63 protein-coding genes (1 of these 63 running past the window's edge) are annotated in these 57,671 nt (G+C 35.9%); 45 read left to right on the plus strand and 18 right to left on the minus strand.

Going from position 1 to position 57,671, the window contains the following annotated elements:
- From CVS84_RS04165 to CVS84_RS04180, 4 genes are all read right to left on the minus strand, one after another.
- The coding region (locus CVS84_RS04165) for a class I SAM-dependent DNA methyltransferase (protein ID WP_107691297.1) at positions 1–1,348 on the minus strand (1,348 nt) is incomplete at its 3' end.
- Positions 1,349–1,361: 13 nt separating this feature from the next.
- Positions 1,362–2,054 (minus strand): hypothetical protein, encoded by a 693-nt coding sequence (locus tag CVS84_RS04170; RefSeq protein WP_107691298.1) that lies wholly within the window; start codon positions 2,052–2,054, stop codon positions 1,362–1,364.
- Complete coding sequence (locus CVS84_RS04175) at positions 2,054–3,145, minus strand: hypothetical protein (protein ID WP_107691299.1); 1,092 nt, start codon at positions 3,143–3,145, stop codon at positions 2,054–2,056. Before CVS84_RS04175 ends, CVS84_RS04170 begins: the two co-directional genes overlap by 1 nt.
- Complete coding sequence (locus tag CVS84_RS04180) at positions 3,135–5,417, minus strand: sensor histidine kinase (protein ID WP_159070065.1); 2,283 nt, start codon at positions 5,415–5,417, stop codon at positions 3,135–3,137. Before CVS84_RS04180 ends, CVS84_RS04175 begins: the two co-directional genes overlap by 11 nt.
- A gap of 318 nt (positions 5,418–5,735) precedes the next feature.
- On the opposite strand from CVS84_RS04180, the gene petA reads away from it, so the two are divergent.
- The 3 genes from petA to CVS84_RS04195 are packed head-to-tail and all read left to right on the plus strand — an operon-like array spanning position 5,736 to position 8,540.
- Positions 5,736–6,239, plus strand: a complete 504-nt coding sequence (petA, locus tag CVS84_RS04185) for a ubiquinol-cytochrome c reductase iron-sulfur subunit (protein ID WP_021091707.1) — start codon at positions 5,736–5,738, stop codon at positions 6,237–6,239.
- A gap of 10 nt (positions 6,240–6,249) precedes the next feature.
- Positions 6,250–7,494: a cytochrome b gene (locus CVS84_RS04190; protein ID WP_084041924.1), complete on the plus strand. Its 1,245-nt coding sequence runs from the start codon at positions 6,250–6,252 to the stop codon at positions 7,492–7,494.
- A gap of 2 nt (positions 7,495–7,496) precedes the next feature.
- Complete coding sequence (locus tag CVS84_RS04195; RefSeq protein ID WP_107691301.1) at positions 7,497–8,540, plus strand: c-type cytochrome; 1,044 nt, start codon at positions 7,497–7,499, stop codon at positions 8,538–8,540.
- A 678-nt stretch (positions 8,541–9,218) separates the two neighbouring features.
- Here CVS84_RS04195 and CVS84_RS04200 read toward each other — a convergent pair.
- Positions 9,219–9,506, minus strand: a complete 288-nt coding sequence (locus CVS84_RS04200; protein ID WP_021091759.1) for a hypothetical protein — start codon at positions 9,504–9,506, stop codon at positions 9,219–9,221.
- A 44-nt stretch (positions 9,507–9,550) separates the two neighbouring features.
- A complete protein-coding gene (locus CVS84_RS04205) occupies positions 9,551–10,636 on the minus strand; it encodes an MBL fold metallo-hydrolase (RefSeq protein WP_107691302.1) in 1,086 nt (361 codons plus the stop codon).
- Between the two features lie 414 nt (positions 10,637–11,050).
- Here CVS84_RS04205 and CVS84_RS04210 point away from each other — a divergent pair, with 414 nt between their 5' ends.
- The 11 genes from CVS84_RS04210 (at position 11,051) to CVS84_RS04260 (ending at position 21,603) form a co-directional block, all read left to right on the plus strand.
- The gene (locus CVS84_RS04210) at positions 11,051–11,620 is read left to right on the plus strand and encodes a 4Fe-4S dicluster domain-containing protein (protein ID WP_103577080.1); all 570 of its coding nucleotides are present in this window, start codon (positions 11,051–11,053) and stop codon (positions 11,618–11,620) included.
- Position 11,621: 1 nt separating this feature from the next.
- Positions 11,622–13,589, plus strand: coding sequence for a proton-conducting transporter membrane subunit (locus CVS84_RS04215; RefSeq protein ID WP_107691303.1), 1,968 nt, complete (start codon positions 11,622–11,624; stop codon positions 13,587–13,589).
- A gap of 9 nt (positions 13,590–13,598) precedes the next feature.
- The gene (locus CVS84_RS04220; protein WP_084041928.1) at positions 13,599–14,519 is read left to right on the plus strand and encodes a respiratory chain complex I subunit 1 family protein; all 921 of its coding nucleotides are present in this window, start codon (positions 13,599–13,601) and stop codon (positions 14,517–14,519) included.
- A gap of 1 nt (position 14,520) precedes the next feature.
- Positions 14,521–15,165, plus strand: a complete 645-nt coding sequence (gene hyfE, locus CVS84_RS04225) for a hydrogenase 4 membrane subunit (RefSeq protein WP_021091711.1) — start codon at positions 14,521–14,523, stop codon at positions 15,163–15,165.
- Positions 15,166–15,167: 2 nt separating this feature from the next.
- On the plus strand, positions 15,168–16,649 hold the full coding sequence (locus CVS84_RS04230; protein WP_021091695.1) for a hydrogenase 4 subunit F: 1,482 nt from the start codon (positions 15,168–15,170) through the stop codon (positions 16,647–16,649).
- Complete coding sequence (locus CVS84_RS04235; protein ID WP_107691304.1) at positions 16,646–18,382, plus strand: NADH-quinone oxidoreductase subunit C; 1,737 nt, start codon at positions 16,646–16,648, stop codon at positions 18,380–18,382. The genes CVS84_RS04230 and CVS84_RS04235 overlap by 4 nt, the downstream gene beginning before the upstream one ends.
- Complete coding sequence (locus tag CVS84_RS04240) at positions 18,379–18,918, plus strand: formate hydrogenlyase complex iron-sulfur subunit (protein WP_107691305.1); 540 nt, start codon at positions 18,379–18,381, stop codon at positions 18,916–18,918. The genes CVS84_RS04235 and CVS84_RS04240 overlap by 4 nt, the downstream gene beginning before the upstream one ends.
- Entirely contained in the window at positions 18,915–19,739 is an 825-nt protein-coding gene (locus tag CVS84_RS04245) for an NADH-quinone oxidoreductase subunit B family protein (RefSeq protein ID WP_087580373.1), read from the plus strand. The genes CVS84_RS04240 and CVS84_RS04245 overlap by 4 nt, the downstream gene beginning before the upstream one ends.
- Positions 19,736–20,080, plus strand: a complete 345-nt coding sequence (locus CVS84_RS04250; protein WP_107691306.1) for a formate hydrogenlyase maturation HycH family protein — start codon at positions 19,736–19,738, stop codon at positions 20,078–20,080. The genes CVS84_RS04245 and CVS84_RS04250 overlap by 4 nt, the downstream gene beginning before the upstream one ends.
- Positions 20,080–20,526, plus strand: coding sequence for a hydrogenase 3 maturation endopeptidase HyCI (locus CVS84_RS04255; protein WP_107691307.1), 447 nt, complete (start codon positions 20,080–20,082; stop codon positions 20,524–20,526). Before CVS84_RS04250 ends, CVS84_RS04255 begins: the two co-directional genes overlap by 1 nt.
- Positions 20,527–20,742: 216 nt before the next feature.
- Positions 20,743–21,603 (plus strand): formate/nitrite transporter family protein, encoded by an 861-nt coding sequence (locus tag CVS84_RS04260; protein WP_107691308.1) that lies wholly within the window; start codon positions 20,743–20,745, stop codon positions 21,601–21,603.
- A gap of 93 nt (positions 21,604–21,696) precedes the next feature.
- Here CVS84_RS04260 and CVS84_RS04265 read toward each other — a convergent pair whose 3' ends face one another.
- Together CVS84_RS04265 and CVS84_RS04270 are read right to left on the minus strand one after the other, a co-directional pair.
- The gene (locus CVS84_RS04265) at positions 21,697–22,335 is read right to left on the minus strand and encodes a Crp/Fnr family transcriptional regulator (protein ID WP_107691309.1); all 639 of its coding nucleotides are present in this window, start codon (positions 22,333–22,335) and stop codon (positions 21,697–21,699) included.
- A 143-nt stretch (positions 22,336–22,478) separates the two neighbouring features.
- Positions 22,479–22,892: an acyl-CoA thioesterase gene (locus CVS84_RS04270; protein WP_107691310.1), complete on the minus strand. Its 414-nt coding sequence runs from the start codon at positions 22,890–22,892 to the stop codon at positions 22,479–22,481.
- Between the two features lie 90 nt (positions 22,893–22,982).
- On the opposite strand from CVS84_RS04270, the gene ciaB reads away from it, so the two are divergent.
- On the plus strand, positions 22,983–24,824 hold the full coding sequence (ciaB, locus tag CVS84_RS04275; RefSeq protein ID WP_107691311.1) for an invasion protein CiaB: 1,842 nt from the start codon (positions 22,983–22,985) through the stop codon (positions 24,822–24,824).
- A 534-nt stretch (positions 24,825–25,358) separates the two neighbouring features.
- A complete protein-coding gene (locus tag CVS84_RS04280; RefSeq protein ID WP_234411897.1) occupies positions 25,359–27,161 on the plus strand; it encodes a putative bifunctional diguanylate cyclase/phosphodiesterase in 1,803 nt (600 codons plus the stop codon).
- Here the strand turns inward: CVS84_RS04280 and CVS84_RS04285 are convergent.
- Complete coding sequence (locus CVS84_RS04285; protein WP_107691313.1) at positions 27,154–27,693, minus strand: hypothetical protein; 540 nt, start codon at positions 27,691–27,693, stop codon at positions 27,154–27,156. The two genes, CVS84_RS04280 and CVS84_RS04285, sit on opposite strands and share 8 nt — an antisense overlap.
- A 374-nt stretch (positions 27,694–28,067) precedes the next feature.
- Between CVS84_RS04285 and CVS84_RS04290 the strand changes: the two genes are divergently transcribed.
- Positions 28,068–30,140, plus strand: coding sequence for an EAL domain-containing protein (locus tag CVS84_RS04290; protein WP_234411898.1), 2,073 nt, complete (start codon positions 28,068–28,070; stop codon positions 30,138–30,140).
- Here CVS84_RS04290 and CVS84_RS04295 read toward each other — a convergent pair.
- Positions 30,137–30,325 carry a hypothetical protein gene (locus CVS84_RS04295; protein ID WP_021091806.1) on the minus strand — a complete coding sequence of 63 codons (189 nt, stop codon included), beginning with the start codon at positions 30,323–30,325 and terminating at the stop codon, positions 30,137–30,139. The two genes, CVS84_RS04290 and CVS84_RS04295, sit on opposite strands and share 4 nt — an antisense overlap.
- 129 nt (positions 30,326–30,454) lie before the next feature.
- Here CVS84_RS04295 and CVS84_RS04300 point away from each other — a divergent pair, with 129 nt between their 5' ends.
- Positions 30,455–31,150, plus strand: a complete 696-nt coding sequence (locus CVS84_RS04300) for a dUTP diphosphatase (RefSeq protein WP_103588262.1) — start codon at positions 30,455–30,457, stop codon at positions 31,148–31,150.
- Positions 31,147–31,887 carry an EI24 domain-containing protein gene (locus tag CVS84_RS04305; RefSeq protein ID WP_107691315.1) on the plus strand — a complete coding sequence of 247 codons (741 nt, stop codon included), beginning with the start codon at positions 31,147–31,149 and terminating at the stop codon, positions 31,885–31,887. The genes CVS84_RS04300 and CVS84_RS04305 overlap by 4 nt, the downstream gene beginning before the upstream one ends.
- 18 nt (positions 31,888–31,905) lie before the next feature.
- Here the strand turns inward: CVS84_RS04305 and CVS84_RS04310 are convergent, their stop codons facing one another.
- Positions 31,906–32,427, minus strand: coding sequence for an ATP/GTP-binding protein (locus tag CVS84_RS04310; protein ID WP_107691316.1), 522 nt, complete (start codon positions 32,425–32,427; stop codon positions 31,906–31,908).
- A gap of 85 nt (positions 32,428–32,512) precedes the next feature.
- On the opposite strand from CVS84_RS04310, the gene CVS84_RS04315 reads away from it, so the two are divergent.
- The 16 genes from CVS84_RS04315 to CVS84_RS04385 all read left to right on the plus strand — a co-directional run bounded on the left by CVS84_RS04315 (position 32,513) and on the right by CVS84_RS04385 (position 44,005).
- On the plus strand, positions 32,513–32,881 hold the full coding sequence (locus CVS84_RS04315; protein WP_199906109.1) for an L-arabinose ABC transporter: 369 nt from the start codon (positions 32,513–32,515) through the stop codon (positions 32,879–32,881).
- A complete protein-coding gene (locus CVS84_RS04320; RefSeq protein WP_107691317.1) occupies positions 32,882–33,301 on the plus strand; it encodes a pyridoxamine 5'-phosphate oxidase family protein in 420 nt (139 codons plus the stop codon).
- Positions 33,302–33,358: 57 nt separating this feature from the next.
- A complete protein-coding gene (gene fabG, locus CVS84_RS04325) occupies positions 33,359–34,102 on the plus strand; it encodes a 3-oxoacyl-ACP reductase FabG (protein WP_107691318.1) in 744 nt (247 codons plus the stop codon).
- 87 nt (positions 34,103–34,189) lie between these two features.
- Positions 34,190–34,423, plus strand: a complete 234-nt coding sequence (acpP, locus tag CVS84_RS04330; protein ID WP_054197141.1) for an acyl carrier protein — start codon at positions 34,190–34,192, stop codon at positions 34,421–34,423.
- A 34-nt stretch (positions 34,424–34,457) separates the two neighbouring features.
- Positions 34,458–35,669, plus strand: coding sequence for a beta-ketoacyl-ACP synthase II (locus CVS84_RS04335; protein WP_107691319.1), 1,212 nt, complete (start codon positions 34,458–34,460; stop codon positions 35,667–35,669).
- A gap of 1 nt (position 35,670) precedes the next feature.
- Positions 35,671–36,606, plus strand: coding sequence for an acetyl-CoA carboxylase carboxyl transferase subunit alpha (accA, locus tag CVS84_RS04340; protein ID WP_107691320.1), 936 nt, complete (start codon positions 35,671–35,673; stop codon positions 36,604–36,606).
- Between the two features lie 192 nt (positions 36,607–36,798).
- Positions 36,799–37,653, plus strand: coding sequence for a CbrC family protein (locus CVS84_RS04345; RefSeq protein WP_107691321.1), 855 nt, complete (start codon positions 36,799–36,801; stop codon positions 37,651–37,653).
- Between the two features lie 11 nt (positions 37,654–37,664).
- Positions 37,665–38,516, plus strand: a complete 852-nt coding sequence (locus tag CVS84_RS04350; protein ID WP_107691322.1) for a YwqG family protein — start codon at positions 37,665–37,667, stop codon at positions 38,514–38,516.
- 262 nt (positions 38,517–38,778) lie between these two features.
- Positions 38,779–39,393, plus strand: coding sequence for a riboflavin synthase (locus CVS84_RS04355; protein WP_107691323.1), 615 nt, complete (start codon positions 38,779–38,781; stop codon positions 39,391–39,393).
- A 9-nt stretch (positions 39,394–39,402) separates the two neighbouring features.
- Positions 39,403–40,134: a polyphenol oxidase family protein gene (locus CVS84_RS04360; protein ID WP_107691324.1), complete on the plus strand. Its 732-nt coding sequence runs from the start codon at positions 39,403–39,405 to the stop codon at positions 40,132–40,134.
- Between the two features lie 267 nt (positions 40,135–40,401).
- Positions 40,402–40,833 (plus strand): DUF4198 domain-containing protein, encoded by a 432-nt coding sequence (locus CVS84_RS04365; protein ID WP_265094312.1) that lies wholly within the window; start codon positions 40,402–40,404, stop codon positions 40,831–40,833.
- Between the two features lie 86 nt (positions 40,834–40,919).
- Complete coding sequence (locus CVS84_RS09715) at positions 40,920–41,051, plus strand: hypothetical protein (protein WP_265094311.1); 132 nt, start codon at positions 40,920–40,922, stop codon at positions 41,049–41,051.
- 96 nt (positions 41,052–41,147) lie between these two features.
- Positions 41,148–41,363, plus strand: a complete 216-nt coding sequence (locus CVS84_RS04370; protein ID WP_107691326.1) for an acetyltransferase — start codon at positions 41,148–41,150, stop codon at positions 41,361–41,363.
- Between the two features lie 145 nt (positions 41,364–41,508).
- Positions 41,509–42,297 carry a 30S ribosomal protein S2 gene (rpsB, locus tag CVS84_RS04375; protein WP_002941277.1) on the plus strand — a complete coding sequence of 263 codons (789 nt, stop codon included), beginning with the start codon at positions 41,509–41,511 and terminating at the stop codon, positions 42,295–42,297.
- The gene (gene tsf, locus CVS84_RS04380; protein ID WP_107691327.1) at positions 42,297–43,361 is read left to right on the plus strand and encodes a translation elongation factor Ts; all 1,065 of its coding nucleotides are present in this window, start codon (positions 42,297–42,299) and stop codon (positions 43,359–43,361) included. The genes rpsB and tsf overlap by 1 nt, the downstream gene beginning before the upstream one ends.
- Positions 43,361–44,005, plus strand: coding sequence for an ABC transporter ATP-binding protein (locus CVS84_RS04385; RefSeq protein ID WP_107691328.1), 645 nt, complete (start codon positions 43,361–43,363; stop codon positions 44,003–44,005). Before tsf ends, CVS84_RS04385 begins: the two co-directional genes overlap by 1 nt.
- A 309-nt stretch (positions 44,006–44,314) precedes the next feature.
- On the opposite strand, the gene CVS84_RS09615 is transcribed toward CVS84_RS04385, so the two are convergent.
- From CVS84_RS09615 to CVS84_RS04415, 6 genes are all read right to left on the minus strand, one after another.
- Positions 44,315–44,488 (minus strand): hypothetical protein, encoded by a 174-nt coding sequence (locus CVS84_RS09615; protein WP_167496287.1) that lies wholly within the window; start codon positions 44,486–44,488, stop codon positions 44,315–44,317.
- A 327-nt stretch (positions 44,489–44,815) separates the two neighbouring features.
- Complete coding sequence (hisG, locus tag CVS84_RS04395) at positions 44,816–45,424, minus strand: ATP phosphoribosyltransferase (protein ID WP_084109560.1); 609 nt, start codon at positions 45,422–45,424, stop codon at positions 44,816–44,818.
- Positions 45,421–46,050: a type III pantothenate kinase gene (locus CVS84_RS04400; protein ID WP_107691329.1), complete on the minus strand. Its 630-nt coding sequence runs from the start codon at positions 46,048–46,050 to the stop codon at positions 45,421–45,423. The genes hisG and CVS84_RS04400 overlap by 4 nt, the downstream gene beginning before the upstream one ends.
- Complete coding sequence (locus CVS84_RS04405) at positions 46,037–46,369, minus strand: hypothetical protein (protein WP_107691330.1); 333 nt, start codon at positions 46,367–46,369, stop codon at positions 46,037–46,039. Before CVS84_RS04405 ends, CVS84_RS04400 begins: the two co-directional genes overlap by 14 nt.
- The gene (locus tag CVS84_RS04410; RefSeq protein ID WP_107691331.1) at positions 46,366–47,373 is read right to left on the minus strand and encodes an L-seryl-tRNA selenium transferase; all 1,008 of its coding nucleotides are present in this window, start codon (positions 47,371–47,373) and stop codon (positions 46,366–46,368) included. The genes CVS84_RS04405 and CVS84_RS04410 overlap by 4 nt, the downstream gene beginning before the upstream one ends.
- Positions 47,373–47,936, minus strand: coding sequence for a hypothetical protein (locus CVS84_RS04415; protein ID WP_107691332.1), 564 nt, complete (start codon positions 47,934–47,936; stop codon positions 47,373–47,375). Before CVS84_RS04415 ends, CVS84_RS04410 begins: the two co-directional genes overlap by 1 nt.
- Positions 47,937–48,063: 127 nt before the next feature.
- Between CVS84_RS04415 and gatC the strand changes: the two genes are divergently transcribed.
- The 9 genes from gatC to CVS84_RS04460 are packed head-to-tail and all read left to right on the plus strand — an operon-like array spanning position 48,064 to position 55,524.
- A complete protein-coding gene (gatC, locus tag CVS84_RS04420; protein ID WP_072594515.1) occupies positions 48,064–48,351 on the plus strand; it encodes an Asp-tRNA(Asn)/Glu-tRNA(Gln) amidotransferase subunit GatC in 288 nt (95 codons plus the stop codon).
- Between the two features lie 10 nt (positions 48,352–48,361).
- Positions 48,362–49,501 carry a type IV pilus twitching motility protein PilT gene (locus CVS84_RS04425; RefSeq protein WP_230862215.1) on the plus strand — a complete coding sequence of 380 codons (1,140 nt, stop codon included), beginning with the start codon at positions 48,362–48,364 and terminating at the stop codon, positions 49,499–49,501.
- Positions 49,501–50,112, plus strand: a complete 612-nt coding sequence (locus CVS84_RS04430; protein ID WP_084041229.1) for a CvpA family protein — start codon at positions 49,501–49,503, stop codon at positions 50,110–50,112. The genes CVS84_RS04425 and CVS84_RS04430 overlap by 1 nt, the downstream gene beginning before the upstream one ends.
- Position 50,113: 1 nt before the next feature.
- The gene (locus CVS84_RS04435; protein ID WP_021091630.1) at positions 50,114–50,581 is read left to right on the plus strand and encodes a Fur family transcriptional regulator; all 468 of its coding nucleotides are present in this window, start codon (positions 50,114–50,116) and stop codon (positions 50,579–50,581) included.
- A gap of 4 nt (positions 50,582–50,585) precedes the next feature.
- Positions 50,586–52,094 carry a lysine--tRNA ligase gene (gene lysS / locus CVS84_RS04440; protein WP_234411905.1) on the plus strand — a complete coding sequence of 503 codons (1,509 nt, stop codon included), beginning with the start codon at positions 50,586–50,588 and terminating at the stop codon, positions 52,092–52,094.
- On the plus strand, positions 52,091–53,335 hold the full coding sequence (locus CVS84_RS04445; protein WP_084041231.1) for a serine hydroxymethyltransferase: 1,245 nt from the start codon (positions 52,091–52,093) through the stop codon (positions 53,333–53,335). Before lysS ends, CVS84_RS04445 begins: the two co-directional genes overlap by 4 nt.
- Positions 53,335–53,877 (plus strand): DUF1882 domain-containing protein, encoded by a 543-nt coding sequence (locus CVS84_RS04450; RefSeq protein WP_107691481.1) that lies wholly within the window; start codon positions 53,335–53,337, stop codon positions 53,875–53,877. Before CVS84_RS04445 ends, CVS84_RS04450 begins: the two co-directional genes overlap by 1 nt.
- Before the next feature lie 13 nt (positions 53,878–53,890).
- The gene (locus tag CVS84_RS04455; RefSeq protein ID WP_107691334.1) at positions 53,891–54,736 is read left to right on the plus strand and encodes an SPOR domain-containing protein; all 846 of its coding nucleotides are present in this window, start codon (positions 53,891–53,893) and stop codon (positions 54,734–54,736) included.
- Positions 54,733–55,524, plus strand: coding sequence for a shikimate dehydrogenase (locus tag CVS84_RS04460; RefSeq protein ID WP_107691335.1), 792 nt, complete (start codon positions 54,733–54,735; stop codon positions 55,522–55,524). Before CVS84_RS04455 ends, CVS84_RS04460 begins: the two co-directional genes overlap by 4 nt.
- A 116-nt stretch (positions 55,525–55,640) precedes the next feature.
- On the opposite strand, the gene CVS84_RS04465 is transcribed toward CVS84_RS04460, so the two are convergent.
- Positions 55,641–56,696 carry a TRAP transporter substrate-binding protein gene (locus CVS84_RS04465; RefSeq protein ID WP_021091622.1) on the minus strand — a complete coding sequence of 352 codons (1,056 nt, stop codon included), beginning with the start codon at positions 56,694–56,696 and terminating at the stop codon, positions 55,641–55,643.
- A gap of 90 nt (positions 56,697–56,786) precedes the next feature.
- Between CVS84_RS04465 and pyk the strand changes: the two genes are divergently transcribed.
- On the plus strand, positions 56,787–57,671 hold the 5' portion of the coding sequence (pyk, locus tag CVS84_RS04470; RefSeq protein ID WP_107691336.1) for a pyruvate kinase. 567 nt of this gene lie beyond the right edge of the window; 885 of the gene's 1,452 nt are visible here — the first part of the coding sequence; it begins with the start codon at positions 56,787–56,789; its stop codon lies off the right edge, out of view.

Consider the following 57,671-nt stretch of genomic DNA (forward strand, 5'->3'; position numbering starts at 1 on the left):
CATCGTAATCATATGGAAAAATAATCTTTTCAATAAAACTATCAATTTGATCACTTTTAGTTAAAAGGTTAGAATTTACTATATCCTTGCAAATTTCTTTCTCTATTTTTGTGCTTGTATCAATATAATAGTATTTTAAAGTTTCCTTTACTGGCTTAAAAATATAAATATCATTTTTTAAAGTAGCAATGCCGCTTTTTGTATTATATATATCTCCCAATGGAGTACCAATAGTTTCAATTTTTTCAACTAAAGTTTTATTTTTAAAATACCAACCATTTTGAACGGATAACTCACTATACAGATATTCATGATATTTAAAATCATACTTTAGTTGAAATTTTTTTAGTGGCAGATATCTAACCACATTTGATTGACTTTTAGATAAAAAACATATTGCTGTATAAGTTGTCCTTGAATTAAAAATTTGCTCATCTTCAAAGTCAATAATTTTTAAATCTACTTGTTTTTCATGAAAATAACTTCTTATTCCTCGCCCATTAAGGCTTTTTATAAAAGAATTTACAGTTATATATCCAAGAATTCCTTTTGGTCGTAAAAGTTCAAATCCAATTTGAAAAAATGGTATGTAAAGATCAGGATGGCCTATTTTACAAGTACTCCATTTTGAGATCAAGGCTTTTGTTTTCTTGTCCATATTTCTAGAACAGACATATGGAGGATTGCCCAATATAATATCAAAGCCGTTACTTAGTTTTATTTGACTATTTTCTTTATACCAATCAAATTCCAAAGAATCAGCACAATATAAATTAAATTCAAATTCTTCGTCCTCTTCCCCATGCTCTATAGCAAATAATGATAGCAATATTTCTGTTCTTTCTATACTATATGACTGAATGTCTAATCCAAATATATTTTCTCTATAAATTTCCTTATATGGCTTACCAGTAATTTTGTTAATATATTTGGATGCATTTATTAAAAATCCACCACATCCACATGATATGTCCGCTATTTTAAAATTGCATATGTCTGCAATATTATTATGTTGCTTAAATGCTTCATAAGTTATAAATTCTCGAATGTCTATAGGTGTGTAAACTGCCCCATTTACCAGTTTGTCTGATGGAGAAATTACAAATTCAAACAATTCAAGAAGGTCTTCGTAAGTAAAATCCTTTTTAATTTCTCTAACCAAAAACATAAACTCTTTTAAAAATTTATACTCATCTTTATTCTGTTTACATATAATTAGTTTGAGTATTTTCTTATTATTGTTTACTTTTAGATTATTTAAATATACATATGTAGAAACAAGGAGCCTATTTATAGGAAGAATTTCTCTATTGTACCTTTTTAAATAATTAAAAATTTTTTGATTCATATACTGTATTTACCTAAACTAATTGAGGATAAAGCTCATCGTATTTCCATTGGCTCGGAGTATGATGAAAAAAATTGGTAATCGATCTAAAATATGGCTCTACAAACAATTTTTGCATTTCTCTCAAAATTGTAATATACACATTTTCCTTTTTTAATTTTTCCCAAGTTCCTGGTAAAAAATTTGAAACTATAAAGTCAACCGTCAAAATAAATTCCATAGGATGATACATGATTCTTGGAGAATCTAAAATTAAAACCTGCCCATATTCTTTAACGTGTTCTTTTAATTTGTTTCCACCAAACTGAAAATGATAATATGGATGTACAGTATTTGATTGAGTACCGTCATGCCTATCAAGGTGAATTGCATTCACTAAAATATTATCAGATGATTCGCTTAAGCCAAAGATTACAATATTTAATCCATATGAATCAAAAGGATCTTTGCCGTCAATTAAATTTTGAAAACTACCATGAAGTTTTAAGTCAAATTCTAATTCCAGTACTCCTGTGTTTGTCCGGGATAGTCTTTTGGGAAATTTGCCATTGAGTTCTATTCTAATAGGCGGCTTTATCTCATATTTCAAGTCTTTATAATTGTTGATTGTTGATATTGCGGAATCTAAATTTATAAATTTTAACCCTTCTTTTTCTAAAAGAGTTTTAAACTCTCGCAGGCATTTTATATATTCGGTATAATTCATTATTTTCTCACATTTTTAATGGCAAAACTAATACCATCTAACTCGGAAGGATGTGGTTTTATATTTTTTTCCTGCAAAGAATAAGGATGCAGCAACGCCTCTAATGATATGTATTCGTATTCTTGCCAAGGCTTTGGCTCATTACGAGTATATACTTTAAATCCTTCTATTGGATCAAGTGGTCTTTCCAAAGCTTTGCAAACCGTCCAAAATCTGTAGCTAGAATTTCCTTTAATAGGCTCTGGAAAAACAATATTTTTTATGCCTCTATTTTTGAAAATCTCAACTTTGTCTTTTGCGCTTAAATATGATAAATAAGTGCTTGCTATTTTTTCAAATATCTCATCTATTTTATGCATCCACCATCTATTCCATCCATCCGAGAATACCCCTGTATATTTGGCCTCCTTAAAAAGCTCTTTTACGCTACTCCAGTCTTCGGATTTATCAATATCGATTCCTAATCTAGCAGCCAAGTATTGCTCATTTATCAAAAATCCTTTTGCATAAATTAAATCTTTTAATATTACTTGTGCATACTCGTGAACAGGAATTGTTTCTTCGTTAAATCTACTAAAAAATCTTTCGTCCAGTGCCTTTATGTTTGTTTGTAGTAAATCTTCAAACTCTTTTGTTTCGGCTATTCTCTTATAGCCATTTGCAAGTGAATATAACTTCTTTGATACCAAATCAGAAATTTGGGTTTTCATAATAAATCTATCAAAAAGATTATTGCTTGTCATATCTTTAAAATATATGTCTTTTAATTTTGCTTCCGTTGAAAAAATAATAATAGGAATATCTATTTTTAACTCTCCTTTAGTTGTTAAAGTTCTTATATGCTGAGCAAATTCTGTTGCAGTAAAAGGAAAATTTTTACCATCATAAGGTTCATTGTCTAATCTAAGATCAAGAATTAATCCTTGATATTGACTTATTGTGTCTATAGTGTCTTGTATGTTAAATTTATCAAAAATACTTACGTGCTCATATTCAACCAATAATCCTAACTCTTTAGAAGACAGTCTTTCTGCTAATCCTTTAGTCACTTGATCACTCGCATCATCGATATATAAGAACTTAAAACTCATAATACCCTTTCTTCCATGGTAACTCTATTCTAAATGTAGTGCTAAATCCTTCAATAGGTTCTTTTACATATATTATTCCACCATAACCTGTAATAATATCTTTTACTATTTTTAACCCTAATCCAGTTCCTGTCATCTCTTCATAATTTCTTGAAATTTTTCCAACTGGCGCACTTGTTGTAAAAAAAGGATTAAAAACTTTATCACGATTTTCAAGCGGAATCCCATTTCCATTGTCTGAAAACTCTAAGTATACATTTTTTTGCGTACTTCCAATTTCAATATATAAATTACCATTTCCTCTATTGGATTTTTGTATAGCCTTTCTAGCATTTGTATAAAGATTTAATAAAATAGAAGCCCATTCTGATTTATGCATTGGACAAGTATACAACAAGGCTTCTTTTGCTTCATAATTAAACAATATTTTGCGCTTTATTAAATCATTCTGTATGGCTTTTTTAAAAGTCAAAACAGCCGACTCAAGTTCAACTGGCGACAATTCTCTTTGAACATTTTCCGAAATAGTTTCATCAAAATAAGATGTATATGTTGATAGACTTTTAAGATTTTCACGAATCCTATCAGATACCTCACGGCCTCCGCCTGCTTTGTTTATGTACTCTTTAATATTTTCAATATCTGCTTCCAAAACAGCTTGGTATTGTTTTATTTCATGAATAAATTCTCCAATTGTTAGCCCTAAAGCTGCTAAAATTCTTAAAAGATTCTTTTCTTCTAATAACTCTTTTTGCTTCTGTCTTTGCTCTTCATGAGCTTCTTTGAGTTTTTGAGTAACACTACTTAACTTCTCTTTTATATCATCATTGTCTTCTTTATAATCGGATGTTTGCTCATCTTCACTAAATGATGCTATATCTTCTAATTCTTCGATTATTTCTGAAATTTTTTCTTCAGGTTCTTTTTTCCAATTTTTTTCATTGGTCCTTGTTTTCACGCCTCTCTCTGAAGCTATTTTGATTGCTGCATCTGTTAAAATTTTATAACCAAAATCTGTTAACTCCACAAAAGCTTTATTTTCAAGCAATCCTTCTCTGCTTGAAAGCTCTTCAAATTTGTCATCCTGCCCATTTATCTCTATAAAACCAAAAAAGTTAATGTTTGCATGAGTAGGCAAGATCGTTCTTCTTCTCACAGAAGCATCTAGGCCCAGCCAGTCATTTGAAATCCCTTTTGTATTTTCACCATAAGGAAGAACTCTAAAACCGTTTCTATATAATCTTATGCCACCTAGCTCTTTAGCCTTTTCTCTAATAAAAGATTCAATTTGAGATGGTATATCTGAAACTCCATATACAAAATAATATGCTTTTAGAAAAATATTTCGTATTTCTTTATATTGGTTGTTTTGATTTAAAATAGCATTTTTAACGCTATAATTTAATTTTCTGCTCTCGATGCTTATTTTAGTATACCCATTTTCATCAACAAAGCCTGTTATTTCAGCTAAGGCATGTTCAAAAAACATTGTATTGTCATTTGCGATTACTTCAGTAAGATCACTTTCTTTTTTATTGCATATAAGCTTAAACCCTGGATCTTCTGTTTTTAGTTTTACTTTTGCAAGAGGAAAGGGCTGTAAAATTTCAGACACATATCTATAAACCCTTTTAATCTGATGCTCTGTCCATTTATCTCTTAGATCCTTTATAATTAATTTTGTTCCGCTTGTTTTGTTTGGCATTCGATCTTTAAATTCTATCTTATTACCAATAAATATTAAATCTTGATCGTTTTTAAAATCATCCCAGTTTATAGTTACTTCAAGTGCTTGCTTGGAATTTTCCGTCTGTGTTATTATTGTTAATTGTCTTCCAAGTCTTTGGGCGGCAAAACGACCTATTCCTTTTTGACCGGCTCTTTTTCTTTTGTATATTGGAGAGAACGGATAATGAATTTTATCACTTGATGCCAACCGCATAAAACCATTTATTAATTGATCTTTGGTCATACCAACACCGTCATCACTGATAATAAGAACACCGCCAACATCAAATGAATCAATAAAGGTTAATTTAACTTTTTTTGCATCAGCATCATAAGAGTTTTTAACCAGTTCGGATACAGCAGTTTCATGTCTAGCTACGAGCTCTTTGCCTAATCTATTTATTATCCCAGCATCTATAGAAAAACGTATATTGTGTTCATCGAATTTAGATAATTCAGATGATAGTTTTAAAATTTTTGAATAATTTGAGGGCTCAGTCTCAAGGGTGTATTTTAATTCTTCTCTTATTTTTTCTTCATCCATTTGCTCTCTCTTTTGATATAATAAAGCCATGTGTATTTTATTGGAATAATGTTCTAATAATATCATATGTTCTATAAAATAATGATTTGTGAATTAACTAGGTTTTAAAATTATTTATTTGGCCTGTTGTATATGACTATTATTTTTATTAAATTAGAAAACAAAGAAGTTGCTTTAAAATAAATTTCTAAAATTATTTAAAAAATATGAATTTATAGCTTAAAGTAACATTATTTTTGCAAATTGCATAAAGAGATTATACTTTTTTAATTTTTTGAGAGTATAATCGTTAAGAATTTATTTATAGAAAGGAATTTAATGTCAGTAAAGCAAGAAAGACGTAGCTTTATCGGCCTTGCGTTTGGTGCTGTGGCAGCTGTCGGCGGCGCTATGTCACTAGTGGCTGTTAAAAAGACTTGGGATCCGCTTCCAAGTGTAAAAGCTGCTGGTTTCACAACAGTTGATCTAAGTCCGATCAAAGATGGAGAAATGAGGCAGGTTGAGTGGCGTAAAAAGCCTATTTTCATCCTTAAAAAAAGTCCTGATATGGCTAAAAATGACAAAAGAGATGTTGTCGTAGGGGATGCTAGATACGTAGTTCTTATCGGACTTTGCACGCATCTTGGTTGTATACCTGAGTATAAAGCAAGCAAACAAATGTTTGTATGTGCCTGTCATGGCGGCGAATTTAATGCCGACGGAATGCAAACATACGGACCTCCTCCAAGACCACTTGATATACCACCATTTAAGATTGATGGAACCAAGCTAGTTCTAGGCGAAACAAGCCCAGAATACGAAAAATTAGTAGCAAAAGCTTAGGAGGATAGCAATGTCTTTAGCTCATAAATCAACTGGCGTTATTGACTGGCTTGATCAACGCCTAGCTTTTACAAAACTTATGAAGGTTCTAGTTAGCGAATACTGGATTCCAAAAAATATAAATTTCCTTTGGGCAATGGGTGTTATTTTAACAACGCTTTTTATGCTCTTAATCGTTACTGGTTTTTTACTTTTAATGTATTACAAACCAGATGTAAATTTAGCATTTGATAGTGTAAATTATACTATCATGCAAGAGGTCGAGTATGGCTGGCTTTGGCGTCATATTCACGCAGTTTCAGCTTCTACGATATTTCTTATTATGTATATTCACTTGCTTACTGGACTTTACTATGGTTCATACAAAAGAGGTAGAGAGGTCATTTGGATAAGTGGTATGGTGCTATTTATCTGTTTTTCAGCAGAGGCATTTAGTGGTTATATGCTTCCATGGGGACAGATGAGCTACTGGGCGGCAACTGTTATCACTCAGCTTTTTGGCGGTGTACCAGTTATTGGTGACGCTTTAGTTGAGTGGATTAGAGGTGATTACGCAGTTGGTGACTCAACACTTACTAGATTTTTTATGCTTCATGTTTGTTTATTGCCACTTGTAACGATAGCTGTCTTGGTTATTCACTTCTACTCTTTAAGAGTTCCACACGTTAATAACCTAACAAGCGAAGATATAGACTTTGAAGTAGAGGCACAAGAGTATCTACACGGCGATAGAGCAAAATCTAAAGTTATACCATTTTGGCCAGGATTTTTGGCAAAAGACTTTATGTATGTATCATTCTTTATGATATTTGTCATCTACCTTGTTTGCTATCACTTCAACTTTGCAATGGATCCTATCAACTTTGAGCCAGCAAATCCACTAAAAACTCCACCACATATCTACCCAGAGTGGTACTTCTTGTGGCAATATGAAATTTTACGTGGCTTCTTCTTTGATATAGCTGGAATTTCTGCTTATAATATCGGTCTTATTGCATTTGCGTTTGCGGGTGTTGCATTTATGCTTATACCTCTTCTTGATAGAAGCGACCTTGTAGCTCCAGCTCACAAAAGACCACTATTTTTTATATGGTTTTGGGTTTTAGTTGTCGATCTTATCGTTTTATCTATATATGGCAAGCTCCCAACAGGTGGTTATAATGACTGGATAGGATTTTATTCATCATTGCTATTCTTGTTCTTATTTATAATTGCATTGCCAGTTATAACAATACTTGAAAGAAAGAGGGGCTAATTATGAAAGAGCTTAAAATTTTTGCCATTGTTGTTATTCTTTCAGGTGTTTTATATTGGGGTATCGAGCCTTATGCTCACACAAAGCTTCATCCACACACTGCAAATGCTGAGTACAACTTCTCAAAAGAAGATACTGACTATGCAAAGCACTTTTTAGAGCAAAAAAAGACAGCACTTGAGACTGCTAAGGCTAGTGGAAATAAGGCAAGTATAGATGCGGCTACAAAAGATGTAGAAGTAGCACAAAAAATTCTTGATGACTATACAGCATTTTGGAATGACATTAACTCTATTGATCTTACAAAAGGTGACGCTACAAAGGGTGCTGATACTTTTGTAGCAGCTGGATGTACAGGATGCCACGGTATAGAAGCAGCAGGTATGCCAGCTGGTATGGATGCTGAGACAGCTAGTCAAAGCTTTGGTGTAGTGCCACCAGATCTTAGTACCGCTGGTAAAATTTATGACGATAAATTCTTGGCTGCACTCATTAAAAATCCAAATATGGCTTTAAAGCTAACTCATAAATTTAACGACGAGCATCCATTTCCGATGACCGCATTTATGGGTGCTGGTGGTGATATAAATGCTGAGATTGCCGATATAGTAGCTTATTTGAAAAAGGTATCTGCTGATTATGAAAAGGCAAATAATAAGATCACTGAAGAAAAGGTTTTCGCTGATGCATGTCAAAGATGTCATGATATAAAATATGACAAAAAATATGCATTTAGCAACAAAGTAAGCCTTGCTGCTTATATGGGCTCAAATCCACCTGATCTATCTATGATGATCCGCTCAAAAGGTGCTGAGTATTTACATAAATTTATAAATGATACTCAAAAGATGTTACCAGGCACTGCAATGCCAAGAGTTGGTTTAAATAAAGCCGCTGAAGACGATGTAGTAGCTTATATCCAAAAAGTAGGTGACAAGAAGAAGGCTGAGCGCGAGAGTACAGGGCTTTATGTCATGATCTACTTCTTTATATTAGGAATTTTTGCTTGGCTTTGGAAACGCAAAGTTTGGAGCGAACTACACTAAAATTTAAGAGCCTCTTTGGCTCTTAAACCCTCTCTGGTAAATTTACATATATAAATAGGTATTCTCTAAATTTATTCTTTTACAAATTTAATCAAGCTGTCTTTGTAAATTTTAAAATTTCATTCACTCGTAAGAGCTGACTACTAAAATCTAGCTTCACTTACCGCTTAGCTCAAATTTTAGAACCGAAATTACTCATTAAAGTTTGATTGAAATTAACAAAAACTGCATGCAGTGCTTTAGCACTAGAGCATGCCCCTTGAACGTGTCAGGGAAGAGGGATTGTTAAGGGAGAAGGGAGTGACTTCGTAATTTAAGCTCCCTTCTCCCTTAATAAAAGAATATTAGTTATATGGTCTATATGCTTTACAAATTTTAAACTTTCATTCTCTCGTAAGAATTCACTATTGATTTTAGGTCCCGCAAGGCTTGCCACTAAAATCAAAGCCAAAATTACTCGTTTATGAAATTTAAAAATTTGCCTAAAAACCTAAAGCAGTAGTATGTCTATGCTACCATGTGAGCTATGAATATATAAGCGTTTCGGTAGAAAATAGAAATATATCTGAGTTTTAACGGTTGCTATTTAAATAAATTTATTTTAAGCAAACACTCACCAAAACTCACCAAATTTCACAAAAATAGTAAAATTTAGCTCCACATCAAGCCTATTTAAAATTAAATTTCCTTGGCGATCTTGCTCATTTTATTGAGCAGTTTTTCACGTTCATTTGGCTTTAGGTTGCCGTATTGAAGCTTTGTAATCATCTGCATGAAGTCAAATTGTTTAAACATTTGCGCATCGCTTTTTAGCTCTTTTTCTAGCTGTTTATAAATTTTTTCAGTCTCTTTATTTGCTTTTTCTAAATTTTGTAAAAAGCTTCCAGTTGCGCTCATATCAAGGTCGTTTTTTGCAGCTTTATCGATGACATTTTTTAGATTTGCTAAATTTTCAGAAATTTTCATCTGCATTTCCTTTTGGATTTTAAAATTTACAGCAAATTTTATTCCTAAATTTCCTTCCACCATTTTTTTCTAGGCGGATTTTGGGTGGTGAAAACTTCCCCGATCATCGGCGTTGCGTAGTTTAGCTCAAGCTTTGTCGCTGCCTTTTCAAAACGCTTGATCGGCTCATCCCAAGCATGATAAGATAGATCAAATTTGCCCCAGTGCACCGGTACGCCAAACTTTGCACCAAGATCTTTTAGTGCTTGCGCTGACTCCTCTGGCTTCATATGCACGTAAGGCCAGCCATCGCTGTAAGCACCATTTTCTATGAAAACTAGATCAAAGTTGCCAAATTTCTCATTTATCATCTTAAAATGCTTGCCGTATCCGCCATCTCCGCTAAAATAAAAGCTAAAGCCAGCCTCTTCAACCGCCCAGCCACCCCAAAGCGTCGTATTTCTTTTAAATGTGCGCCCACTAAAGTGCCTTGAAGGACAAAACGTGAAGTTTAAATTTCCTATTTTTTGCTCACCAAACCAGTCAAACTCAAAAATTTTGTCTTCATCAACGCCCCATTTTACAAGATGAGCTTTTACACCAAGTGGCACTAGAAATTTGCAAATTCTATCTTTTAGCTCAAGTATCGTTTTGTAATCAAGATGATCGTAGTGATCGTGCGAGATGAGGGCGATATCGATCACATCTGGATAGTCACTAGCGGTGATAGTATGCTCGTAAGCAAAGGGCTTGCCGCCAATTGGTAGTGGAAATGCTCGGTGCAAAACTGGGTCTGTGACGATGGTTTTGTCATCAAGCTTACAGATGAGGCTAACGTGCCCAAGCCAGATAAACTCGCCATTTTTGAGGGCATTTGCGTCAAATTTTAAATTTGGCAAAGGCTTAGTTGGCAGCTTGCCTTTTGGTGGAAAGAGTGCTTGCGGAATGTAATTTAACATAGATGCTTGTGAATTATTTTTTACCATATCAATCGTTGGCTCTAAATTTATAAAAATTTTGCCGTTAAAATTTGGCGAAGCCTCTATCAGCTTTTGGCTTTTAATATCTGGCACGCCACCAAAAACTGGGGCAAATTTCATAAAAATAAAAACTGCAACAATAAACAAAACTATGACAATAAAAATTTCCATAAAAAGCCTTTTAAATTTAAAGGTCGGATTATATTTTAGATTTTTAAATTTCAGTTTTATTTAATTAGCCTGAGCTTAAATAATTAACTTGTAAATTTAAACTTAATTAAGATATTTTTACTCTTTATAGGAAAATTTTATTAATAAATATTATCCTTTAATAAATAGATACACCTAAAAATCGATATTAATTAGATAATCTTAAAAATATATAAAATAAAAATTTAATTTTAAAAATACAAAATTTGTCAGATAGATGACGGAATTTATTCATTGTAAGTTATAGAATTATTACAAAAATTAGGAAGGAGCGTTTGAGATGTTAAATAAAAATTTAACTATCTCTATTTTGGTGACTAACCATCACTTTAAAAGTGAGCAGGGCAGTTTAGCCTTGTTTAATGGGAGGAATTTATGAAAAAACATAAATTTGTGATTGCCGATTATAAACGCTGTATAGGATGTGCAACCTGCATGGCTGCATGTTTTAAGAGCGCTTATGAACGCGGCAAGCTGTCACGTGCAAGGCTAAGTGTGCTAAGAGAAGCTACTGGCGTTATGCCAACTCAGTGTAGACAATGCGACGATGGTCCTTGTGCGAATGTGTGTCCAACTGGAGCATTGCGATTTAATGATAATTGCATCGAGCTTCACGAGGAAATTTGTATAGGCTGTAAGATGTGCACGATCGCTTGTCCTTACGGTGCGATAAGCTCAAGTGCAGAGCTTATGCCTTCAGTAAATTACGCTGTCGAGCCAAAATATAACCTTGAGGTAGAGTCACAATCAGGTGCAAAAAATATCGCTGTTAAATGCGATATGTGTTTTGGTCGTGAGAACGGACCGGCCTGTGTTGATGTCTGTCCAACGAGTGCTCTTGTTATGATCGATCCTGAAGAGGGCAAACATAAACTTGGCAAGAGGATAGATTACGAGGCAGCGAATAAATTTGCTACTAAAATTTTAAACGGACAAGGAGCATAAGATGACTACGGTTTATATGCTATTTCTTGTAAGTGCTGTCGTTAGCATCTTGCTCTACTGTGCTCCAAAGGCCGCTGTAAAGGTTGGTTTTGGTCTAAGTGCTTTAAGCTGTTTTTATGCGATGTGTCACTTTGTTGCAAATATGGGAGTAAGCGATAGCTTTGCTCTTATGGATGGCTTTTTGTATTCGCCAAAATTTGCGCTAAATCCACTTGGAAATTTCTTTAGCTTTGTCGTTGTTTTCATCGGATTTGCAAGTAGCGTTTATGGTATGAGCTATGCAGATGAGTACATCAAAAAAGCAAACGTTGGCGTATTTGCATGTTTGTTTAATACATTTATACTCTCAATGCTTCTAGTAATTAGCGCTGATAATGTATTTTGCTTTGTCGTTTTATGGGAGCTTATGACTCTTATCTCATCATTTCTTATCATTGTCAATGATGGCAAAAATACACTTAAAGCAGTTATGGTATATCTTGGCATCGCGCAAATCGGTGCATTTTGTATCACCTGTGGCTTGCTTATCACTGCTTACTATGCAGGAAGTACAGAATTTAGTGCGTTCATGGGTGTTAAGATGCCATTTGGCGCTTCTGTTGCTACATTTATACTGTTTTTGGTTGGATTTGGTAGCAAAGCTGGTATGTGGCCATTTCACGTTTGGCTCCCACAAGCTCACCCAGCAGCCCCATCAAACGTTTCAGCCCTTATGTCAGGCGTTATGATCAAAGTTGCTCTATTTACATTAGTTAAATTTACACTTTACTTGCCACTTAGCACATATTTTGGTCTTACAATACTCGCTCTTGGTGCAGCTAGCTCACTATTTGGTGTTTTATACGCTCTTTGCCAACACGACTTCAAGGCTTTGCTTGCTTATCACTCAGTTGAGAACATAGGCATCATCTTGCTAGGTCTTGGCACAGGAATTTACGGCGTTGCAGCTGGAAATTTAACACTTGCAGCAGTAGGTTTTCTAGCAGGTTGCTACCACGTAGTTAACCACGCTATATTTAAAGGTCTGCTTTTCCTTTGCGCTGGTTCAGTCATCCACGCTACTCATACACAAAATATGGACATCCTTGGCGGTCTTGCTAAAAAGATGCCTTGGACAAGCCTTGGTATGTTTATAGGTATCATGGGTATCGCAGCTTTACCTCCAGTAAATGGCTTTGTTTCAGAGTGGTTTACATATCAAGGTATGCTTCAAGGCGCGATGGGCGAGGGAACATTAGTTAGATATGCATTTACGCTTGGCGTCGTAGCTCTTGCGCTAACAGGCGTTTTGGTCGGTATGCACCTCAAACTTTACGCTGTTATCTTTGCAGGTACTCCAAGAGATCAAAAAATTTGGGAAAATGCTAAAGAGAGTCCAATAGGCATGGTTCTTGGTATGATCATCCTAATGATAGGCTGCGTTGGCTTTGGTCTTGGCGCAAACTACATAGTTGATTACATCATGCAAGCTGTAAATTCTATCGCTATAAGCGACTATAAAGCTAGCCTTGGAGCTATAAATGTAACTTCACCAATAGGCAGTATGATCTCAACTCCGCTTATCGCTTTAGTTTTATGTGCGACTATGATTTTGCCATTTATCATCCTTGCTGTTATGAAAGCAAACAGAGATAAACCACGCGAAACTGATCCTTGGGCTTGTGGCTTTAAATATAGCTCACGTATGCAAATGACAGGTGGCCCATTTACTGGTGACCTTAGAAAGATCATGCAATGGCTATTTAGAGCTGATAAAAAGATCGTTACTAGAAATTATTTTGACGCGGTTGAATATCACAACCATCCAAAAGATATCTGGTGGGGAATGTTTTATGAGCCAGTCATCAAATGGTGTATGAAATTTGCTGATAAACTAGGCATCGTTCAAAGCGGATACACAAACGTCTATACGCTTTATATCCTAATTTATCTTTGTGCCATACTTGCTGTGGGCTACTTTTTAGTTTAGGAGACGAAAATGCAAACTATACTTTTAATGATATTTCAAGTAGTCGTTATCGTTTTGGTAGCTCCTTTGTTTGATGGTATGGCAAGAAAACTAAGGGCTAGACTTCAATCAAAACAAGGTAGCGATTTCTTTCAAACATATCGCGACATTATAAAACTCTTTAGAAGAGGAAGAACTGTGCCTGAGTGCTCTCACTGGGTATTTAGATGGGCTCCATTTTTCCTTTTTGCAACTTCAGCTGCAGTACTAGCTGCTATACCTATAACATACAGCAAAGATACTGTTTTTGGAGCGTATTCAGATATATTTGTGATCCTTTATCTTGGCGCATTGCTTAGATTTGTATTTGGTGCAGCTTCAATGGATAGCGGCAACCCATTTGCAGCAACAGGTGGCGGCAGAGAGCAAATGCTAGGCGTATATGTTGAGCCAGTTATGATCATGTGCTTAATCGTAGTAATGCTTGCAGCTAAAACATCAAATTTAATTGAGATCCAAGAGATGGTAAAAACTGGCGTTATCGGATATCAAATCCCAAGTTTTGCCGTAGCTTCTATCGCATTTTTATGGTGTATGTATGTTGAGACTGGCAGAAAACCATTTGACGTAGCTGAAGCTGAGCAAGAGCTTCAAGAAGGCTTGCTTGGCGAGTACGCAGGTAGCGACCTTGGTTTAGTTCAAGCATCACTTATATTAAAACAGTTTGCTATGATCGGACTTTTCCTAACTATATTTGAGCCATGGAATTTTAGCAATCCTTTCTTAGCTATTATCGTTTTTGTGATAAAAACTGGAGTATTTTACGTAGCAGCTGTCTTTATAGACAACTTTGGACCACGCTTTAAAATGACTTCATCTTTACGCAAAAATGCGCTTGGTGCACTTGCTATCTCGTTTGTTGCACTAACACTTTATGTAGTAGGAGTGTGAGATGCAAACACTTGATATTTTAGCCATTTGCATGATTGTAACTTCGCTTGCGGTTTTTGGTCTTAGAAGCTTAAAACTCTCAATCATCGCTTATGCGATTGAGACACTACTTTTAGTTAGCATATTTTTCTTGCTATCTGAGAAATTTAACGCCGAGCAGCTTAAAACTTGGGCGATCGTTGCATTTTTTACCAAAGTTTTGCTTGTGCCAGGAATTTTATTCTGGCTTATCAAAAAACTTGGCGTAGTTAGCGAAGATGAGCCAGTTGGTGGATTTTTTGTAAGCCCTGTTATCGCTATGGGATTTTCTCTAGCTCTTTCAATGAGTATCCACCCTATATTTTTAAAATTCTCTCTTATTAAAGAAGAGATCATGCTAATCGCAGCTGGAACGGTCTTTATGATGGGAATTTTTGGCTTCATGCTAAGAAACTCATTTATAAAACAAATTCTAGCTTACTGCTTGTTTGAAAACGGTATCCACCTAAGCCTTGCTCTAATGGCTTATAACTCACATGAGTTAGTCGAGCTTGGAATTTTAACAGATGCGATATTTGCCGTTATCATCATGAGCATTTTAGCGATTAGATTTTATAAAGCTTATGATAGCTTAGATACTTCTAAAGCTTCAAATTTAAGGGGTTAGAGATGGATAGTTTAGCTTTAATACTTATCTTACCGCTCCTTGGTGCTTTGGTCTTGTTTTTGAGTCCTAAAAATTATGCGGTATTAAGCGGACTTCACGTTTTGTTTTCTGCTGCGACATCGGTGGCTTTACTTAACAATGTTCTTAAAGTCTTAAGTAGCGGAACTTTTTATAGTTTTGATAAATTTTTGTTTTTAGATAGCTTAGGCTGTGTTTTCTTGGTGCTTATCGCTGTAACTGGATTTATAGTAAATTTCTACTCTATCCACTACATGAGATGGGAGCTTGAAGACGGACACATCCACTTAAGCGATCTTAAAAAATATTATGCACTAAGCCATGTATTTATCTTTACAATGACTTTAAGCGTTATTTGCAACAACGTTGCGTTTATGTGGGCAGCTATCGAGGCAACAACTCTTGCTTCAGTATTCTTAGTCGCTATCCACAAAGATCAAAAATCAACAGAGAGTGGTTATAAATACATCGTTCTTTGTTCAATCGGCCTAGCATTTGCACTTTATGCGACTGTTCTTCTATACTCAGCTACATTTAGTACTCTAGGAGATGGCGAAGCTTCTATGCTATTTTCAAGCATAATGGCAAATGCTAAAAATTTAAACCCAGATGCAGCAAAACTTATCTTTGTATTTGCTCTAATTGGTTTTGGTACAAAAGCTGGTCTTGCTCCAACTCACACTTGGCTACCAGACGTTCACGCTGAAGGTCCAGCACCTATTTCAGCTTTGCTTTCAGGTGTACTTTTAAAATGTGCGATGCTAGCGCTCTTAAGATACTACGCTATCACAGCTCAAGCAGTTGGATTTAGCTTTGTTGAGGGCATAATGATCGTTTCAGGAACTATCACTCTTTTTGTAGCGGGATTTTTCCTAATCAGACAACACAACGTAAAAAGAATGTTTGCATACCACTCAATCGTTCACATGGGCGTTATCGCATTTGCACTTGGTGTTGGCGGTAAATTTGGTCTATTTGCAGCGATATTTCACTGCTTAGCTCACAGCTTCACAAAAGCTTTGGCATTTTGCTCAACAGGCAACATTGCAAGAATTTATGGCCACAAAGATATGAGTAAGATGGGCGGCATGGTTAAGATCGCACCGATCACCACTATAATGTTTGGCGCGGCTGTTTGCTCACTAGTCGGTGTTCCAGCATTTGCTATATTTGTTAGCGAGTATAACGTCTTTGTAGGAGCTATCACAAGCGGTCAATACATCGCAGTTGCGCTATTTGCTATTGCACTTGCAGTTATTTTCATAGCTGACTTTGCACACTTTAACATGGCAAGCTTTGGCGAGCCAAAAGGTGTGGTTGTTCATAATAAAGAGATGAGTTTGTTAGAGAATTTACCTCTTATAGCACTTTGTGCCCTTATCATAATCTTTGGCGTATGGCACGTAGATAGCTTTTATACGCTAGTAGATAACGGTGTTAATATAATGATGGGAGCTTTAAAATGAGAGGCGATAAATTTATAGAAATCCTAAAAACCAAGGTAAAAATTTTAGAAGTAACTCGTCAAGCAGACGATCAAATCACAGTTTTGGTTGATAGAAATGATCTTCCACTAGCTGTTAAAACACTTTATTATGATATCGGCGGCTTTATAAGCACGATGATACCAAATGACGAGCGCCAGATAAATGGCAGCTTTGCGCTTTATTATGCTCTTTCAATGGAAGGTAGTAAGATGACTGAAGCGGACGACTTTGCAGCTGAGGATAAGTGCTTTATCACTGTTAAAACGCTTATCCCAGGAAGCGATCCGACATTCCCATCAGTTACCCCGCTAGTGCCAGCTTGTGTTTGGTATGAAAGAGAAGCTTATGATATGTTTGGTTTGGTAGCCGAAGGTTTGCCTGATAAAAGGCGTCTAGTTTTAAGTGATGACTGGCCAGATGGACTTCATCCACTTAGAAAAGATGCGATGGATTATCGCTACCGCCCTGATCCGGTTGACCATAGAGATGAGCCTGATTCTGAGTTTTTGTTCCCAACAGGTGATGCAGTAGTTGATGTGCCACTTGGACCACTACATATTACTTCAGATGAGCCAGGTCACTTTAGACTTTTCTGTGACGGCGACGAGATCATCGACGCTGACTACCGCCTCTTTTATCAACACCGCGGTATGGAAAAGCTAGCTGAAAATAGAATGAACTATGACCAAATGGGCTATCTTGCAGAGAGAGTTTGTGGAATTTGTGGTTATGCTCACGCTATTGCTTGTATTGAAGCAGCAGAAAAAGCTATCAAGCTTGAAATTCCACTAAGAGCTCAAGCTATACGTGTCATCTGTCTTGAGATCGAGCGTCTTCACAGCCACCTTTTAAATATCGGTCTAGCTTGTGAGGTCACTGGTAACTACAACGCTTTCATGCACATCTTTAGAGTTCGTGAGTACTCTATGGAGCTAGCTCAGCTTGTAACTGGTGGACGTAAAACATACGGCAATGTCGTTATGGGCGGCTTAAGACGTGATATGACAAACCAAGAGATCAAAAAAGGTATCGAGATCATAAATAAACTTGATGTTCAAATTTCAGAAATTTGGGACGCAGTTATGGAGGATAAACGCCAAATCGGACGCTGGAAAGGTGTAGGTATCTTAGACCGTCAAATAGCACGTGACTTTAGCCCAGTTGGTCCAAATATGAGAGGCTCTGGCTTTAAACGCGATAACCGCTACGATCACCCATACGACTTTTTTAAACAGATAGAATTTGAAGTAGCAGTTGAGCACGGTTGCGACGTATTTGCTCGTGAGATGGTTAGATATAAAGAGCTAAAAAGCTCTATTCACATCATCCGCCAATGCTTTGAGCTAATGCCTCAAACCCCGATTATGATCGATCCTGTGACTATGATCAAACCTGAGAATTTTGCACTTGGTCATGATGAAGCACCACGTGGCGAAAATGTTCACTGGATCATGCAAGGCAGCGCTCAAAAAGTATATCGCTGGAGATGTAGAGCGGCTACTTATAACAACTGGCCAAGCCTAAGATATCAATTTAGAGGAAACAACATAAGTGACGCTGCGCTTATCGTTTGCTCACTTGACCCTTGCTACTCATGCACTGAGCGTGTTACATTAGTAGATGTAAGGACTAAAAAGAGCAAAATTTTAACAGAGAAAGACCTTAAAAAATTCTGTCAAGATGGCGGGGTTAGTAAGAAGGATTTAAGATGATGAAGTTATTTGACATCACAGAAAAATATGGAAAAGCGACATACGCCTATCCATTTGAGCCATATATTGTTCCTGAAAATTTCCGTGGTCAGCCAAACTATACATACGATCTTTGCATAGGTTGTGCAGCTTGCGGTATCGCTTGTCCTAGTAACGCGATAGAGCTTAAGATGAACGATGAGCAAACAAAGCTTGTTTGGGAATTTGACTGCGGGCGCTGTATATTTTGCGGTCGCTGCGATGAGGTTTGCCCAACTGGAGCTGTAAGACTTAGCGATAGCTTTGAGCTAGCGGTTAAATTTGACAAGAGTGCTCTTATACAAAGGGGCGAGCTTGAGATGCAAACTTGCAAATGCTGTGGCAAGCCATTTACGCCAAAAAGGCTTATAAATTTTACTCTTGAAAAGCTTGGCACAGCAAATTTACTTCCAGGCAGACTTGAAGAGACAAAAGACTACCTTTATATCTGCCCAGAGTGCAAGAAAAATCAATCTGCTGAGAGGCTAACAAAAGGCATTGAGGAGGCTATAAAATGAGTCTATATCAAGTCCCAGAGGACATAAAAACAGCAAATGATCTAACTGCAAAGCTAGAGCATCTAAAAAATATCAAAAGAAGCTTTAGCGTTTATAGGATCGACTGCGGAAGCTGTAACGGCTGTGAGATAGAAATTTTTGCAGCTATTACACCGATGTGGGATCCTGAGCGTTTTGGTTTTAAACTTGTAGCAAATCCAAGACATGCTGATATTTTACTTTGCACTGGTCCTGTAACAAGACAGATGTATTATCCGCTCCTTCGTGCTTATGAGGCGACTCCAGATCCTAAGATCGTAGTTGCTCTTGGTGCGTGCGGAAGTAGTGGTGGAATTTTCCACGACGCTTATAGCGTTTGGGGCGGCATCGATAAGATAATCCCAGTCGATGTCTATATCCCAGGCTGTCCTCCACACCCAGCAAGCATTATTTACGGCCTTGGCATGGCTCTTGGTATCATCGATCAAAAACTTCATAAAAAAAGCTATGAAGAAGATAACACATTGCCACCTTCAGTTGAGAAGTCAGTCATAGGCGATATCTTGTTTGAGCGTGATTTACAAGCTGAAAGCAGAAGGCTAATGAGCTATATCTTTGGTAGAATCCTTTTTGAAAAATATATGAGTGCTATCAAATGCTCAAAAGATGTTCATGACCCAAGCATCTCAAGAGAGGCTGTGCTTACAGCTATTAAAAAAGAGGAAGATCCTAGATATGCTGAGTGCATGGGGCTTTTGCATAATGATGTCTATCTAAAATATGCAAAAGCTGATAAAAGCTTTGCAATAGACGTTGATAGCGAGGTTTGGAGTAAGAGATGATACAAGTTTATAAGCTTACAAAAAGGCATATGGACGACAACGACAAGCTTCCACGCGAGTTAAAGGAGATAAAAGTTTTCTCCACTTGCGTGGGACACGGCGTTGGCACGATAGACTTTAGCGAGAAAATTTTAGAGCTAAGCGATGAGGAATTTGACGAGATGATCAAAAACTCAGGCGAATACGTGAAATTTAAAATCGGAAATTTAAGCAAATATTTTGAAGTTGAAATTTTTGCCGAGCATATCGCTAAACTCTTGCCACAGCTTTGTGAGTGTAAGCTTAAAGAAATTTTGGCAAATTTAAAAGAGGGATATATCGTGCTTAGGAAGGACTTTTGATGAAAAAGGCCATCCTTTGCATCGGTAATCCTATGCGTGGCGATGATGATGTGGGTAATGAAGTAGGTCGCATCGTAGAAGCTGAGCTAAAAGAGTGGAAGGTCTTTTTTGGGCAAGATGTGCCTGAGAATGAATTCTCGGCCATTAGAGAATTTGCGCCTGAGATTTTGATAGTCATCGATGCGATGAGCGGATTTAGCGAGGATAAGATAGAGTTTTTCGACCTAAGTGACGATAGAGACTATATCTACTCAACTCACAATCTCCCAACTCCAGTACTTTTAAGCTATTTGCGTAAAATTTGCCCAAAGACGCTTTTTCTTGGCATTAGCGTCTTGCTCGAAAATGTCTTAAATTTTGAAGAAGGCCTTAGCGAGCAGGCTAAAAAAAGTGCCAGAAAAGCTTTTTTAAGAATTGTAGAGATTGATAAAAATTTAGTTGGTTAAATTTAGCTAAGGAGAAATTTAGCCTAGTTGGTTACTAAAGGTAAAATTTGTTCGTATCCTAGATAAAAGGTAAAATTTTAGGCGAAAAGTAGTTAAAAATTTGCTTTTTGGATAGTAAGCGTTAATCTTAGTCTTTAGTGCTTTTTTAAAGTGTTAAACTTTGGTCGCAAAGATGAGCTTATCATCTGCGAAATTGGAAATAAAAAGGAGAATGTGATGTTAAATCCGGCAGAAACTGCACAAGCGGTCTCAAGCTCTATGGAGCATAAAGCTAATATGCCACTTGCAAGCATTATTATTCTTGCTATCATGGCTGGAGCTGCTATTGCTATGGGCGATATTTTTTGGGCTCATTCGACTGTGGGCATGGCTGAAAACCAGTCTATTGGCCTTTCAAATTTTATCGGTGGTATCACATTTAGTTGTGGTCTTATGATGGTTGTTTTTTACGGTGGTCACCTTTTTACAAGCTCTGTTTTAAGTGGTGTTAGTGCATATGAAGGCAGGCTAAAACTAGGACAGACTATTGGATACTGGGCTATCGTTTGGATATTTAACTTCGTTGGTGGCGCGTTAATCGCTTATATGTATTATTACTCAGGTTTGCCACTAAAGTATGATGGCTATATCTTGCAACACTTCGTGCCATCTGCAATTGGTAAGATCACAGCACCGTTTCACGAGCTATTTATTCGTGGTATATTTTGTAACATCTTTGTCTGCATGTCTATCTGGACTGCGACTAGCGAGAGCAGCTTGTCTGGTAAATTCTTTGCCATTATGTGGATGATTGGCGCGTTTGTCGCATGTTCTATGGAGCACTGCGTGGCAAATATGTTCATCATAACCGAAGCCATCATTTCTAAGGCTCACTACATCGCAGCAAGCGGTGGCGATATCAATGCTGCAGCAGCACTACTTCATACAACAGTTGATAAGCTAGAAGTGCTAAACTGGGGAAATTTCATCGTTAAAAACCTAGTACCGGTTACTCTTGGCAATATCGTCGGAGGAGTTTTCTTCGTTGGTTTGGCTGGCTTTGTGGCTAATAAATTTGAGATGAAGAAAAAAGCTTAAAACTCTTAGTCTTTGCTTTTTAGCAAAGACTAATCTTTTAAAATTACTCTTTTTGCTAGTAATTATCTTTATTTTATTAAAAATTTTTGATTTTTAATTTGTGTAGCTTTCAAGTTTTTCGTAGTCTATTATTAAAAACTCATGTGGCGTTATTTTTCTTATAATGTCATCTTTTATAAGCTCATTAAATGTAGTTGAGGCACTTTGTCTTTTAAGCCCCACAAAGCTTGATAGCACTTTTAAAGAAAATGGCAAAAAGAGGTAATGATATCCATTTTGCTTTAGATCTTGCTCGCGTGCAAGTTCGATTAAAAAATTTGCAATCCTACCCTTTGCATCTTCAAAAAGTATTGATTTTATGATCTGACGTTGCACGATGATGGCGTTTAATGCCGCTTTTAAAATTTCATCTACTACTTTTATATTTGATAAAATTTCACCTATCTTACTTAAGCTTATGGAGTAAATTTTGGCATCTTCTAAAATTTCAAAAGCACAATTATCATCAAGAACAGCGATATTATTTGCCTCCAAGCGGTAGAGGATAAATTCTTCCCCGTCTTCAAAAAATGAAAGCTTTGCACAGCCACTTTTTAAGAAAATGATTTCAATCTCTTCTGCGTAAATTATGCTTGTTTTTGGAAGATTTTTGTACTCAAATTTATCAAGTTCGGATTGAGTTAGGATATCTAAAATTTGTGTTTGCAAAAGGCCTAAACGTGACTTTTTCATGATTCTCCCAAAAGTAGTTTTGGATTTTATCTTAGAAAGTATTTAATCAAGTTGAAATTTTTGCCTTTTAATTTTTAAATTTCAATAATTTTTAAAAGTAGTATTAATTTTCAAAGAAGGTTGCATAAAACGCAACCAAATTTTTAAAATCCGTGAAGTTTTTTTAGATTTTCATCTATAGGTTTTTTATGTCCATCTTTTGTCACGCTGACGTAGGTTGCGATGGCGCTTGTAACGTGTATACTCTCTCTAAAACCACCGTCATTTAGCCTTAGCGCAGTCACTTCTATCTGTGTTGTTATCGACGTTTTGCCAACCGCGATGATTTTAGCGTAGCAACTTAGCACATCGCCAACAAAGACTGGTTGCTTAAAGATGATCTCTTTCATAGAAATCGTCACAACACGCTCTGGAGAAATTTCCCTTGCAGCTTGTGCGCCTGCAAGGTCGATCTGGCTCATTATCCAACCGCCAAAGATATTGCCAGCTGAGTTTGTATCTTTTGGCAGCATGACTTGTTTTATGCGTGGCTCACCAAAATCTTTTAAAATATCCATTTTTTGCCTTTTAGATGTTAAAATTTTTGGTTGATTGTAGCAAATTTTAAGGCTTTATGCTAAAATCTTGCAACTTCAGGGGATAAAAATATGAATGATTTTAAAAGATTAAACGAACTTACAAAAGAGCAAAAAAATAAGTTAAATGCTATTTATAAAAATTTAGACGATGACATTATAAACGAAGCTGTTAAAATTTGTGGTCTTGCTGGTACACCAAGCCAAAAACTGGCTCTTGCAAGAAGGATAATAGATCTTAAAGTTGATCCGCTTCAAAATGAGCTAAAAAAGCTAAATTTAGGCGAAAACGAGCAAAAACGAGTGCTAAATTTAATGTATAACTACGTTAGAAATTTATATGAAAATCTGCACGCCAAGCTTTTAGAAAAGGCCAAAGAAGAGAAAATTTTAGATCCGTTTAACCAAGCTTTTGTGCAGGCTATGCATGAACTTGGGCTTAGTCTAAATGCGTGGCAAATTTCATGGCAGGATCGTATTATCGACACTACAAACAAAGAGTTTGAGACTAAATTTAAAGATCTAAGCCAGGCAAATGAGTTTATTACTAAAAATGCTTTATTTCAGTGTGATAGTAACGGCGTAAGGGCCGATAGAACGTATGGCGCGGTAGTAAAAGAAGGTAATAAATTTAGCTTTTTGCCTTATGCACTTGCTTTTAAAGATGAGGTGAGAGAGCTTAAAAGCGTCTTTGCTAAAAATCTTGAAATTTTAAGAAATTTAGCCAAAAATGACGAGCAAAAATCTTATGTCAAATACCTTGAAAAGCTACAAAATGCCTTTTGTGAAGAAGATAATACAAAGGTGATAAACGCTTGGCAAGAGGCTGAGATAGCGTGGATGGATGTAAAAGGTGCGCTTCAGCCGGGTCATCCACTAGAGTACTACGAGGATGCCTACACGCACGCAGTTGCGCTAGAGTGGGATATCAGGCTGGTTGATAGCGAGGGCATTGATGAGCTTAAATTTAAAGAAAAAGTGGCAAAAACTTACGAAAGCGTTTGCGAAAAGATCAAATTTGATAACGCCGAGACAAACAAGGTAGTTAGCGAAAATATCGCTAGAACGCAGCTTTATATAAGCGTGCCGATGATCTATTACGCAGCGGAGCTAAACGGGCTTTTTAGCGCTCAAGTCGTACCAAATGATGAGAGTGTGAGCGAAAAATGTGGCAAGAAAATTTTTGCCTTTGTAAATCACGTCTATGAGGGCGCAAAGGCAAAGCCTTTTATGAAGCTTGGGGCTGAAATTTTTAGCAAGGAATTTTTGGATTTTGGTAGAGAAATTTTATTTCTAAAGCCAAAAATTTGGAAAAAAGTTTATGAAATCTCAACCATTGGCCATGAGTTTGGGCACATCCTCTTTATCGGACTTGATACCGAGATGAGTATGAATAAAAGTGGCGTCTTTAAATTCATAGAAGAGTACAAGGCGACGACTGGCGGGCTAGTAAATTTCTTCTTGCACGAAGAGGCGGAGTATAAAATGGCCGTCTTTCACGAGCTAATAGCTCGTGCTGTTGGGCTTATCGCGTGGCGAAAGGTCGATGAGGTGAGGGCTTATTACTGCGAGGGACTCATACATCTTAGCTTGCTTTTTAGGGCTGGTGTGCTTAAATTTGACGGCAAGCTAAGCGTAGATATGAGCGAGCAAGCTTACTCTAAATTTAAAGAAATTTGCTTAGAGAACTACTATGACCTAGCGCAAACATACGCTAAAAAAGATGATGCGAGCACATTTTTGGAGAAATTTTGCCAAAAAGATGAACTAAGCTATTTGCCAAAAGATGAAGAGTGCAAGAAATTTGTTGAGCATTTTTACGCTAGATACGAAGCTATCGGCAACGACGTCGATGATAGTGGTGAGTGGCAAAGGTGGCAAAGTTTAGCCAAAAAGGCAGAGAAAGATAGATAAAGACGGAACATGATAAGTAAAATAAGTAACGAAAATCAAGTATCTTTTTTATTTATGTTGATACTTTTTTGTGTATATGTTGTTAGTTATTTTATTGCTAGTAGTTTTTATAATGACATAATTACTGCTCTATTTGATTTTATGATCACATTATTTATCTTTTTAAAGCTAAAAGAGACAAGAAATTTAAAAACATATTGGATATATATATTACTAGGCCTTACTTGCTGGGTAGCATCAGATACTATGTGGATGCTATATGATAAGGTTGATTTTCTTAAACAATTTCTTTCTAAAGTCAATTTTATACAAATCTCATACTTGGTCTCATATTTTATGTTTGCATTTTCTGCTTTTTACATTTTGATCAAAAATTTGAAAAATTTATTTTTAATGCAAGTATTTGTGGACTCAGTCTCTATTTCTGCAATATATTTTAGTTTTATGTGGTTTATGATTTTTGATAGAAGCTTAACTCAAGTTTTAAGTCAAAAAGATTTTTTTAATCTAAGTTACATCGCCATAGATTTATTTATGTTTTGTACTTCATTTATTGCATTTTTTTCACTTAAATTTTCAAAAAGAAGACTATCTATACTTTTATGCTTGATAGCACTTATTGCAATAAGCACTTATGATATTTTTACCACCACAATGGATTTTTGGATAGATGAAATATCCTTTTTTGGATACGACATTGTATTTAAGAGTTCATTTTTTATGTTGTTTGTTGCTGCGCTTCATTTAAGAGAGGGTGAGGCAAATCTAAAATTTAGGGCGCTCAGAAACGATTTTGATAAAATTTTAATACAAAAGCTATTTGTTTTTGCCGTATTTTTGACGATCATGATCTTGTACTCTTGGAAGATAAATTTGACATGGTTATTTTCTATTTTAGTTACTTTGCTTGCATACGGGGCATTATCTTATACATTTTCTAATGTTAGAAAGATGGATATTTTAATTAAACGTGAAATACATATCAAAAAAGTATTAAATAATCAGATAGAAAGTAAAGTAAAAGAGCTTGAAGAGACAAATAGGCACCTACAAAGGATCAGTAAATATGATTATCTAACGAATGCTCTAAATCGCCAGTATTTTATCGCAAGGCTTGAAGAGATGATAAAGTCAAAGGCGCTTGGCGAAAAGATAGATATTTATAGTATTGACATAAACCATTTTAAAGCGATAAATGACTCGTATGGGCACTATATCGGCGATGATGTAATAGCAAAGTTTGCTTCAAATATTGAGTCAATATTGCCACCAAATGATTCTTTATTTGCAAGGTCTGGCGGAGATGACTTTATCGTTGTTGTCAAGCAAAATGAAAATGTGCATTGCAGGGAATTTTTGCACTATCTACTAAAAGCTATTTCAGAGCCAATCGTTATAGATGATTATAAAATTGTACTTGATGCGAAAATAGGGATTAGCTCGACACAAACTAGTGAAATTTTGGCTGATGATTTTATCATGCAATCAGAAGCAGCACTAGAAGCAGCAAAAAAAGACGCATCTGAAAAGTATGTTTTTTATAATGATATAAAAAGCATGATTCAGGATAGAAACTATATAGAAATATTGCTAAATAGCATAAGCTTTGATGAAGAATTTGAGCTAAAATTTCAGCCCCAATATCTAATAGAAGGTAAAAAAATAGTAGGAGCAGAGGCTCTTGTTAGGTGGAACTCTCCTATAAAAGGTCCGGTAGATCAATCAAAATTTATCCCAATAGCCGAACAAAGCTCGATTATCAATGCGATAGGAAAATGGGTGGCAAAAAATGCTATAAAACAAATGGCCTTTTGGAATGAAAAATATAATACAAACCTAAAAATAGGCATAAATATCTCACCAAAACAGATTGATAATATAAATTTTGCATCTAAATTTTTAAGCTATATAGATAGATACGGCATCGATCCATCTTGTGTAGATGTTGAGATCACTGAGGCCAGCCTCGTCAATGCTGAAGAGATGATGCAAAGTGCGTTATCTGAGCTTTCAAATAGAGGAATTTGCATCTCCATAGATGATTTTGGTACCGGTTTTTCATCAATGAATTACATCAAAAAATATCCTATGAGTCGCCTAAAGATCGCTAAAGAGCTGATAGATAATATTGCTAAAAATGATATAGATAAAGACGTGGTAAAAAGCGTTATAGCTTTGGCTAAAAATGTGGAGCTAAAGACTATTGCTGAAGGTGTCGAAGATGAAACCCAGCTTGAAATTTTAAGAGAGCTTGGATGCGATGAGGTGCAAGGGTATCTTTGGGGCAAGCCAATGAGTGCAGAGGATTTTGAAAAGCTTATAATAAGCGCTATTTAAGCACACTCGTTGCGCTAAAATTTTCAAATTTTAAAATATCTTTATGGCAAAGTTTGGCCAGCTCATTTATCATTTTTGAGCTAGCTTCATCTTTTGGGATTATTAGATGAATCTTTTCTGCTAAAAAAATGATAAAGATATTTTTGAGTTCATAAATTTCACTAACTTCATTTAGGTCAAATTTTTCATTTTCTTTGGGTTCGCTTTCATAGTAAGCCAGAAATTTCTCATTTACTTCAAAATTCATTTGCTTTTGAACATCTGAAATTTCAATTCTTTTTAATGCAGCTATGCGACTTCTTTTTAAAAAAATAGGATAAAAAATGATCCAAAATATAGCAAAAACAGCTCCGATGACAGTAAAAATTTTACTTTTTAATAGCATATCAGCAACAAAACCAGCTATGAGAGCCTCTGTAAATACCATAAAGGTATTTATAAAATATTGTTTCCTTGCTGCTTTTGATAGAAATAAGTTAAAAGATTTATAATCTATTAAATTTTGTCCATTTATGACGATATTGCACTTCATAAGATACCTTTGTGAATTTTAAAATTTTTTGGGAAATTATAACCAAAAGCAAAGTCAATTTTTGTATAATTTGAACTATTTCTTAGGAGAGGGACACTATTTTTTTAATATCAAAATCATCTATAACTGGCATGCGAAAATGGATCTTAGTTGCAGTTGTAGCGCTATTCGTATTTGCACTATTAGCATCCTTACTAGACTATAATCTAATTGGAAAAATATCTATTTTGCTTAGTTTTTTTATAGTAACTTTTGGCATTTATACTTCAATGGATAAAGTAAAAACCAAAATAACGCATTGGCTTGCAATATGTTTTGGTGTTTTTTTATGGTCTATTTGTGATGCATTAATGGTGTTAAATCAAGATATACTATTGCGGGCTCATAGTTCTTATGCGTATCTTGATGTGTTTTTTATGTTGCCGATGATATCTATTTTGGCTGGCGTTAGTATATTTTTGTATTCAAAATTTTCAGCCAGCCAAGAAAAGCTAGCCATCATTATGGATAGCATAAGTGTCTTTTTTTTAATAGTAATTTTAATATATGGTATTTTTGATGAAGTAGATATCTTATCGATAATAAATAATAGATCAAATATCGTTTTTCTCTCTATTGTAGCCATAAATTTTCTTATACTTTTTATCACTTTAAGTGAGATTTTTACAAGCAGTTTGCTTCATATAAAAATTAGTGGCTTTTACCTTATATCGGCTAGTATTTTATTTACGATGCTAAATTTATTTATTTTTTATAGTCAGATCTCAAATGTAAATTTTGGCCATAAAATAGATTTTTTATATATCGTTCCTTTCTTCTTCTTGATGATAGGAGCTTTTCATTTAAAAGCCCAAAACGAATATGTTACAAATACCGATAAAGATATCTCAATAGGATCAAAATGGCTACCAATAATAATAGTTTTACCATTGCTATTACAAGAAGATCTGACATCTTTTAGTGCACTTATCTCGTTATTTATCTTGGTTGTAAATGCTATTGTTAATTACTACGTTAAAAGCTCTATCGCAAGTAGAAAAATATTAGATTATGAGAGAAATCTTCATAGAGAGATGGAAAAGTCGATGCATGAGCGAACCAATGAACTTATGCTCGCAAATTTAAGACTTCAAGATATGTCTGAGAAGGACTATCTAACAGATCTTGGCAATAGAAATTTTATAGTAAATGAGCTTGAAAGAATGTGCAAAAGCATTTCTGAAGATGAGGAAATCGTAGTTTATTATATAAATTTAAGCCGTTTTAAAAGTATAAATACGTCTTATGGGCATGAAATAGGCGATAGAATTTTAAAACTAGTTGCAAAAAGGATACTTGAAGTTTGCAATAGACAAGAGGCCATAGCAAGGATTAGTGCGGACGAATTTATCGTACTAGCAAAAATGGAGATAAATAGTCATACAAAACGCTTAAATCTTGGTATCGCCTTAAAAGATGCTATTGAAAAACCAATTCAAATAGATAGATATCACTTTGGGCTTAAGTGCATAATAGGTATAGATGTAGCAACAAAAGATAGCACGGCAAATCCAAGAAATATTATAAAAAACGCAGATATGGCAATGTATTATGCCAAAAAAAATCCAGCTTTAAATCCTATGGTTTATAGCGATAAAATTAGCAATGAAATGCACCTAAGCTCAAGTATCGAGATCGCGCTTAAAAAAGCTAATTTGCAAGAAGACCTTCATGTATATTTTCAACCAATATTTGATCTAAAAATTGAAAAAATGATCTACGCAGAGGTTTTTTTATATTGGAAATCAGAAAAATTTGGCTTGATGGAAGCGAGCAAATTTATGAAAGAGGTCAATGTAAATAGCGATATTTTAAATGATATTTACTCACTTTTAGTTTCAAAGACCATAGAGTATGTAGATAGATGGCAAAAAGAAAAACTCTTGATACCAAAAATAAGTATAAATGTTGCACAGATTCAAAGTAAATCAGAAAAATTTGTTTTAGATTTTATTTCTAGCTTACGCTCGCACCATATAAATCCAGAGCTTTTTGAAATAGAATTTGGCGAAGAAATATGGACAAATAATACTAAGACGCTTGATAAAATTTTTTCTATTCTTAAAGAAAATAATATAGATGTTTGTATAGATAATTTTGGATCTGGATATACTTCATTTATTTATATTGGAAAGTACGGTGTTAAGCGTATAAAAATAGCAAGTGAATTTGTTGCTCAAGCATCAAATAGCAAAATAGACGCACAAATCGTATCTGCAATTATTGATTTAGCAAAGGCAATGAAGATAAAAGTTGGCGCAAAAGGTGTAGAAAAAGAAGAAGACATTCGTTTTTTAAAAGAGCTTGATTGTAACGAAGTTCAAGGACTTTTCTTGTCTCGTCCTATAAGTGCAGAAGAATTTGAAGACCTTGTAAGACAAGATCCTCAAATGATAGCTAAAGTTTAAATTTCGGCCTTTATCTCTTCGTTTGATTTTACGACCATGCCTGAGCCATGGATTACGCTTGGAACACAACTGGTGCAAATATCAACTTCTTCGCCATTTTTATGAGCGTGGATAAAAACTGCATTTGTATCATCACTACTTTTTAGTCCGCAAACATTGCAAACCACTAGATCTTTTTCTCTCATTTTTTCTCCTTTAAAATTTTTGCTTATTTTAGCTCCTAAATTTTATACATAAAATGATTTAAGTCAAGCTTGCATCATAGCATTTAATAATTTTTTGTTATAATCCTTTAAAATTTAAAAGGGTCTAAAATGAATGAAAGAACGATTATTTTAGAGATGTTAAAGATGCAGCAAAGCCTAAATGATGAGACAAATGGGCTTGGCTGGGAAAATGGTTATACTAATAAAAATAAATTAATCAGCTGGAGGCGCTGCATATATATGGAGTGCGCTGAGCTGATTGATAGCTTTGCTTGGAAGCACTGGAAGAGCATCGATGCTAAGACTGATGAGCAAAATTTACGCATAGAAGTTGTTGATATTTGGCACTTTATTATGAGCTTGGCTTTGCAAATTTATAAATCAAAACAGCTTGGAGATATAGAAACTTTAGCTGATGACATCTGCCAGTCAAGCGGTTTTGGCGAGTTTTGTAAAGAGCCACTAAAGATCGAAGATGAGAGCATTTATGAGATAATGAATGATGTTGAGATGCTCATACATGAGTGCAGTGGGTTTGACTACGATATATTTGATATTTTAAAAATTTACTTCTCTATGTCTTTAAAATGTGGCGTAAATTTATACTCGCTTTATGAGTGCTACATCGCTAAAAACGTGCTAAATCGCTTCCGTCAAAATAATGGCTACAAAGAAGGTAGCTATAAGAAAAATTGGAACGGACGCGAAGATAATGAAGTGATGAGTGAAATTTTGTCAAATGGCGTTAGTAAGATAGGTGAAATTTACGCAGCACTTGAGCACGAGTATAAAAAGGTGAAATGATAAACCTTCTTCGCCTTGGTTTTAAAGACTTTTTTACAGCCAAATTTATAGCGCTATCCATCTTGCCGCTTCTCCTTAGCATCGTCTGCCTAGCTTGGCTTAGCATCTGGGGCGGCGGTGAGATTTTTGATTTTTTAAGTGATAGTGCCAAAAATGAAAATTTTACCTTTTTAGAGCCAAACTCGGCGCTCTCTTCATATGCTATTAAAATTTTAAACTTTAGCGCTACAAAGTGGATCATAAGCATACTTTTTTATGTTTTAAGCACCTTTTTAACGATAATTATCAGCATAATAATTGCCCTAATCGTAGCTGGCTTTTTAACTCCAGTTGTGGCCAAAGAGATAAACAAAAGGCACTACAACTACGTGCTTAAAAGCGAGGCTAGCACAGCTAGAGTGCTAAAAGTGATGATGGTTGAGATCATGAAATTTCTTGGGATCTTGCTCATCTGCCTGCCGCTTTTGTTTGTGCCGTTTGTAAATTTCTTTATCATCAATGTACCATTTTTTTACATCTACTATAAGCTTTTACTTATAGACGTTGGCTCAAGTACGCTTGATAGTGATAAATTCGAGCTTGCTTTGCTTGAGGGTGGTGGGATAAAATTTGTAGCTTTTACATTTTTGTTTTATCTAATATCGCTTGTGCCGCTTGTTGGGTTATTTTTTCAGCTTTATTTTGTGATAGTTTTGTCGCACCTTTTTTATCAAAGAGAGGCGATAGTTAAAATTTAGAGCCAAATGGCCCTAAATTTATGCGTAGTAAGATAGTTTATTGCTCTCATAAAGCAAAGTGTCAAATAGCCTTTTTGTCGCACTTAGTAGGTTTTTGTTTGCCTCATTTTGAGCTAGGAGCTCGTCAAACATTTTTAGCATATTGTCATTTATGAAATTTTTGTGATTTAGGTCTTTTGGCTCAGGTAATAGCTGCTTGATCTTGTTTGAAATATCACTTATGCTTTGACTGCTACCTGCGATCTTGTCACCCTCTTTGACGTTTTTCATAAATTCATCAACTTGTGGGCGAATTTGCTTCATCGCCTCTTCGATCTCTTTCATATCCTGCTCATCTATGCCGTTTCCTTTGTATAAAAACTCATAGCCGTATTCGTGAGTTAGAGTTAGACTTCTTTGGCTTGAAGTGCCGTTTTTCTGGCTAGAAAACTCCAAACTTTTGTTGTCATACATAGAAAAGCTTATCTCATCGCCTGAGCTAGTTTTCATCGAAAAGCTCATGTTGTTGTAGCTTCCTTGAGAGTAAAAATTTGTTTGCATTATTAAATCCTTTTGGGGCTAAATCGGCAAATTTTTAATTTCATAAAGCCAAAATTTTGTAAAATGCGTCAAAAAAGGACGGGCGATGTGTTGTTTTGGGACTAGGGTTTTTTTGCTGATGCTTATCACTGTTTTAAGCTTTGTTTTTGCTAGGCTTTGGCCTATTTTGCCAGTCGTTGGCTACTACTTTATACTCGCAAATTTGCTTGCTGTTTTGATGTTTTCACTGTTTTTTAAAGGGCTTTTACCAAGCTTTGTAAAAGTAAATGCGATCCACTATTTCTCGCTAATTGGCGGCTTTTTAGGAGCATTTTTAACGATACTTATTTTTAAAAAAGTAGCAAAAGATAAGTTTAGCCTAGTTGAGCTCATCATCTTTTTGGTCTGGATTGCTATATTGCTCTTTGTCATTTTTAAATTTCAAGCCATTCTTGATATTTTTAGAGGAATTTAGATGGATGATAGGATAGTTAAATTTCTAAAAAAGATGCACCTCGCTAGCGTTTGCGTTATTGATGAGGAGGGACAGCCTTACGCTTTTAGCGCATTTTACGCCTTTGATGAGGTAAATTTTAGCCTTTTGCTAGCTAGCTCAGATGATAGCTCGCATATCAAATTTTTAAAAAACTCAAAGCTTGTTGCTGGTACGGTCGCTCTTGATACAAAGATCGTTGGCAAGATAGAGGGCGTGCAGTTTCAAGGAGTGATGAGAGAGGCCAAAGAAAATGAAATAGAAATTTATTTCGAAAGATTTTTTTATGCAAAAGCAATGGATCCAAAAATTTGGTGCATAAATCTTGAAAAACTAAAATTTACAAGTAATATTCTCGGTTTTGGCAAGAAGATAAAATGGGAAAAAGGTGGCAAAATTTAGACGTTAAGCTTATATAAGCTACAATCATTGAAAAATTAGAAAAAATAAGGAGAATTTATGAAATTTAGCGGAAAAAACGTGCTAATAACAGGTGCAAGTAGAGGTATCGGTGCACAGATTGCAAAAACGCTTGCAAATATGGGCTTAAAAGTGTGGATAAACTACCGCTCAAAGCCTGAGATAGCAGACGCTTTGCAAGCTGAGATCGAGCAAAATGGCGGCAAGGCTGCAGTGATAAAATTTGACGCAACTGACGAAGATGAGTTTATAAAAGGTATAAATTTGATAGTCGATAGCGACGGTGAACTAAGCTACCTCGTAAATAACGCTGGCATAACAAATGACAAGTTAGCGCTTCGTATGAAAACTAGCGAATTTACAGATGTGATAAATGCAAATTTAACTTCAGCTTTCATCGGATGTAGAGAGGCTTTAAAAATTATGAGTAAAAAGCGCTTTGGAGCGGTTGTAAACGTCGCATCTATCGTTGGTGAGATGGGAAACGCTGGACAGGTAAACTATTCAGCTAGCAAGGGCGGACTAATCGCCATGAGCAAGAGCTTTGCAAAAGAGGGTGCAAGTAGAAATATCCGTTTTAATAGTGTAACTCCTGGCTTTATCGAGACTGATATGACACATGGGCTAAGCGATGAGGTGAAGAAAACTTATAGCGATAACATCCCGCTAAAACGTTTCGGCAGTGCTAGTGAAGTAGCTGAGGCTGTTGCATTTTTGTTGAGCGATCACGCAAGTTACGTGACTGGTGAGACGCTAAAAATAAACGGCGGACTTTATATGTAATGAAATTTCAACAAGTTTTGAAATTTAAAATAAATAAAAGCGTAAATATTATAAGATAACAGACATTTTTTATAAGGAGACCTTAAAATGGCAGTATTTGAAGACGTAAGAGACGTAGTTGTAGAGCAACTAAGTGTAGATCCACAAGCAGTAAAATTAGAGTCTAAGATCATCGAAGATTTGGGTGCAGATTCACTTGACGTTGTAGAGCTAGTTATGGCTTTAGAAGAAAAATTTGAAGTAGAAATTCCTGATAGCGAAGCAGAGAAATTAATAAGCATCAAAGACGTTGTAGATTATATAGAAAAACTAGGTAAATAATTAAAATTTACACAGTTTGATTTAAGGAGATGTATTGAAACGAGTCGTTGTAACTGGTATTGGTATGATAAACGCACTTGGTCTTGATAAAGAGAGCTCTTTTAAGGCTATTTGCGAGGGTAAAACGGGAGTAAAGGAGATTACAAGCTTCGATGTAAGCGACTTTCCTGTTAAAATTGCTGCCGAAATAACTGATTTTGATCCAAATAGCATTTTAGACGGTAAAGAGGTAAAAAAAGTAGATCGTTTCATACAACTCGGCATACAGGCATCTAATGAAGCTATGGCCGACGCAAACTTCAAAGAGTTTGAAGCTCATAAATTTGGCGTTAGCTCAGCAGCTGGTATAGGTGGCTTACCAAATATTGAGAAAAATTCAATTACATATTCTGAAAAAGGCGTAAAGAGAATTTCGCCATTTTTCATCCCATCAGCACTTGTAAATATGCTAGGTGGCATAGTTTCAATAAATCATGGGCTAAAAGGCCCAAATTTATCTAGTGTAACAGCTTGTGCGGCAAGTACTCATGCAATATCTCAAGCAGCAAAATGCATTATGATTGGCCAAGCTACAAATATGCTAGTTATTGGAGCTGAATCTACGATTTGTGGTGTTGGAATAGGTGGTTTTGCTGCCATGAAAGCACTATCAACTAGAAATGATGAGCCAAGCAAGGCTTCAAGGCCATTTGACGCAAATCGTGATGGTTTTGTAATGGGTGAAGGAGCCGGTGCACTTGTGCTTGAAGAATATGAGTCAGCTATTGCAAGAGGTGCTAAAATTTATGCTGAAGTAGTTGGATTTGGTGAGAGTGGAGATGCACACCATATCACATCACCAACACTTGAAGGCCCATTAAGTGCGATGAAACAAGCGCTTGATATGGCAAAAGGTGTAAAGATAGATTATGTAAATGCGCACGGTACTTCAACACCTGTAAATGATAAGAATGAGACTGCGGCACTAAAAGCAGTTTTTGGTGACAAATGTCCACCGGTTAGCTCAACAAAAGGTCAAACTGGACACTGTCTAGGTGGTGCTGGTGCGATCGAGGCTGTTATATCTATAATGGCAATGAGAGATGGCATCATCCCTCCAACTATAAACTATGAAACGCCTGATCCTGATTGTGATCTAGACTACGTTCCAAACAAGGCTAGAAAGGCTGAGCTAAAAGCAGTTATGAGCAATTCATTTGGCTTTGGCGGCACAAATGGCGTCGTAATATTTAAAAAGTTGGATTAAGATGTCAAATTATTTAGATTTTGAAAAAAGCATAAAACAAATTGATGAAGATATAGCAAATGCTAGGATCAGAGGCGATGAACATGCTGTTGAAATTTTAAATAAAAACCTATACAAAGAGATCACAAAAGTATATAAAAATTTAAACGAATATCAGCGTTTACAGCTCGCTCGTCATCCAGATAGACCATATTCTATTGATTATATAAAGTCATTTTTGGTTGATGGATATGAGATCCACGGCGACAGAGCTTTTCGCGATGATCCGGCTATTGTTTGCTACATTGGTTACATCGGTGGTAAAAAGACTGTTGTTATAGGTGAGCAAAAGGGTCGTGGTACTAAAAATAAACTAAGAAGAAATTTTGGTATGCCTCATCCTGAGGGTTATCGCAAAGCTCTTAGAGTTGCAAAAATGGCTGAGAAATTTAATCTACCTATTTTATTTCTCATAGACACTCCAGGCGCATATCCAGGCGTTGGAGCTGAAGAGCGAGGACAAAGTGAAGCCATAGCTAGAAATTTGTTTGAGTTTGCAAATTTAAAAACTCCAATAATTGCTGTTGTCATAGGCGAAGGTGGAAGTGGTGGTGCTTTAGCTATAGGCGTGGCTGATAGACTTGCCATGATGAAAAATTCTGTGTTTTCAGTTATCTCTCCAGAAGGCTGTGCAGCAATACTTTGGAATGACCCAGCTAAACAGGAACAAGCTACAAAATCTATGAAAATAACAGCTGATGATTTAAAAAGTCTATCACTGATTGATGCTGTTATAGATGAGCCGATAAATGGAGCTCATAGAGATAAAGATGGTGCTGCAAAAGTACTTGCAAATTATTTTATCTCAGAGTTAGCTGAGCTTGAAAAGCTTGATATAAATGATCTTGTAGCAAAAAGAATAGAAAAAATTCTCTCTATCGGAGCATTTGAAGAATAAATTTATAGTCACAACAATTTTGTAAGAATACTTATCAAATTTGTTTGTGGCGTCATCTACCAAAATACTAAAATAATTTAAAAATCAATATAAATTTAATCGCTTTAACGGCCATAATTTTTACACTAGCTTTTATATCTTTAAGATTTAAACACTAAAATTGTTAATATCAAATCCACATAAAGAGTATTAATGAATAAATTCCAAGAAAAATATATCACTCTTTCAAAAGAATATTATAAAAATAATGGCAATGCTTCTAGCATTGAGGCACTCTATGAGTTTAAAGAAGAGTTGGAAAATTGTGATGACATTTGCGCAAAGTATGTTTTAGTCGATGTTTATCAGCTTTTATCTATGAGAAAGAGTGCTTACGACTTACTTTTAAAAATACATGACAAAAGTGATAAAAAGCAGCTAAAAATGCTTGGTTACTTGGCGCAGTTTGCGGATGAAGGTGACAAATTGGCGGTGCCAAGGCCAAAAAGTAAAGGGCAAATTTTAGCCCAAAAGGCAAAGGCCGCCACTTTGCCAAAATTTCGCTATCACCTAGAGCCATTAAAAACTGGCGCATTTAAAGATGATATGAGTGTGGTTTGCGAGTGCTGCGGCGAAAGCACCGAAATTTACTATGATAATGGCATCTATAGCGAACAAGATGTCACCTATCTTTGCCCAGCCTGCATCGCAAGTGGCAAAGCTGCTAAGAAATTTGACGCTACCTTTGTGCAAGACGCCGACAAACTAGACACGGATGACGCCAAAAAAGATGACAAGCTTTTTAGAAGAACGCCAGGCTATGAGAGCTGGCAGGGCGAGCACTGGGTGGCTTGCTGTGATGATTATTGCGCATTTTTGGGAGATGTGGGCACAAAGGAGCTTTTAGAGCTTGGCATAGCAGACGAGGTCTTTGACGACTACGCAAAAAGAGATGAATATGACGTGAAAATGGTGCGCGAGGTGCTCGTGGCGGGTGGTAACTTTGCTGGGTATTTGTTTCGCTGTTTGCACTGCAAAAAGTATCATATCTACATTGATGCTTGCTAAAAAGGAAAACTATGAATATAGATGAAATTTATAAAGAGTGCAAAGAGCGCGGTTTGGACGGACTTTTTGACTTTTTAAAGCCACTAGCAAGAAATGCCATAAGGATAGATACGCAAGCTAAAAATGACGATGATATCGCCGTTGGAGCGTCTAAATTTGGCGGCTTGCCAGATCTGCCAGATGGTTTATCGTGGCCGTTAAATGAAAATGGCGCTTTAAGTTTTGTGGCACAGATAAATTTTACTGAAGCTAGCAAATTTGACATTGACTCACTACTGCCAAAAAGTGGAATGCTCTATCTTTTTTATGATAGAAATTTGCGTATTTGGGGCTATGATCCTACCGATAAAAATGGCTTTGCAGTGATCTTTTCTGATGTAAATGATGAGTCACTTTCTCGCAGGAGAGCAGAGAGTTTAGAGGGAGAGAATTCTACATTTAACGCGCGCTTGCTCGGCTTTAAAAATGAGATAAATTTGCCAAATTTACAAAGCTCGATTGTGCCATTTAGTAAAATTAGTGAAGCTGAGTGGGAGGCCTATCATGAGGTTATTGAGCCAAGCTGGCAGGCCAAAGAAAATAAGCTTCTTGGGCACTCTGATAATGTCCAAGATGGCATGGAGCTAGAGTGTGAGCTAGTTACAAATGGGTTTAGCTGTGGTGATGGTAGCGCTTATCACAACCCAAGAATAGCGGAATTTGAGAAAAATGTTACCCAGTGGCAACTACTTTTACAGATAGATAGTGATGATGAGGGCGATATGGACTGGGACGGAGAAGGCAGAGTTTATCTATGGATAAAGAGGGACGACCTGGCAGCACGCGATTTTAGCAAGACGTGGCTGATCTTACAGACAAGCTAAGGCTGTATTATTTTTATTCATAGAGTATTTGTTGATTTTGGCATACTATCTAAAATTTATAGTAAAGTTTTACACCAGACTTGCCTAATAAATTTTTATAAATAAGTAGCTTGCCACCAAATTTTTACTAGTATTCTTGATGCTACTACTAAAAGTTTCTCCATTCCTGCCATCTACTTGAATATATAAAATAATCAAATATGCTAATACCCAAATTTAGGCAAAATTTAGTAAAATCTTCAAAAAAAATAAAGGCAAAAATATGTTTAATGGCTTAATCAGGGAGCTCGCCGAGGTCATTAGCTACTCGCAAAATGTTTTACGCCTAAAGGCTAAATTTCGCCCAAATTTAGGCGATAGTATCGCAGTAAATGGCGCTTGCTTAAGTGTGACAAAACTATATGATGATGGCTTTAGTGTGGAGCTAAGCGCAGAAAGCAGAGCAAATGTCGCGGTTGAAAATTTAACTGGCAAGGTGCATATCGAGCCTGCGATGAGGCTAGGAGACAGAGTAGATGGGCATTTGATGCAGGGGCACATCGACTTTATTGGCGTGATCTCGGCTATCAAAAAGCATGAAAACGGCGTTGATTTTTACATCGATCTACCGCGCGAAGCGATGGCTCTGATGGCAAACAAGGGTTCAGTGGGCGTTGAGGGCGTGAGCCTTACGATAAATGAAATTTTGCCAAAAGGTATCAGGCTCACGGTCATTCCCATCACCTTTAGAGATAGCCTTTTTGGCACTTTCAAGGTCGGCAGACGCGTAAATATCGAGAGCGACCTGCTGGCTCGCTACGTGGCTAGGATGCTTGAAGCTAAGCAAAATGGCGGCCTTAGCTGGGACGAGGTCGAGAGAATTTCTAGCCTTTATTAGGTGGATAAAATGCGTGAAAATTTAGAGATCGTCTTTGATAAAAATAGCGTATTAGCTGGCTTTACAAATAGATTTGGCGGTGTGAGTGAGGGTACTTATGAGAGCTTAAATTTAGCAGATCATATTGGCGATGATTCACTAAAGGTTGCACAAAATCGTAAAATTTTAGCAACAGCGCTTGGCATTATGCCTATTAATTTAAAATTTATGAGCCAAATCCACTCAAATAGAGTGGAAATTCTGCAAGATTTTAACGATGATCTACCTCCGTGTGATGGTGTGATAACATCATTAAAAGGCGTGGCGCTTTGCGTCTTAGTCGCTGATTGTGCACCTGTTTTGATAATAGATGAACATCTTGGCGTAGTCGCAGCTGTGCATGCGGGACGCGCAGGTGTTACTAGTAAAATTTGCACAAATGCGGTAAGACTAATGACGAGTGAGTTTGGTTGCTGCGCTAATAATTTACGCGTATTTATAGGCGCAAATATCAAAGTGCAAAACTACGAAGTAGGCAAGCTAGATCTTGGTGAATTTAACCGATACAAAAATGATGGAAAATTTGATATAAACGCAGCTTTATTGGACGAATTTGCTAAGCTCGGGGTAGAGCAAATATCGCTAGATCCTCGCTGTACTTTTGAGACGGATGAATTATTCTCATACCGCAAACAGAGTAGGACCGGGCGTTTTTGTGGATTTGTGATGAATAGAGCCACATCGGTAAATAGTAAAAGATAAAAGTAAATCTTTAGCTTCATTGCTTGCCTGTTAAAATTTGCCAGCTAAATTGTATTGAACGTTTTGATATTTAATTTGATCTAAAAAATGGCTAAATATAATAATTTTTAGCTACAATTTGACATCAAATCTCAAAAAGAATAACAAGGAAAATCATGAAAATAGGTAAAATTTTGACCGCCATTATGTTAACAGGAGCCTTTTATATGGCGCAAGCACATATGTTTTTGGGTAGATGGAGCTAATGATGAAAAGCTAGGAAAATTTATCGCAAATATGGGTTATAGCGACGATTTTCCAAAGCTAGAGCCTATTGTGGCCGAACGCGTCCATCTTTTTGCGCCAATTACTGTAATAAGTAAAGATGGTAGCAAAAAGAAGCTTACACAAAGTGGCGAGAACTACAGCTATGAGGGCGAAAGATTAGACAAAGGCACATATATCTTACTAGCACAGCAAAATCCTATGTATTCGCTTAAAAAACGTAGTGATGGCAAGTGGTTAATAGACAAAACTAAGCTTGATCTAAAGGATCTAAGTGATATACAGATTTGCCGGCTGATGACGATAACATCTAAGAGAGTCTTAAATTTAGGTGAAACAAACGACTTCGTAACTAAACCTATTGGAGTTAAAATCGAGATCGTGCCGCTACAAAATCCAGCGGAATTTAGAGTAGATAAGCCTTTTAAATTGTAGGTTTTTGCTGATGGAAAGCTGCTAGAGCGAGCTAAGCTAACTGGTACTTTTGCTGGATTTTAGACCATAAGCACGCGTTTTATGGTGTGACTGATGAGCAAGGCATCACTGAAGTGTTAGCTCCAAGACCAGGATTCTGGGTATTTGAGGTGATTTATGAAAGACCTTATCCAGATGCTGCGAAGTGTGATAAAGAAGACGTTGAAAACGACGCTTAGTTTTGAGATAAAAGAATAAAAGTTTGATATAAATTCGAGTCCGAATTTATTATAAATTTTTTATAACCACTTTATAATTTTGAAAGTAGAGAAAGAATGCCTTACGAAAACTTTAAATCAAAAAATCCTCTTGTGCTAAAAATTACTACAAACGCAAGAAAATTTGGCGTAGAAACACTACAAAACGAGGAGTTTGTAAGCATTCTTTTAAATGTTAAGAAGCTTGAAATTTTATCCGAACAAAGGCAAGCATTGGCAGAAATTTTTGCTAAGTTAATAAAAATCGAAGAAGACTCACAATTAAGTAAATAAACTTTAGTTTAATTTCATATTACTTTAAGTATAATCCCCCTTTATTTCACACACGACAATCCTAAATTTGGTTGTGCGAAAGCATTAATGGTCGTGGAGGATAAAACTAAATTCAAGGCAAAATGCCTAAAACAAGGAGAAACTCATGGTAACTATGAGAGATTTATTAGAGTGTGGCGTACATTTTGGTCACCAAACACGCCGCTGGAATCCAAAGATGAAAAAATTTATCTTTGGTGAGAGAAAAGGTATCTATATTATAGATCTACAAAAGACTATCCGCTATTTCCGCTACACTTACAACATCGTTCGTGATGCAGCTGCTGAAGGCAAGTCAGTGCTATTTGTTGGTACTAAAAAACAAGCTATCGACGCTATAAAAGAGTACGCTGAAAAATGCGGCATGCCTTATGTAAATCACCGCTGGTTAGGTGGTATGATGACAAACTTCGGTACTATCCGCCAGTCTATCCGCAAACTAGAAGTTATCGAGACTATGGAAGAAGATGGTTCGATAAATTTGCTAACTAAAAAAGAGGCTTTGATGCTTCGCCGCAAAAAAGAGAAGCTTATCGCAACTCTTGGCGGTATCCGCAATATGAAAAGCCTACCTGATATGATATTTGTTGTTGATACAGTTAAAGAAAAGATCGCTGTTCAAGAGGCAAACCGTCTAAAGATCCCAGTTGTAGCACCGATCGATACGAACTGCGATCCTGACGTTGTTGACTATCCGATCCCAGGAAACGACGACGCGATCCGCTCTGTTCAGCTTTTCTGCCAAGAGATGGCTGAGGCTATCAACGAAGGCAAATCACTTCTTGAGCAAGATGGTGGCGAGCAAGCTGCTGGCGAAGAAGTAAGCCAAGATGAGAAAGACGCAGTTGTAGCTGAGGCTATGAGCGAAGAAGACTTTGGCGAGGACGAAGAATAATGGAAATAACTGCACAAATGGTAAAAGAGCTCCGCGAATCAACTGGAGCTGGCATGATGGACTGCAAAAAGGCACTTGGCGAAGCAAATGGCGACATGGAAAAAGCTGTTGACATCCTTCGTGAAAAAGGCCTAGGCCAAGCTGCTAAAAAGGCTGACCGCCTTGCAAGCGAGGGCTTAGTAAGTGTTGAAGTCTGCTCAAAATGCAAAAAAGCAACTATTAGCGAGATTAACTCTGAGACTGACTTCGTTGCTAGAAATCCACAGTTTCAAGCGCTTGCAAAAGACGCAACAGCTCACATTCAATCAAGTGGCATAGCGACAGTTGAAGAGCTAAACGCGAGCACATTAAATGGTGTTAAATTTGAAGATTATTTCAAAACTCAGATCGCAACTATAGGTGAGAACCTTGTGGTTCGCCGCTTTGAGACTATTAGCGCTGATGATAAGGGTGTGGTAAATGGCTACGTTCACTCAAATGGCCGTGTTGGCGTACTTATCGGTGCAGCTTGCGAAAGTGCTGAAGTTGCAAACAAGGCAGCAGAATTTATAAGAAATTTATGTATGCACGCAGCTGCTATGAAGCCAAGCGTTATAAGCTATAAAGATCTTGATAAAGAGTTCGTTGAGAAAGAATTTATCGCACTTCGCGCTGAGCTTGAAAAAGACAATGAAGAGCTAAAACGCCTAGGCAAGCCACTTCACCACATCCCTGAGTATGCTAGTCGCTGCCAGATAGGCGAGGCTGAGCTTGTAAAAGCTACAAAAGCGATCGAAGAAGAGCTAAAAGCTGAGGGCAAGCCTGAGAAAATTTGGGATAAGATCATTCCTGGCAAGATCGAGAGATTTTACGCTGATAACACAGTGCTTGACCAACGCCTTACACTTTTAGGCCAGTTTTATGTAATGGACGATAAAAAGACTATAGAACAAGTTATCGAAGAGAAAAGCAAAGAGCTTGGTGGCAAGATCGAGATCGTAAAATACGTTCGTTTTGAACTTGGCGAAGGCTTAGAAAAGAAAGTAGATGACTTTGCTGCAGAAGTTGCTGCTCAAATAGGCTAATGGAAATTTTAAGAGCGTCTAATCTAGGCTTTGCGTATGATTATACGCTCTTTAATAATATAAATTTAACTCTCAATCAAAAACAAAGCATTGCGATAACTGGCGTTAGCGGTTGTGGAAAATCAACACTTTTACATATACTTTCAACGCTTTTGAAACCAAATTTTGGCGAGGTCATCTATCAAGATAAATCTATCTATGAGCTTTCTCAAAACGAGCTTTTGGCCATTAGAAGGCTTCATTTTGGCATTATTTTCCAGTCGCATTATCTTTTTAAAGGATTTAGTGCTTATGAAAATATTGAGCTTGCTAGTATTTTATCTGGTGAAAAGATAGAAAAAAATGATCTTGCATCGCTTAAAATTTTAAATGTGATAAATCAAAAAGTTGGTGAGCTAAGTGGCGGTCAGCAGCAGCGCGTGAGCATTGCTAGAGTACTTACCAAGAAGCCAAAGATCATCTTTGCAGACGAGCCAACTGGTAACCTTGACAAGCAAACAGCAAATGAAGTGATGCAAGTTTTATTTGACTATGTAAATGAAAATAGCGCTGCCCTTGTGCTAGTTACTCATGACAACGATCTAGCAGCTAAATGCGACAACTCATACAAGCTTGAGAACAAAGAGCTTGTGCAAATTTCTTAAAATTTAAAAACTAAAATTTATTATTTTATCTTTAATATTTTTATAAATTTTTCCAATTTAGATTTATCTATATCTTTATAATAAAAATTTGTATTAAAAAGCTTTACGTAATAGGTAAAATTAGGCAAGCTTAAATTACTTGCCTGATTAATAAGAAAGTTTAGACTTATCCCGTCAAAAACTACCAATAGGTTTTGTGTTATTCTTATCGGCCTTTTGTTTTAAAAATTCCTCTTCTTCTTTTGTAGGGTTATAATCGTCTTTCAAAATTTTTTCTTAGTATCAATCTTTTGCTCAAGCATCTTATTTTCATAAATTTTTATATATTGGCTTCCAGTATTCAAGGTAATTTCTAAAGCCAGCGCTATATCCTGCATTATAGTGGTAGCTTACACATTTTAGCTCTTTATCACTGCCAAGAAGTTTTTTATAGTGGGCATACATCTTTTGAGCTTGTGCTGATATTTTATTGCTATCTATCACATTTGTATGACAGCTAGTGCAGCCATTATCACCTATCTCTTTAAATTTACTAGTATCATCACCTTAATTTTGATGGAAATCAATACAATCAAAGCTTAGATACTCGTGATGAGACTTTAGCTTATGTTTGGCTCTTAGCTCGTTGGAGACTACTATTTTTGTTACGTTTAGATCGTTATTTGTATGTCAGTACTAATCTATTAAGATAAATTAATATAAAAAGTGTGTCAGTGACTACCAATGTGTTATTCTAAAAGAATTTATAAGCGAATAGTCGGACTTTATAATTAGAGAAATTTTTACACTTTATGATGAGCCAGCAGGACTTTAAATTTCCTCTTTGATTTTTTTGTAAAGCTCTAAAATCTCATCTTTTTTAATAATAAAGCTATTTTTATTTGCTATTAGATAAGCTGAGCTTTGCATGATATCACCAGCGATCTTTAACCCATTTTGCTTCATGGTTGAGCCAGTCTCGACTACATCAACTATTGCATCGCTTAGCCCAACTAATGGTGCAAGTTCGATCGAGCCATAAAGCTTGATGATCTTTACAGCTACGGCTTGTTTTGTAAAATAATTTCTTGTTATATTTGGCATTTTTGTGGCTATTTTTAGCTCTGGCTGGTTTAGGTCTAGCTCGGAGTCGTTTTTTATGCCAATACAAACTTTGCATTGTCCGATTTTTAAATCCAGTAGCCTTACAACATTTGGCTTGTGCTCTTCAAGTACATCAAGTCCCACAACACCAATATCAGCTGCACCTTCTGTGACATAAGTTGGGATATCTTGGTTGCGAACCATTAAAAATCTAAAATTTCCTTCTTCAAGGATTAGTTTTCTATCTTCAAATAAAAAACTTGAACCAAAAATTTTTCTAAAAATTTCTAGTGTTGCCTCGGCTATTCTTCCCTTTGGTAGTGCTACTGTTATCATATTATCATATCTTTCTTTTCAGTTATTAGCTTTTGCATGGCACGAAAAACAAGCATCTTGTCGCAAATAGCATTTTTAAAAAATTTTGACAAAAAGTCGCCATCTCCACCAGTAAAATAGACTTTTTTGTCACCGGCTAGCTTATCTAGTAGAGTTATTATCGGTTTAATAATGCCATAACTCACAGCATCGGTTGTTTTTTGTGGTAGTGCATCTATGTCAATTTGTGAATTTATAGTGATATCAAGTCGTGGCGAGATACTTTTGTAGGCATTTAGCATACTTGAAATACCTGGCAAGATATATCCTCCAAGATGGATAGAATTTGCCATAATATCAACTGTTATGGCGCTTCCAGCATCAACGATTATGCCATTATTTATAGAGTAACATGCTGCGATTCTATCTACACCTAGACCCTGATATATCGTATCTATGGTAAAAAATGGTTCTAGATCCACAAACATCTTATTGTCTTTTAAAATATTTAAAATTTCATCATTTACGGATATAAAATATACTTTTTTTTCTGGCTTATAGCTTTTAAACTCAGAAATTTTCATACGTGAGATTTTGCCATCTTCTAAAAATGTAGCGTTAGTATTGCCTATATTACACAAAATCATAACATCGCCAATTATTATCTTGTAGTTCTTTTAAGGCTTTAGAACAAATTTCTGAGCTATAAAATATAGTTTTTTTTCTTAGGCTTGTTTGGAATTTCATCTCTATTTTTTTAGAAATTTCTTCAAGCTCCAAAGCCTCTTTGCGTAGCAATCTACTTTTTGCTGTTCTTAAAAAGACAAGATTGTAAAAGCTCTTATTGTCCACTCCCCAAAAGATATCAAGCGTCTTTTTTGTGCTAAATTCACTTGTATTAAGTACTTTGATATCTTTTAAAAGGATTTTTCTGGCTTCAAAAAGCTCCCAAATTTTTTGGTTCATTGTCCTAAATTAACAAGCTCATTATCATAATAAAAGGCGTCATTGCCCATAAAACTTTTGTCTTTTATCTCATCGCTAAACTCATAAATTTCAGCCCCGCTTAGGTCTAAATTTGTTTTTATAACGTAGCCTGTTTTTTCGATTATGTAAAGCTTATTATTGATAATAGTAGCTGCTGAGAAGATGGCAAATTTGAAATTTACTTTATTTTGCTCTTTTAACATAAGATTTGTTCTTACGATCGTACCATCTTTTTTAAATATATAAATTTCATCGTTATTAACTAATACATCTTTGATTTCGCCATCATAATAAACTGTTTGGTTTGGATTTATAACGATTAGTTTTTTCGCTGTTGCTGCAATTAGATTATCGCCCTCAACGCCTAAGAATATGATGTTATTAAAGAAATTTTCAGAGCTTACGACCACGTCACGTAAAATTCTACCAGTCTCTTTTTGTACTATATAAATTTTGCCATCTAATGCCGGATAAACGATAAGCGAGCTCATAAAAAATGGTGCTACGACCCTTGAATCAACTGCTGCTATATTAGACGAGCTATATTCCATTATTGTTGTTGCGGTATTTATGTCTATTAGATAGATGTGGTTTGCCGCGCTGATAGCTGCTAATAAGTTTTGATCAAGAGAGGCAGCAACAATTGCTGTTGGAAATTTATTGCTATAAACGCTGCGTCCGTTAGGATCTGTCACATTTAGATCGCCATTTATACTAGCTGAGATGATAAAGCCGTTGTTTTCATTTAAAAAATTAAAATTTTCAGGCAACTTGATGTTTGTATTTAGACCATTTTTGGTGATAATATTGCCGTTATCAAGAGTGGCACCATTTGCATTTGCTGATTTGATATAAGATGGCATATCTTTTGACAAAGAAATTTTACCAGAGGTTTGAGCTGGCTCGAAATATTGTCTTTTTGTGCCACATCCGCTTAAAACTAAAGCCAAGGCAAAAGCCAAGAAAAGAGTAATTTTTTTCATTATTTTATTCCCTGATAGTGTTTTAAATTTTTAACTAAAGTTTGAAGTTGAGAGTCGAGTGAAATTTTATTAAACTCATCATTTGCTTCTTTGATTTTGTTTTGTTTTAAAAGCTCAAAACCTTTTAAGAGCGTGCTATATTCGCTTAAAATTTGAGTGTTTGCATTACCATTTTGTGAAAGAATAATATCTTTTACTATAGGATTTACTTTTAAATTTGCAAGCTCACTAATGTCATCTGTCTCATTTTTATCAAGCTTTTGCTGAAGTGAAAAAAGCGCATATAAATTTGGTTCTTTTTCTTTTAAAATGCTTAAGGCATTTGCATCGCTTGGATTTAAAATGAGCTTTGAGTAAGCCAAATTTGCATCTTCAATTCTATTGTCATTTATTATTTTGTTCGAATAAAATCCAATAATTGCAATTACAGCAACAATAATGGCAATTATCATAAATTTTTTATACTTTCTAAAGAAACGCTCACCTTTGATCATGCTTTCTAAAAACTGTTCTTGAGCACCAATCTCTTGTTTTATCTGTGTTAGATCTTCTTTTATAGCCAACGCTTTTCCTTTATTTTTAAAAAATTTTAATTCGCAGATTTTAACATAATTAAATTAAAACTATCCCAAAATTAAAGCTTGAATGTGATATAATGGCTCAAAATTAATTAATAAGGTTACTTATATAATGCAAATAGATGATACTCTTTTAAATAAATTAGAAAAACTTTCTGCCTTACAAATCAGTGATGAAAAAAGAGAAGAAGTAAAAAAACAACTAAGCGAGATTGTATCTTTTGTTGATATTTTAAATGAACTTGATCTAAGCAGCGATGAAGCTGTAGTTAGCTCTATAAAAGGTGGCACGCCTTTAAGAGAAGATGAGCCAAGACCAAGCGATGTGATTGATACGATCTTGAAATACGCTCCTTCACGTGAAGGGCATTTTTTTGCTGTACCAAAAATAATAGAATAATGGTAAAAATATGGATCTAATCGAACAGCTTCAGGCGAAGAATTTAAGTGTAAAAATACCAGAAGATAATAGCCTTAATAATCTTACTGGCGATATAAAAACACTTTTAAAAACTGTTGTAAGTGATAAGGCAAGCGATCTTCACCTTGTTTCAAGATCTGAGCCGCAAATAAGAGTAGACGGTGCTTTAAAGCCCATTGATTTTGGCGTATTAAGTGGCAAGGATATAGAGAATTTATGTTTTGCTTTGATTACTGATGAACAAAAAAGTGAACTTGAGAATAATAAAGAGCTTGACTTTGCGATCGAGCTTCCAGATATTGGTCGCTTTCGTGGTAACTATTACTATACCATGAATGGTGATTTAGCTGCTGCTTTTCGTATAATCCCAATCAATATCCCATCTCTTGATGAGTTAAATGCCCCACAAATTTTTAAACACATTATTAAGCGTGAAAAAGGTCTTATTTTGGTTACCGGACCAACAGGAAGTGGTAAATCAACAACTCTTGCAGCTATGCTTAATGAAATAAATTTAAATTATAGAAAGCATATTATTACAATTGAGGATCCAGTCGAGTTTGTGCATAACAATAAAAAAGCTCTATTTTCTCATAGAAATATCGGCACTGACGCAACTTCTTACTCAAGGGCTCTAAAATCTGCGGTTCGCGAAGATCCAGATATCATACTTGTGGGCGAGATGAGAGATAGAGAAACGATTTCAACGGCTATTACGGCGGCTGAGACTGGACACTTGGTCTTTGGTACGCTTCACACAAATTCAGCCATACAAACGATAAATAGGATTGTCGATAGCTTTGATGGAAGTGAGCAGCTTCAAGTAAGAAATATGCTTAGCGTTTCGCTAACTGCTGTCGTTTCACAAAGTCTAATCCCAAAGATAGGCGGTGGAAGGTGCGCTGTGCATGAAATTTTAATAAACAATATGGCTATCTCGAACTTGATACGTGAAAATAAAATACATCAAATTTATTCTCAGATGCAGCTAAATCAACAACAAACTGGTATGAGTACGCAAACTCAGGCTTTGATGAAAGTCCTAAAAGAGGGTAAGATTACAAAAGAAAATGCGCTAGCTTATTCAACTAGTCAGCAAGAACTTCAAAATTTAATAGGAACTGTATAATGGATTTAGTAACGTGGTTTGATATTATTATTATTGCTCTTGTCTTGATGCTTGGCATAAAAGGCATATTAAATGGACTTATAAAAGAAGCTTTCGGGCTTATCGGACTTATCGGTGGCTTAATTATAGCTAGCAGGTTTTCAGATCTATCTGGTGAGTTTATAACTAAAAATATATATAAATTTGAAAATCCTTCATTTTTACAGTTTGTTGCATTTATCTCTCTTTGGCTAGTTTTTTGGTTAGTTTGCTTACTAGTTGGTAAATTTTTATCAAAAATAGTTTCAGTAAGTGGGCTTGGTTTTTTGGATAGACTTGGTGGATTTGTTATGGGAAGTGGAAAAATTTTCTTAACATTTTCGGCAGTAGTTGCTGTAATATCTGGCACTTCGCTAAATAATATAATTGCTCCTTATTTCGCGAACAGTAAAGTCTATCCGGTTTTGATAGAAACTGGCAAGTGGATAACAAATCTTGATGTGAAAAATATCAAAAGTGAGTTAGATGAGATAGTGGCAAGACCAATGGATACAAATAAAACTGATGCATTTATCTCAATGGATGCAAATGCTAGTGTAAATACCGACTCTAATATCACAAAAGGGGAATAAGATGATAGAAAATTTAGAATATGATGCGTTGCTTGAGAAATTCAAAAGAGTGCTTCGCGACAATGGTTTAAAATACACGAAACAGCGTGAAATTTTACTAAAAACGCTATACAACAATGGCGAACACTTTACTCCAGAAAGACTTTATCTTTTTATAAAAGAAACGCACCCTGAGCTAAATATTGGTATCGCAACTGTTTATAGAACACTAAATCTACTTGAAGAATCAGAGATGGTGACATCAATCAGCTTTGGTTCACAAGGCAAAAAATTTGAGCTTGCCACAAAGCCACATCACGACCATATGATATGCAGAAAGTGCGGCCTTATCATAGAATTTGAAGATCCAATGATAGAAAAAAGACAAATCAGTATCGCAAAAGATCATGGCTTTAAACTAACTGGCCATATGATGCAGCTTTATGGAATTTGTGAAAAATGCTCAAAAAATAATATAAAGGGAAAGTAAGGTGATATTTGACAACCAACATGAGATTCAACGACTACAAAGCATAGATGAGCTAAGAAATTTAGGTATTAATCCATATCCGCATTTTCTTAGAAGAGATATGAATATCTCTAAATTTAGACTAAAATTTAACTACATTAATGATACGGAAGAGAAAAAGGCCGAAGGTCAGCTAGTAGGTCTTGCAGGTAGAATAAAACTAATTCGTGATGCTGGAAAAGCGGTTTTTGCAAATATCGAAGATGAAGATGGAAATTTACAAATTTACTTTAGCAATAAAACGCTTGATCCAGAGTGGTTTAAAATTGTTAAAAAATACGTAGAGATAGGCGATATCGTCTATGTCAGAGGTTATGCATTTATAACAAGAACTGGCGAATTTTCCATGCATGTAAGCGAGCTTAGCCTTGCTTCAAAGTCGATAAGCCCACTTCCTGAGAAGTATCATGGACTAGTTGATGTTGAGACAAGATATCGCCAAAGATACCTTGATATGATAATGAACCCTGAAGTTAGAGCTGATTTTAAAAGACGCTCGGTGATTATAAGTACGATTAGAAGATTTTTTGAAGAAAAAGGCTTTTTAGAAGTTGAAACACCGATGCTACACCCAATAGCAGGCGGTGCAAACGCAAAGCCATTTATCACTTTTCACAATGCCCTTGGGGTCGAGAGATATCTAAGGATCGCACCTGAGCTATACCTCAAACGCCTTATAGTAGGTGGCTTTGAGGCTGTTTATGAGATGAATAGAAATTTTAGAAATGAAGGAATGGATCTTACTCATAATCCTGAGTTTACAAGTATAGAGTTTTACTGGGCATACCATAACTATCACGATTTAATGGGCATTACAGAGGATCTTTTTAATGTCATTTTAGACAAGCTAGATATGGAAAAAGTTGTAAATTTTGACGGCATGGAGATTGATTTTAGTAAGCCATTTAAGCGAATAAGCTACAAAAAAGCTCTCGTTGAGATCGGTGGACTAGATGAGAATGTCATAAATGACAAAGATAAAATTTTAGCAAAACTAAGAGCTGATGGCCTTGAAGCAAATGAGAAGCTTGATCTTGGTCACTTGCAAGCCGAACTATTTGATAACTATGTAGAGAGCAAGCTCATCCACCCAACCTTTGTTATCGATTATCCGATTTCGATCAGTCCACTTTCAAGAAGAAGTGACGCAAACCCTGATGTGGCAGAGAGATTTGAGCTATTTATCGCTGGTCGTGAGCTAGCAAATGGCTTTAATGAGCTAAACGATCCAATCGATCAATACAACCGCTTTAAAGCTCAAATCGATGTTAAAAATGCAGGCGATGATGAGGCACATGAGATGGATGAAGATTATGTAAAAGCCCTAGGCTATGGTATGCCGCCAGTTGCAGGTGAGGGTATAGGCATCGACAGACTTGTCATGCTTTTAACAGATAAAAAATCAATACGCGACGTTGTACTCTTCCCAGCGATGAGGCCACTAAAAACTGAGACAAAGGAGAACGAAAAATGAGTTTGCAAAGCTATGATAAAGACATTTATGATCTAGTAAATTTGGAGCTAAAACGCCAATGCGATCACCTTGAAATGATCGCTAGCGAGAATTTTACATATCCAGAAGTTATGGAAGTAATGGGCTCAATCCTAACAAACAAATACGCTGAAGGCTATCCTGGCAAGAGATATTATGGTGGCTGCGAATTTGTCGATGAGATCGAGCAAATAGCGATCGATAGATGTAAAGAGCTTTTTGGATGTGAATTTGCAAACGTTCAACCAAACTCAGGCTCTCAGGCGAACCAAGGTGTTTACGGTGCTTTACTTAATCCAGGTGATAAAATTTTAGGCATGGATCTAAGCCATGGTGGACACTTGACACACGGCGCAAAGGTCAGCAGCTCTGGCAAGATGTATGAGAGCTTTTTCTATGGCGTCGAGCTTGATGGCCGCATAAACTACGATAGAGTCATGGATATTGCAAAGATAGTAAAACCAAAAATGATCGTTTGTGGCGCAAGCGCATACACAAGAGAGATCGAGTTTAAAAAATTTCGTGAGATAGCTGACGCTGTTGGGGCGATACTTTTTGCAGATGTTGCTCACATTGCTGGTCTTGTTGTTGCTGGTGAGCATCAAAGTCCTTTTCCATACTGCGACGTTGTAAGTTCAACTACGCACAAAACATTAAGAGGCCCAAGAGGCGGTATCATTATGACAAATAACGAAGAGTATGCTAAGAAGATAAATGCTTCTATTTTTCCAGGCATTCAGGGCGGACCACTAGTTCATGTCATCGCAGCAAAGGCAGTTGGCTTTAAGCACAACCTTAGCCCTGAGTGGAAAATTTATGCTAAACAAGTAAAAGCAAATGCTAAAAAATTAGGTGAAGTATTAATAAAAAGAGGCTTTGACCTAGTAAGCGGTGGCACTGATAACCACCTAATTTTAATGAGCTTTTTAAATAGGGATTTTAGCGGTAAAGACGCAGATATCGCTCTTGGAAATGCTGGAATAACGGTAAATAAAAATACGGTTCCAGGTGAGACAAGAAGCCCATTTATCACAAGTGGTATACGTGTTGGTAGTCCTGCGCTTACGGCTCGTGGCATGAAAGAAGCTGAGTTTGAACTAATAGCAAACAAAATAGCTGACGTGCTAAGCGATATAAACAACACATCTTTACAAGAGAAGACAAAAGCTGAGCTAGTTGAACTTGCTCATAAATTTATAATCTATGATAAAGCGACATTTTGATGCAAAGTATTGATACGGCACTTATAAAGATTATTACAACTCACTACTATATCAAGCGTGATACGATCATTAATAAAATAGAATACAGAGGTAAAATTTTCTTTGATAAATTTGAAAAGATAAATGAGCCACTGACCTATAATATTATGAAAGAGCATGAAGAGGGCAAAGCTGTTATCGCACACTCTTTAATAAATGCAAATGATAAAGTTGAAAATATAGTCTTTGACTATAACGGCAGAACCCCAGATAGATTTTGGCATAAAGCACAGCTTCTTCTAAGAGAAGAGGGCTTTATAAATTTTACAGCCTACGAGAGTAAGACGCCAGGACATCTGCATCTTTATGTGCATAAAGGTCACACTACGCTAAATGAGGCTTGCCAGCTAGCAAATATGCTCAACGCAAAGCTTTCGCAGAAGTTGCCTAAAGAGTGGAGGATGTTTCCAAATATCGATATGCCAAAAGAATTTAACATACTAACTTTACCTTATAAACTCTATCAAAAAGAGCGTGGGGCAAGTTGGTCAAAATATATGTAATTAAGGATAAAAAGTGGAAAACGATGAGTTAAAAGATATTCTTTTAGAAAGAGACGATGACGCAAGAGGATTGAAACTAAAAAAACTTCTGATATTTATAGCAGCTCTTATTATACTTTTTTTGATTATTGTAGTTGCTATGAAGCTAGTAAATTCAAGCGATCCTTCACAAGCGCAAAATGAAGCTGATTCAAGACTAGTACTTCCTCCAGTACCAGCCGAGCAGCCAGTAGATAGACAAGCTCCGATAGCTGATACAAATTCAGACAATAAAAAAGGCGATACACAGCTCTTTGAGCAAGTACCGATCGTGCCTGAAAATAAGCAACAAGATGAATTTGAAGATATGATCAAAAAGCTAAAAGATAAAGAAAACAATAAGCCTATTTCTAAAACTGAAGAGCCAAAAGAGATAGTTAAGCCTATCGAAAAGCCTGCAGAAATACCAGCAAAAAAAGCTGAGACAAAGGTGGATACTCCAGTTAAAAAAGTCGAAAAAGTAGCAACTACTGATAAAAAGAGTGAGGTAAAACCAGCCAAAACTGAAAATAAAGTAGATAAAAAGATTGAAAAAAAGGCTGAAACCAAAATAGAAAAAACGGATAAAAAAGCTGAAGTAGCTAAAACCGAACCTGCTACAAAAGGCTCTTATGTTCAAGTATTTGTGACTAGTAAATTTAATCCAAATGCTGAATATATGAAAAAGATCGCTGCTAAGGGATATAGCTACAAGACTATAAAAGTTGGCGAGTTGACTAAAATTTTAGTTGGTCCATTTGATGAAAAAACGCTTCAAAAAGCAGTAGGCGATATTAGAAAAGATATCAATAAAGACGCTTTTATCTTTAGAGCAAAATGAAAACATTCGCAGTCTTTGGAGATCCAATAGCTCACTCGGTATCTCCGAGGCTGCACAATAAAACCATTGCAGACCTGGGCTTAAAAGCACTTTATACAAGAGTCTTGCTAAAAGATGGCAGCGAATTAATCAATAAATTTAAATCCTTAAAATTAAACGGTGCAAATGTAACACTTCCACATAAAGAGTGGGCTTTAAATTTAGCCGATGAAGCTTCAGATATAGCTCGCAAAATAGGCTCTGCAAATACTCTTGTGCTTAAAAATGACAAAATTTATGCTCACAATACAGATGCGCCTGGGTTTTTAAAGGCAATAAAAAATTTTAAAGATGTAAAAAAAGCTATTGTTCTTGGAGCTGGCGGTACTGCAAATGCCATAACTTATGCATTAAAAGAACAAGGCGTTGATGTTTGCATACTAAATAGAAGCAAAGATAGGCTTGAGAAATTTAAAGATGAGTACAAATGCTTTAGTTGGGATAACTACGAAGAGCAAAAATTTGATCTAGTTATTAACTCGACCTCTGCTGGTTTAAAGGATGATTTTTTACCGGCACCTAAAGAAATTTTAAAAAGCATTTTTAAGGATGCTAAATTTGCATTTGATGTGATTTATGGCAAGCAAACACCATTTTTAGAAATGGCCAAGCAAAGCAGCCTTGGTGTAAAAGATGGCACCGATATGCTTTTATATCAAGCGGTCTTAGCACTAAATTTATTTTTTAACAATACACTCGATGAGTCAAAGATCGAGCGCTCAATGAGAGAAATTTTCTATCTAGAATAGCCACCAGTATTTATTTTTATAAAAATTTATAGCTTATAGAAACATTTTGATTAAAATTTTTATTGAAAGTAACTGGAGCAAATATAAAAAGCAGGGAAGATCCCTGCTAAATTTTACTATTCGTTTGTCTTGATATAAGCGTAGTCTGAAATTTTAGTCCATTCTCTTGCTTTTTTAAGGAAAGCTCTTTGAGACTCAACGATCTCTTTAAATAACGGATCTTTAGCACTCTCTTCATCAAGTAATTCATTTGTGGCTTTTTTAAGAGCTGCGATTACTTCTGGTGGGAAAGACTTTACTTGGATGTCTGGATACTCGCTCTTCATTTTATCCCAGTACTCGACGTTTGAATAAAATACTTTTGTATTTGCATCTCTTGCTACTTCTGCTGCAGCTGCTTCAAAGATCGCTTTTAGGTCATCTGGAAGTTTTTCGTATGATTTTTTATTAAAGAAAAATTGAGTTTCACCGTTTGGCTCTTGCCAGCCTGTGTAGTAGTATTTTGCCACTTTGTGAAAACCAAGTGCCATGTCATAAGCTGGGCTTACCCATTCGACTGAGTCGATCGTTCCCATCTCAAGGGCCATGTAAAGCTCACCAGTTGGGATAGTATTGATGTTAGCGCCAAGTTTAGCGTAAATTTCACCACCAAAGCCCGGAATTCTTATCTTTAAGCCTTTGATATCATCTAATGATTTGATCTCTTTTTTAAACCAGCCACCCATTTGCATGCCGGTATTTCCAGCTCTAAAAATTTTGATATTGTATGGATCGTAAACTTTTGCCTCAAGTTCCTTACCACCGCCAAATTCATACCAAGCTGTTTGCTCATCAGTATTCATCATAAATGGAGTTGCTGTAAAAAATATAGTTTTAGCATCTTTGCCTTTATAATAATAGCTACTTGTGTAGGTAATGTCGTATTGACCGCTTTTAGCAAAATCAAGCATCGCAAAAGGCGATTTATGCTTTGATGGATAATCAATCCTTAGCTCAAGTCTACCATTACTCATCTTTTCAACTTTATCCTTTAGCTCTTTTGGTACATCACCAAGCACTGGCATAGTGCTCTCCCATGAGCTAGCAAGCTTTAGCTTATAAACTTTATCATCTCCCATAGCAACGCAAGCAACAGCTGCTAAACCAAGAGACGCTAATAAAAATTTATTCATATCTTCTCCTTTGAAATTTTGACTATTATACAAAAAATTACATTATTAAAATGTGTTATAATCGCAAAAATCAAATTTATGGGGCATAAAATGATAAAAAAGACGAAAATCGTAGCTACTTTGGGGCCAGCAAGTGATAATGAAGAGACAATGGAGGCGATGGTAAAAGCAGGTGTTAATGTCTTTCGTTTAAATTTTAGCCATGGGACACACGAATACCATAAATCAAACATTGACAAGATAAGAAATATCGAAAAAAAGCTAAATAAAAGAATAGGAATTTTACAAGATATCTGCGGCCCAAAGATCAGAGTTGGCAAGCTTAGTGAGCCATTTTATCTAAAGGCTGGTGATGAACTTAGTATCCATGCTGATGAGATTATCGGTGAAAAAGTGGAAAAAGGAATTTATAAAGTAAGCCTAAATCAGCCTCAAATTTTGCCTATGCTAAAGGTTGGCGAGTATGTCTACCTTTATGATGGCTCGATCAGAGCAAGAGTCACAGGTGAGGGCAAAGAGGTGGTAAAAACTATCATTGAAAATGATGGAATTTTAAACTCAAATAAAGGCGTAAATTTCCCAAATACAGCTCTTGGCATCGAGATCATCACACCAAAAGATAAAGAAGATATGAAATTTGGCGCAAAGCATGGCGTAAATTTTGTCGCCATTAGCTTCGTGCAAGATGCAAATGACGTAATAAAGGCAAAAAATATCTTAAAAGAATTTGGCTCAAGAGCTGCCGTTTTATCTAAGATCGAGAAATTTGACGCAGTTGAAAATATAGACGACATCATCGCAAAGAGTGATGGTATCATGGTAGCTCGTGGTGATCTTGGGATAGAAGTGCCATTTTATAAGGTTCCAACTATCCAAAAGCTCATCATCAAAAAGGCAAATGCAGCAAGCAAGCCAGTCATCACAGCAACTCAAATGATGCTAAGCATGGCGGAGCATGAAACTGCCACAAGAGCG

Source organism: Campylobacter concisus (genome assembly GCF_003048575.1).
GTDB classification, from domain to species: Bacteria; Campylobacterota; Campylobacteria; order Campylobacterales; family Campylobacteraceae; genus Campylobacter_A; species Campylobacter_A concisus_U.

Coding starts and splice junctions, on each gene's coding strand:
- CVS84_RS04170 (WP_107691298.1), bottom strand. CDS start 2,054: ATGAATTATACCGAATATATAAAATGCCTGCGAGAGTTTAAAACTCTT.
- CVS84_RS04175 (WP_107691299.1), bottom strand. CDS start 3,145: ATGAGTTTTAAGTTCTTATATATCGATGATGCGAGTGATCAAGTGACT.
- CVS84_RS04180 (WP_159070065.1), bottom strand. CDS start 5,417: ATGGATGAAGAAAAAATAAGAGAAGAATTAAAATACACCCTTGAGACT.
- petA (WP_021091707.1), top strand. CDS start 5,736: ATGTCAGTAAAGCAAGAAAGACGTAGCTTTATCGGCCTTGCGTTTGGT.
- CVS84_RS04190 (WP_084041924.1), top strand. CDS start 6,250: ATGTCTTTAGCTCATAAATCAACTGGCGTTATTGACTGGCTTGATCAA.
- CVS84_RS04195 (WP_107691301.1), top strand. CDS start 7,497: ATGAAAGAGCTTAAAATTTTTGCCATTGTTGTTATTCTTTCAGGTGTT.
- CVS84_RS04200 (WP_021091759.1), bottom strand. CDS start 9,506: ATGAAAATTTCTGAAAATTTAGCAAATCTAAAAAATGTCATCGATAAA.
- CVS84_RS04205 (WP_107691302.1), bottom strand. CDS start 10,636: ATGGAAATTTTTATTGTCATAGTTTTGTTTATTGTTGCAGTTTTTATT.
- CVS84_RS04210 (WP_103577080.1), top strand. CDS start 11,051: ATGAAAAAACATAAATTTGTGATTGCCGATTATAAACGCTGTATAGGA.
- CVS84_RS04215 (WP_107691303.1), top strand. CDS start 11,622: ATGACTACGGTTTATATGCTATTTCTTGTAAGTGCTGTCGTTAGCATC.
- CVS84_RS04220 (WP_084041928.1), top strand. CDS start 13,599: ATGCAAACTATACTTTTAATGATATTTCAAGTAGTCGTTATCGTTTTG.
- hyfE (WP_021091711.1), top strand. CDS start 14,521: ATGCAAACACTTGATATTTTAGCCATTTGCATGATTGTAACTTCGCTT.
- CVS84_RS04230 (WP_021091695.1), top strand. CDS start 15,168: ATGGATAGTTTAGCTTTAATACTTATCTTACCGCTCCTTGGTGCTTTG.
- CVS84_RS04235 (WP_107691304.1), top strand. CDS start 16,646: ATGAGAGGCGATAAATTTATAGAAATCCTAAAAACCAAGGTAAAAATT.
- CVS84_RS04240 (WP_107691305.1), top strand. CDS start 18,379: ATGATGAAGTTATTTGACATCACAGAAAAATATGGAAAAGCGACATAC.
- CVS84_RS04245 (WP_087580373.1), top strand. CDS start 18,915: ATGAGTCTATATCAAGTCCCAGAGGACATAAAAACAGCAAATGATCTA.
- CVS84_RS04250 (WP_107691306.1), top strand. CDS start 19,736: ATGATACAAGTTTATAAGCTTACAAAAAGGCATATGGACGACAACGAC.
- CVS84_RS04255 (WP_107691307.1), top strand. CDS start 20,080: ATGAAAAAGGCCATCCTTTGCATCGGTAATCCTATGCGTGGCGATGAT.
- CVS84_RS04260 (WP_107691308.1), top strand. CDS start 20,743: ATGTTAAATCCGGCAGAAACTGCACAAGCGGTCTCAAGCTCTATGGAG.
- CVS84_RS04265 (WP_107691309.1), bottom strand. CDS start 22,335: ATGAAAAAGTCACGTTTAGGCCTTTTGCAAACACAAATTTTAGATATC.
- CVS84_RS04270 (WP_107691310.1), bottom strand. CDS start 22,892: ATGGATATTTTAAAAGATTTTGGTGAGCCACGCATAAAACAAGTCATG.
- ciaB (WP_107691311.1), top strand. CDS start 22,983: ATGAATGATTTTAAAAGATTAAACGAACTTACAAAAGAGCAAAAAAAT.
- CVS84_RS04280 (WP_234411897.1), top strand. CDS start 25,359: ATGTTTTGTACTTCATTTATTGCATTTTTTTCACTTAAATTTTCAAAA.
- CVS84_RS04285 (WP_107691313.1), bottom strand. CDS start 27,693: ATGAAGTGCAATATCGTCATAAATGGACAAAATTTAATAGATTATAAA.
- CVS84_RS04295 (WP_021091806.1), bottom strand. CDS start 30,325: ATGAGAGAAAAAGATCTAGTGGTTTGCAATGTTTGCGGACTAAAAAGT.
- CVS84_RS04300 (WP_103588262.1), top strand. CDS start 30,455: ATGAATGAAAGAACGATTATTTTAGAGATGTTAAAGATGCAGCAAAGC.
- CVS84_RS04305 (WP_107691315.1), top strand. CDS start 31,147: ATGATAAACCTTCTTCGCCTTGGTTTTAAAGACTTTTTTACAGCCAAA.
- CVS84_RS04310 (WP_107691316.1), bottom strand. CDS start 32,427: ATGCAAACAAATTTTTACTCTCAAGGAAGCTACAACAACATGAGCTTT.
- CVS84_RS04315 (WP_199906109.1), top strand. CDS start 32,513: ATGTGTTGTTTTGGGACTAGGGTTTTTTTGCTGATGCTTATCACTGTT.
- CVS84_RS04320 (WP_107691317.1), top strand. CDS start 32,882: ATGGATGATAGGATAGTTAAATTTCTAAAAAAGATGCACCTCGCTAGC.
- fabG (WP_107691318.1), top strand. CDS start 33,359: ATGAAATTTAGCGGAAAAAACGTGCTAATAACAGGTGCAAGTAGAGGT.
- acpP (WP_054197141.1), top strand. CDS start 34,190: ATGGCAGTATTTGAAGACGTAAGAGACGTAGTTGTAGAGCAACTAAGT.
- accA (WP_107691320.1), top strand. CDS start 35,671: ATGTCAAATTATTTAGATTTTGAAAAAAGCATAAAACAAATTGATGAA.
- CVS84_RS04345 (WP_107691321.1), top strand. CDS start 36,799: ATGAATAAATTCCAAGAAAAATATATCACTCTTTCAAAAGAATATTAT.
- CVS84_RS04350 (WP_107691322.1), top strand. CDS start 37,665: ATGAATATAGATGAAATTTATAAAGAGTGCAAAGAGCGCGGTTTGGAC.
- CVS84_RS04355 (WP_107691323.1), top strand. CDS start 38,779: ATGTTTAATGGCTTAATCAGGGAGCTCGCCGAGGTCATTAGCTACTCG.
- CVS84_RS04360 (WP_107691324.1), top strand. CDS start 39,403: ATGCGTGAAAATTTAGAGATCGTCTTTGATAAAAATAGCGTATTAGCT.
- CVS84_RS04370 (WP_107691326.1), top strand. CDS start 41,148: ATGCCTTACGAAAACTTTAAATCAAAAAATCCTCTTGTGCTAAAAATT.
- rpsB (WP_002941277.1), top strand. CDS start 41,509: ATGGTAACTATGAGAGATTTATTAGAGTGTGGCGTACATTTTGGTCAC.
- tsf (WP_107691327.1), top strand. CDS start 42,297: ATGGAAATAACTGCACAAATGGTAAAAGAGCTCCGCGAATCAACTGGA.
- CVS84_RS04385 (WP_107691328.1), top strand. CDS start 43,361: ATGGAAATTTTAAGAGCGTCTAATCTAGGCTTTGCGTATGATTATACG.
- hisG (WP_084109560.1), bottom strand. CDS start 45,424: ATGATAACAGTAGCACTACCAAAGGGAAGAATAGCCGAGGCAACACTA.
- CVS84_RS04400 (WP_107691329.1), bottom strand. CDS start 46,050: ATGATTTTGTGTAATATAGGCAATACTAACGCTACATTTTTAGAAGAT.
- CVS84_RS04405 (WP_107691330.1), bottom strand. CDS start 46,369: ATGAACCAAAAAATTTGGGAGCTTTTTGAAGCCAGAAAAATCCTTTTA.
- CVS84_RS04410 (WP_107691331.1), bottom strand. CDS start 47,373: ATGAAAAAAATTACTCTTTTCTTGGCTTTTGCCTTGGCTTTAGTTTTA.
- gatC (WP_072594515.1), top strand. CDS start 48,064: ATGCAAATAGATGATACTCTTTTAAATAAATTAGAAAAACTTTCTGCC.
- CVS84_RS04425 (WP_230862215.1), top strand. CDS start 48,362: ATGGATCTAATCGAACAGCTTCAGGCGAAGAATTTAAGTGTAAAAATA.
- CVS84_RS04430 (WP_084041229.1), top strand. CDS start 49,501: ATGGATTTAGTAACGTGGTTTGATATTATTATTATTGCTCTTGTCTTG.
- CVS84_RS04435 (WP_021091630.1), top strand. CDS start 50,114: ATGATAGAAAATTTAGAATATGATGCGTTGCTTGAGAAATTCAAAAGA.
- CVS84_RS04445 (WP_084041231.1), top strand. CDS start 52,091: ATGAGTTTGCAAAGCTATGATAAAGACATTTATGATCTAGTAAATTTG.
- CVS84_RS04450 (WP_107691481.1), top strand. CDS start 53,335: ATGCAAAGTATTGATACGGCACTTATAAAGATTATTACAACTCACTAC.
- CVS84_RS04460 (WP_107691335.1), top strand. CDS start 54,733: ATGAAAACATTCGCAGTCTTTGGAGATCCAATAGCTCACTCGGTATCT.
- CVS84_RS04465 (WP_021091622.1), bottom strand. CDS start 56,696: ATGAATAAATTTTTATTAGCGTCTCTTGGTTTAGCAGCTGTTGCTTGC.